Source organism: Desulfitispora alkaliphila (genome assembly GCF_050433185.1).
Taxonomy (GTDB): domain Bacteria; phylum Bacillota; class Desulfitisporia; order Desulfitisporales; family Desulfitisporaceae; genus Desulfitispora; species Desulfitispora alkaliphila.
The window spans coordinates 1-57391 of the sequence record NZ_JBNPXS010000005.1 but is presented as its reverse complement, the minus strand read 5'-3'; the positions used below and the strand labels follow the sequence as shown (position 1 = coordinate 57391).

At 40.9% G+C, this 57391-nt stretch carries 65 protein-coding genes and 1 riboswitch (1 of these 66 cut by a window edge); of the genes, 53 read left to right on the top strand and 12 right to left on the bottom strand.

Annotated elements, in window-relative coordinates; genetic code table 11:
- On the bottom strand, positions 1-39 hold the start of the coding sequence (locus GGQ84_RS03240) for a hypothetical protein (protein ID WP_429159098.1). The gene continues 240 nt to the left of window position 1, outside the view; 39 of the gene's 279 nt are visible here — the first part of the coding sequence; the start codon lies at positions 37-39; its stop codon lies beyond the left edge, outside the window.
- Between the two features lie 42 nt (positions 40-81).
- Positions 82-1374 (bottom strand): YeiH family protein, encoded by a 1293-nt coding sequence (locus GGQ84_RS03235; RefSeq protein WP_429159095.1) that lies wholly within the window; start codon positions 1372-1374, stop codon positions 82-84.
- 393 nt (positions 1375-1767) lie between these two features.
- On the opposite strand from GGQ84_RS03235, the gene GGQ84_RS03230 reads away from it, so the two are divergent.
- The 23 genes from GGQ84_RS03230 (at position 1768) to GGQ84_RS03120 (ending at position 24449) form a co-directional block, all read left to right on the top strand.
- Positions 1768-2622 (top strand): nitrilase-related carbon-nitrogen hydrolase, encoded by an 855-nt coding sequence (locus GGQ84_RS03230; protein WP_429159093.1) that lies wholly within the window; start codon positions 1768-1770, stop codon positions 2620-2622.
- Positions 2601-3326, top strand: a complete 726-nt coding sequence (locus tag GGQ84_RS03225; RefSeq protein WP_429159091.1) for a helix-turn-helix domain-containing protein — start codon at positions 2601-2603, stop codon at positions 3324-3326. Before GGQ84_RS03230 ends, GGQ84_RS03225 begins: the two co-directional genes overlap by 22 nt.
- Before the next feature lie 27 nt (positions 3327-3353).
- Positions 3354-4178 (top strand): hypothetical protein, encoded by an 825-nt coding sequence (locus GGQ84_RS03220; protein ID WP_429159089.1) that lies wholly within the window; start codon positions 3354-3356, stop codon positions 4176-4178.
- Between the two features lie 224 nt (positions 4179-4402).
- Positions 4403-4942: an RsbRD N-terminal domain-containing protein gene (locus GGQ84_RS03215; protein ID WP_429159087.1), complete on the top strand. Its 540-nt coding sequence runs from the start codon at positions 4403-4405 to the stop codon at positions 4940-4942.
- Between the two features lie 58 nt (positions 4943-5000).
- Positions 5001-6608, top strand: coding sequence for a sulfate reduction electron transfer complex DsrMKJOP subunit DsrK (gene dsrK, locus GGQ84_RS03210; RefSeq protein WP_429159084.1), 1608 nt, complete (start codon positions 5001-5003; stop codon positions 6606-6608).
- Positions 6608-7006: a sulfate reduction electron transfer complex DsrMKJOP subunit DsrJ gene (dsrJ, locus tag GGQ84_RS03205; protein ID WP_429159081.1), complete on the top strand. Its 399-nt coding sequence runs from the start codon at positions 6608-6610 to the stop codon at positions 7004-7006. The genes dsrK and dsrJ overlap by 1 nt, the downstream gene beginning before the upstream one ends.
- On the top strand, positions 7006-7770 hold the full coding sequence (gene dsrO, locus GGQ84_RS03200; RefSeq protein ID WP_429159078.1) for a sulfate reduction electron transfer complex DsrMKJOP subunit DsrO: 765 nt from the start codon (positions 7006-7008) through the stop codon (positions 7768-7770). Before dsrJ ends, dsrO begins: the two co-directional genes overlap by 1 nt.
- Before the next feature lie 15 nt (positions 7771-7785).
- The gene (gene dsrP / locus GGQ84_RS03195) at positions 7786-8979 is read left to right on the top strand and encodes a sulfate reduction electron transfer complex DsrMKJOP subunit DsrP (RefSeq protein ID WP_429159075.1); all 1194 of its coding nucleotides are present in this window, start codon (positions 7786-7788) and stop codon (positions 8977-8979) included.
- Positions 8980-9013: 34 nt separating this feature from the next.
- Positions 9014-10039, top strand: coding sequence for a sulfate reduction electron transfer complex DsrMKJOP subunit DsrM (dsrM, locus tag GGQ84_RS03190; protein ID WP_429159072.1), 1026 nt, complete (start codon positions 9014-9016; stop codon positions 10037-10039).
- A 493-nt stretch (positions 10040-10532) separates the two neighbouring features.
- On the top strand, positions 10533-10715 hold the full coding sequence (locus tag GGQ84_RS03185; protein ID WP_429159069.1) for a ferredoxin family protein: 183 nt from the start codon (positions 10533-10535) through the stop codon (positions 10713-10715).
- A 110-nt stretch (positions 10716-10825) separates the two neighbouring features.
- A complete protein-coding gene (gene dsrA, locus GGQ84_RS03180; RefSeq protein WP_429159066.1) occupies positions 10826-12058 on the top strand; it encodes a dissimilatory-type sulfite reductase subunit alpha in 1233 nt (410 codons plus the stop codon).
- On the top strand, positions 12058-13140 hold the full coding sequence (gene dsrB, locus GGQ84_RS03175; protein WP_429159063.1) for a dissimilatory-type sulfite reductase subunit beta: 1083 nt from the start codon (positions 12058-12060) through the stop codon (positions 13138-13140). The genes dsrA and dsrB overlap by 1 nt, the downstream gene beginning before the upstream one ends.
- 61 nt (positions 13141-13201) lie before the next feature.
- The gene (locus tag GGQ84_RS03170; RefSeq protein ID WP_429159060.1) at positions 13202-13408 is read left to right on the top strand and encodes a hypothetical protein; all 207 of its coding nucleotides are present in this window, start codon (positions 13202-13204) and stop codon (positions 13406-13408) included.
- 58 nt (positions 13409-13466) lie between these two features.
- On the top strand, positions 13467-13637 hold the full coding sequence (locus tag GGQ84_RS03165; protein WP_429159057.1) for a hypothetical protein: 171 nt from the start codon (positions 13467-13469) through the stop codon (positions 13635-13637).
- Positions 13638-13707: 70 nt separating this feature from the next.
- A complete protein-coding gene (locus GGQ84_RS03160) occupies positions 13708-14025 on the top strand; it encodes a TusE/DsrC/DsvC family sulfur relay protein (protein ID WP_429159055.1) in 318 nt (105 codons plus the stop codon).
- Positions 14026-14260: 235 nt separating this feature from the next.
- A complete protein-coding gene (locus GGQ84_RS03155; protein WP_429159052.1) occupies positions 14261-15955 on the top strand; it encodes an FAD-dependent oxidoreductase in 1695 nt (564 codons plus the stop codon).
- A gap of 29 nt (positions 15956-15984) precedes the next feature.
- The gene (locus GGQ84_RS03150) at positions 15985-17394 is read left to right on the top strand and encodes a cobyrinic acid a,c-diamide synthase CobB (RefSeq protein WP_429159049.1); all 1410 of its coding nucleotides are present in this window, start codon (positions 15985-15987) and stop codon (positions 17392-17394) included.
- Between the two features lie 61 nt (positions 17395-17455).
- Positions 17456-18088: a sigma-70 family RNA polymerase sigma factor gene (locus GGQ84_RS03145; RefSeq protein WP_429159046.1), complete on the top strand. Its 633-nt coding sequence runs from the start codon at positions 17456-17458 to the stop codon at positions 18086-18088.
- Positions 18089-18113: 25 nt separating this feature from the next.
- Complete coding sequence (locus tag GGQ84_RS03140; protein ID WP_429159043.1) at positions 18114-19004, top strand: respiratory nitrate reductase subunit gamma; 891 nt, start codon at positions 18114-18116, stop codon at positions 19002-19004.
- Between the two features lie 34 nt (positions 19005-19038).
- On the top strand, positions 19039-20646 hold the full coding sequence (locus GGQ84_RS03135; protein ID WP_429159040.1) for a (Fe-S)-binding protein: 1608 nt from the start codon (positions 19039-19041) through the stop codon (positions 20644-20646).
- A 118-nt stretch (positions 20647-20764) separates the two neighbouring features.
- Positions 20765-22126 (top strand): Trk system potassium transporter TrkA, encoded by a 1362-nt coding sequence (gene trkA, locus GGQ84_RS03130; RefSeq protein ID WP_429159038.1) that lies wholly within the window; start codon positions 20765-20767, stop codon positions 22124-22126.
- 15 nt (positions 22127-22141) lie between these two features.
- Complete coding sequence (locus GGQ84_RS03125; protein ID WP_429159036.1) at positions 22142-23581, top strand: TrkH family potassium uptake protein; 1440 nt, start codon at positions 22142-22144, stop codon at positions 23579-23581.
- A 25-nt stretch (positions 23582-23606) separates the two neighbouring features.
- The gene (locus tag GGQ84_RS03120; protein ID WP_429159033.1) at positions 23607-24449 is read left to right on the top strand and encodes a S1C family serine protease; all 843 of its coding nucleotides are present in this window, start codon (positions 23607-23609) and stop codon (positions 24447-24449) included.
- Positions 24450-24468: 19 nt separating this feature from the next.
- Here GGQ84_RS03120 and GGQ84_RS03115 read toward each other — a convergent pair whose 3' ends face one another.
- On the bottom strand, positions 24469-24867 hold the full coding sequence (locus GGQ84_RS03115) for an Asp23/Gls24 family envelope stress response protein (RefSeq protein WP_429159030.1): 399 nt from the start codon (positions 24865-24867) through the stop codon (positions 24469-24471).
- Between the two features lie 207 nt (positions 24868-25074).
- Between GGQ84_RS03115 and GGQ84_RS03110 the strand changes: the two genes are divergently transcribed.
- Positions 25075-25590, top strand: a complete 516-nt coding sequence (locus GGQ84_RS03110; protein ID WP_429159183.1) for a ferredoxin domain-containing protein — start codon at positions 25075-25077, stop codon at positions 25588-25590.
- Positions 25591-25628: 38 nt separating this feature from the next.
- Here the strand turns inward: GGQ84_RS03110 and GGQ84_RS03105 are convergent, their stop codons facing one another.
- Positions 25629-25805 carry a hypothetical protein gene (locus GGQ84_RS03105; protein WP_429159028.1) on the bottom strand — a complete coding sequence of 59 codons (177 nt, stop codon included), beginning with the start codon at positions 25803-25805 and terminating at the stop codon, positions 25629-25631.
- A gap of 116 nt (positions 25806-25921) precedes the next feature.
- Here GGQ84_RS03105 and GGQ84_RS03100 point away from each other — a divergent pair, with 116 nt between their 5' ends.
- Positions 25922-27415, top strand: a complete 1494-nt coding sequence (locus GGQ84_RS03100; RefSeq protein WP_429159025.1) for a Mur ligase family protein — start codon at positions 25922-25924, stop codon at positions 27413-27415.
- Here the strand turns inward: GGQ84_RS03100 and GGQ84_RS03095 are convergent.
- On the bottom strand, positions 27370-28068 hold the full coding sequence (locus GGQ84_RS03095; RefSeq protein WP_429159022.1) for a hypothetical protein: 699 nt from the start codon (positions 28066-28068) through the stop codon (positions 27370-27372). The two genes, GGQ84_RS03100 and GGQ84_RS03095, sit on opposite strands and share 46 nt — an antisense overlap.
- A 70-nt stretch (positions 28069-28138) precedes the next feature.
- Between GGQ84_RS03095 and chbG the strand changes: the two genes are divergently transcribed.
- Positions 28139-28909 carry a chitin disaccharide deacetylase gene (gene chbG, locus GGQ84_RS03090; RefSeq protein ID WP_429159019.1) on the top strand — a complete coding sequence of 257 codons (771 nt, stop codon included), beginning with the start codon at positions 28139-28141 and terminating at the stop codon, positions 28907-28909.
- Between the two features lie 16 nt (positions 28910-28925).
- Positions 28926-29360, top strand: a complete 435-nt coding sequence (gene dut / locus GGQ84_RS03085; RefSeq protein WP_429159017.1) for a dUTP diphosphatase — start codon at positions 28926-28928, stop codon at positions 29358-29360.
- Here dut and GGQ84_RS03080 read toward each other — a convergent pair.
- Both GGQ84_RS03080 and GGQ84_RS03075 read right to left on the bottom strand, forming a co-directional pair.
- Complete coding sequence (locus GGQ84_RS03080; protein ID WP_429159014.1) at positions 29352-30413, bottom strand: phosphodiester glycosidase family protein; 1062 nt, start codon at positions 30411-30413, stop codon at positions 29352-29354. The genes dut and GGQ84_RS03080 overlap by 9 nt on opposite strands.
- A complete protein-coding gene (locus tag GGQ84_RS03075) occupies positions 30400-30828 on the bottom strand; it encodes a hypothetical protein (RefSeq protein WP_429159011.1) in 429 nt (142 codons plus the stop codon). The genes GGQ84_RS03080 and GGQ84_RS03075 overlap by 14 nt, the downstream gene beginning before the upstream one ends.
- 106 nt (positions 30829-30934) lie before the next feature.
- On the opposite strand from GGQ84_RS03075, the gene GGQ84_RS03070 reads away from it, so the two are divergent.
- The 5 genes from GGQ84_RS03070 to GGQ84_RS03050 all read left to right on the top strand — a co-directional run bounded on the left by GGQ84_RS03070 (position 30935) and on the right by GGQ84_RS03050 (position 35944).
- Positions 30935-31663, top strand: coding sequence for a demethylmenaquinone methyltransferase (locus GGQ84_RS03070; protein ID WP_429159009.1), 729 nt, complete (start codon positions 30935-30937; stop codon positions 31661-31663).
- The gene (locus tag GGQ84_RS03065) at positions 31663-32448 is read left to right on the top strand and encodes an alpha/beta fold hydrolase (protein WP_429159006.1); all 786 of its coding nucleotides are present in this window, start codon (positions 31663-31665) and stop codon (positions 32446-32448) included. The genes GGQ84_RS03070 and GGQ84_RS03065 overlap by 1 nt, the downstream gene beginning before the upstream one ends.
- Entirely contained in the window at positions 32445-33239 is a 795-nt protein-coding gene (locus GGQ84_RS03060) for a nitroreductase family protein (protein WP_429159004.1), read from the top strand. The genes GGQ84_RS03065 and GGQ84_RS03060 overlap by 4 nt, the downstream gene beginning before the upstream one ends.
- A 64-nt stretch (positions 33240-33303) precedes the next feature.
- Positions 33304-34455 (top strand): hypothetical protein, encoded by a 1152-nt coding sequence (locus GGQ84_RS03055; protein WP_429159001.1) that lies wholly within the window; start codon positions 33304-33306, stop codon positions 34453-34455.
- Between the two features lie 277 nt (positions 34456-34732).
- Entirely contained in the window at positions 34733-35944 is a 1212-nt protein-coding gene (locus GGQ84_RS03050) for a metallophosphoesterase (protein ID WP_429158998.1), read from the top strand.
- Between the two features lie 8 nt (positions 35945-35952).
- On the opposite strand, the gene GGQ84_RS03045 is transcribed toward GGQ84_RS03050, so the two are convergent.
- Positions 35953-36459, bottom strand: coding sequence for a DedA family protein (locus GGQ84_RS03045; RefSeq protein ID WP_429158995.1), 507 nt, complete (start codon positions 36457-36459; stop codon positions 35953-35955).
- 112 nt (positions 36460-36571) lie between these two features.
- On the opposite strand from GGQ84_RS03045, the gene GGQ84_RS03040 reads away from it, so the two are divergent.
- From GGQ84_RS03040 to GGQ84_RS02970, 15 genes are all read left to right on the top strand, one after another.
- Positions 36572-36943, top strand: a complete 372-nt coding sequence (locus GGQ84_RS03040) for a cytochrome ubiquinol oxidase subunit I (RefSeq protein ID WP_429158992.1) — start codon at positions 36572-36574, stop codon at positions 36941-36943.
- A 1-nt stretch (position 36944) separates the two neighbouring features.
- Positions 36945-37238, top strand: coding sequence for a cytochrome d ubiquinol oxidase subunit II (locus GGQ84_RS03035; RefSeq protein ID WP_429158989.1), 294 nt, complete (start codon positions 36945-36947; stop codon positions 37236-37238).
- A complete protein-coding gene (locus GGQ84_RS03030) occupies positions 37207-37617 on the top strand; it encodes a cytochrome d ubiquinol oxidase subunit II (protein ID WP_429158987.1) in 411 nt (136 codons plus the stop codon). The genes GGQ84_RS03035 and GGQ84_RS03030 overlap by 32 nt, the downstream gene beginning before the upstream one ends.
- Positions 37618-37761: 144 nt before the next feature.
- Positions 37762-37986, top strand: a complete 225-nt coding sequence (locus tag GGQ84_RS03025; protein ID WP_429158984.1) for a DUF1659 domain-containing protein — start codon at positions 37762-37764, stop codon at positions 37984-37986.
- A gap of 38 nt (positions 37987-38024) precedes the next feature.
- A complete protein-coding gene (locus tag GGQ84_RS03020) occupies positions 38025-38264 on the top strand; it encodes a DUF2922 domain-containing protein (protein WP_429158983.1) in 240 nt (79 codons plus the stop codon).
- A 74-nt stretch (positions 38265-38338) separates the two neighbouring features.
- Positions 38339-38482 (top strand): YvrJ family protein, encoded by a 144-nt coding sequence (locus tag GGQ84_RS03015; protein ID WP_429158980.1) that lies wholly within the window; start codon positions 38339-38341, stop codon positions 38480-38482.
- Complete coding sequence (locus tag GGQ84_RS03010; protein ID WP_429158977.1) at positions 38472-38900, top strand: peptidoglycan recognition protein family protein; 429 nt, start codon at positions 38472-38474, stop codon at positions 38898-38900. Before GGQ84_RS03015 ends, GGQ84_RS03010 begins: the two co-directional genes overlap by 11 nt.
- 32 nt (positions 38901-38932) lie before the next feature.
- Entirely contained in the window at positions 38933-39454 is a 522-nt protein-coding gene (locus GGQ84_RS03005; RefSeq protein ID WP_429158975.1) for a hypothetical protein, read from the top strand.
- A gap of 73 nt (positions 39455-39527) precedes the next feature.
- Positions 39528-41330, top strand: coding sequence for an S-layer homology domain-containing protein (locus tag GGQ84_RS03000; protein WP_429158973.1), 1803 nt, complete (start codon positions 39528-39530; stop codon positions 41328-41330).
- 139 nt (positions 41331-41469) lie between these two features.
- Entirely contained in the window at positions 41470-42552 is a 1083-nt protein-coding gene (buk, locus tag GGQ84_RS02995; protein WP_429158971.1) for a butyrate kinase, read from the top strand.
- 101 nt (positions 42553-42653) lie between these two features.
- Positions 42654-43826, top strand: a complete 1173-nt coding sequence (locus GGQ84_RS02990; protein WP_429158969.1) for a 4Fe-4S binding protein — start codon at positions 42654-42656, stop codon at positions 43824-43826.
- A gap of 6 nt (positions 43827-43832) precedes the next feature.
- On the top strand, positions 43833-44408 hold the full coding sequence (locus tag GGQ84_RS02985) for a flavodoxin family protein (protein WP_429158966.1): 576 nt from the start codon (positions 43833-43835) through the stop codon (positions 44406-44408).
- A 2-nt stretch (positions 44409-44410) separates the two neighbouring features.
- On the top strand, positions 44411-45310 hold the full coding sequence (locus GGQ84_RS02980; RefSeq protein ID WP_429158963.1) for a bifunctional enoyl-CoA hydratase/phosphate acetyltransferase: 900 nt from the start codon (positions 44411-44413) through the stop codon (positions 45308-45310).
- A gap of 4 nt (positions 45311-45314) precedes the next feature.
- Entirely contained in the window at positions 45315-47585 is a 2271-nt protein-coding gene (locus GGQ84_RS02975; protein WP_429158960.1) for a DEAD/DEAH box helicase, read from the top strand.
- Entirely contained in the window at positions 47554-48498 is a 945-nt protein-coding gene (locus tag GGQ84_RS02970) for a ribonuclease H-like domain-containing protein (RefSeq protein ID WP_429158959.1), read from the top strand. Before GGQ84_RS02975 ends, GGQ84_RS02970 begins: the two co-directional genes overlap by 32 nt.
- On the opposite strand, the gene GGQ84_RS02965 is transcribed toward GGQ84_RS02970, so the two are convergent.
- Positions 48491-48823 carry a winged helix-turn-helix domain-containing protein gene (locus GGQ84_RS02965; protein WP_429158957.1) on the bottom strand — a complete coding sequence of 111 codons (333 nt, stop codon included), beginning with the start codon at positions 48821-48823 and terminating at the stop codon, positions 48491-48493. The genes GGQ84_RS02970 and GGQ84_RS02965 overlap by 8 nt on opposite strands.
- Before the next feature lie 160 nt (positions 48824-48983).
- On the opposite strand from GGQ84_RS02965, the gene GGQ84_RS02960 reads away from it, so the two are divergent.
- From GGQ84_RS02960 to metK, 6 genes are all read left to right on the top strand, one after another.
- A complete protein-coding gene (locus tag GGQ84_RS02960; RefSeq protein WP_429158955.1) occupies positions 48984-49703 on the top strand; it encodes a response regulator transcription factor in 720 nt (239 codons plus the stop codon).
- A gap of 216 nt (positions 49704-49919) precedes the next feature.
- Positions 49920-50345: an OsmC family protein gene (locus tag GGQ84_RS02955; protein ID WP_429158953.1), complete on the top strand. Its 426-nt coding sequence runs from the start codon at positions 49920-49922 to the stop codon at positions 50343-50345.
- 45 nt (positions 50346-50390) lie between these two features.
- Positions 50391-51539 (top strand): glycerate kinase, encoded by a 1149-nt coding sequence (locus GGQ84_RS02950; protein ID WP_429158950.1) that lies wholly within the window; start codon positions 50391-50393, stop codon positions 51537-51539.
- 27 nt (positions 51540-51566) lie between these two features.
- On the top strand, positions 51567-52007 hold the full coding sequence (locus GGQ84_RS02945; RefSeq protein ID WP_429158948.1) for a CBS domain-containing protein: 441 nt from the start codon (positions 51567-51569) through the stop codon (positions 52005-52007).
- Between the two features lie 120 nt (positions 52008-52127).
- Complete coding sequence (locus GGQ84_RS02940; RefSeq protein WP_429158945.1) at positions 52128-53150, top strand: PTS sugar transporter subunit IIC; 1023 nt, start codon at positions 52128-52130, stop codon at positions 53148-53150.
- A 70-nt stretch (positions 53151-53220) separates the two neighbouring features.
- Positions 53221-53322: riboswitch (SAM riboswitch) on the top strand.
- A gap of 90 nt (positions 53323-53412) precedes the next feature.
- Complete coding sequence (gene metK / locus GGQ84_RS02935) at positions 53413-54609, top strand: methionine adenosyltransferase (protein WP_429158942.1); 1197 nt, start codon at positions 53413-53415, stop codon at positions 54607-54609.
- A 48-nt stretch (positions 54610-54657) separates the two neighbouring features.
- On the opposite strand, the gene GGQ84_RS02930 is transcribed toward metK, so the two are convergent.
- The 3 genes from GGQ84_RS02930 to GGQ84_RS02920 all read right to left on the bottom strand — a co-directional run.
- Positions 54658-55797, bottom strand: coding sequence for a copper amine oxidase N-terminal domain-containing protein (locus GGQ84_RS02930; RefSeq protein ID WP_429158939.1), 1140 nt, complete (start codon positions 55795-55797; stop codon positions 54658-54660).
- A gap of 117 nt (positions 55798-55914) precedes the next feature.
- Positions 55915-56532: a hypothetical protein gene (locus GGQ84_RS02925; RefSeq protein WP_429158936.1), complete on the bottom strand. Its 618-nt coding sequence runs from the start codon at positions 56530-56532 to the stop codon at positions 55915-55917.
- Positions 56533-56819: 287 nt separating this feature from the next.
- Positions 56820-57391 (bottom strand): transposase (locus GGQ84_RS02920; protein WP_429158934.1); only part of this gene is annotated, 572 nt, incomplete at its 5' end.

The following is a 57391-nucleotide window of genomic DNA, read 5'->3' as shown; positions in this document are numbered from 1 at the left end:
TTTATTATTAATAATACCCCCTCTTACTGGTGCAGTCAAGAGGGGGTATTGTTAGTTTACTGTATATCTAAAACCTATTGATTAAAATGGTAGTTCAAAGAAAGTACCGCTAAAGAAGAACCATGCTGCTAACAGTGTTAAGATAATGTTAAATGTTTGTCCAATCAAGTAAAGGGTAAGTGGCTTACCACCTTGAACCATTCTAGCCATTTCAGCAAAGTTTGTCTCTAAACCAATACTAACAAAAGCAAGAGTAAAGAAGAAGCCTCTGTATGCGTTAACAACACTTAAAGAACTCTCTACAGTAGCATCTGCTAAGAAGAATGAAAAGATTACAGATGCAGCAATGAAACCGATAATAAACTTAGGCATTCTAATCCAGATTTCCATTGGTCCAACAGCTGTCTTTCCTTCACCTTTTTCATAAACTGCTACGAAGAATACTGCCACACCAAAGGCGATAATACCAACCATGATGTTTTGGATCATTTTAATAACTGAAGCTACTTCCATAGCGTCAGGTCCAAGCATAGCACCTGCAGCTACAACCGCTCCAGTGGAGTCGATAGTTCCGCCTAACCAAGCGCCACCCACGATTGGGTCTATACCTGCTACACGAACTACTGCAGGCATAAACAGCATCATCAATACAGTGAAGATAAGAGTTACAGAGATTGCAAGACTGATCTCTTCTTTTCTAGCTTTTGCTGCAGTACCTGCTGCGATTGCAGCTGATACACCACAAACTGATGTAGAAGCAGCAATCGTAATTGCCAAGCCTCTGTTGTCTTGCATCTTAAGAACCTTTTGAGAAAACCAGAACATAAAGATTACAACCACTGGGGTTACTACCCAAGCTACTCCCAGCCCCAACATACCTAGAGCCATCATGCGGTTAAATAGAATTGAAGCACCTAGTAAAACTAATCCTGTCTTAATGTAAAGCTCAGTTCTAACAGCGCCTTCTAAAAACTTAGGAGTTTTAATAGTATTACTAATAAGAAGTCCTAAAGCCAGTGCCCAAATAACATCGTTAAACCCGTAATGTCTCCAAGGGTTATAGTTACCTGCTACGTAAGCCAAAATTGCTAGTATAAATATAATTGGGAATGCCTTTAAAAATCCAGCAAACTCTTCTTTCTTAATAAAGTAAATAGATACACTACATAATACCATAATTATAATTCCAGTAAGCAAAATTCCAGGTAGAGTACTCATGGAAATTGATGCAGATATTGTTTCAGCACCTTCAATACCCCATCTTTTAGGTAGCTCAGGTCTACTTAGGACACCAAATACTGCACCAAAAATCATAATAAATCCTAACCAAACCGTCCACCAGTCTTCTTTCTTCCATAATTGTGATAAGTTCATTAAGTTGTCCTCCTTTAGGAAATATAAGTTTATAAATTTTAGTATATTAAAAACTTTAATTATTAAAGTTTTGTCACCTCCTTGAAGTAATAAGGGCATTTATTTTGAAATATAAAATTATTAGTCTACTGATTTTGTTATTTTTGTGTTATAATTTCATGTGAAATACAAAATATAAGGAGTTTGTTCCTTTATTAACAATCCTTATATTTTCTTATATGCACTTACCTAAGAGAATATTTTCACATATACCGGAAAAAATTATTTTTTTCACAAAATATTTTTGAAACCATCAAAAACATGGCAATAAATTCAAAGATGGTGAAAAAAATTACAAATATAGTAGAATTATAGAAACACTTTTTACTTATAGTGGAAAAGGGGGCATTGCTTATGGAACCCTCCAGGATAGCTATGGTGCAAATGACTGCCCGAGTTGGCGCGGCGGAGGAAAACTTAGCCAAAGTGAAGAAGTATGTAGAAGAGGCTAAAAGGAAAAATGTAGACATAATATGCTTTCCTGAACTTGCGGTTAATGGATACAATCGGGAGAGGGCTGCTGAAACAGCAGAACATATACCGGGAAAAAGCTCCCAGTATGCTATTGAGTTAGCCCGTCAGAGTAATATAGTTATCTTACTGGGCTTAGCAGAGAAATCAGCTAACGAGAAGCCTTATATAACTCATCTTGCTGCATTTCCTGATGGGACTATTCAAAAACACAAAAAAACACACTTGGGACTAAGTGAGCAAAAATACTTTTCTCCAGGTGATGAAATAAATGTATTCTATAATGAGAAAGTAAACTTTGGAATTCAGATATGTTGGGAAACCCATTTCCCTGAAGTATCTACTATCCTATCTCTAAATGATTGCGAAGTGATTTTTTCCCCTTTTGCATCGCCTGTATCTGGAGCAGAGCGCCGAGAAATATGGATGAAATTCTTAGCGGCTAGGGCTTATGACAATTCTGTCTATGTGGCTGCGTGCAACTTAGTTGGATACGATGGAGAACAAGAGTTTGGCGGAGGGTCTTTGATAATTGATCCAAAAGGAAATGTAATTAATGAAAATTTCAATAAGAAGGAACAGATGATAATTGCAGATTTAGAACCTGATATAATAAATAAAATCCGTACTCAGAGGAAAAAGAGTATGCGAAATTCTTTTTATTTGGCCTGCAGGAGACCGGAACTGTATCAAGACTTGTGGAAGGGGGTATCAACGTGTCAGTTGGAGAGAAAATAAAGCGACTAAGAACAGAGAAAAAGATATCTCTAGACGATTTAGCTGTAAAGCTAGATGTGCCTGTAGGGTGTTTGAAAGATGTAGAACTTGGGAAAAGGCATTTAAATCAAGAACTTCTGCGAAAATTTGCAACACTAGCAGGAGAGAATGAAGATTATTTTGAAATTAAAGAGAAGGAGATAACTACAGATAATGAAGCAGTAAACCAATTAGCTCATCTTTCAAGTTCGGTGGGGAACAAAATCAGGAAACTCAGGGAGGAGCGCGGCTTAACTCTGGTTGAATTAGGAAAAAAGTCAGGTATTTCATATACTCATATAAGTGAAATCGAAAGAGGTAATACTTGCCCTTCATTAAAGACTATAAACAAACTGGCCAATAACTTAGGTTATCCAGTTACTTATTTTTTTACAGATAAATCACCTGTAGCGGAAGTGGCATCAACTTTAGAAATTTCTAGCGCTACTATAGATAGTGAATATCCAGTGCTAGAGAAATTGAAGCAGAGATCAGAGTATGATCTAAAGTTAGCACTTCAGCTTTTGAATACGATAAAAAGCTTTAGAGAAAGCGGAAAAGAAATTCCTGAGGATCCCATAAATGCTCAAATTAATAAGGTGCTAGAAGAAATGAGTAAGGAAGATAGACAAGCCACGTTAGATTACGCCTTATTTCTTAAAAGTAAGCATATAACCAATGGGTAATACAACAACGAGGAGTAGGTGAAAAATATGCGAACATTTTTTTCACATAAGCAGTCCGATATGGCCATAATCAGGTTACGAGTTCCCGTGGGTATTTTGTATCCAGAGCAATTGGACGTGCTTAAACAAGTAGCGTGCAGGTATGGAGATGAAAGGCTTCATCTCACAGTTCGCAAAACTGTAGAAATCCCAGGAATCCCCGTGGCCAAACTTAGTCAAGCAATGGAAGAGCTAGCAGCTGCTGGATTGCGCACTACTACTGTAGGCGACACCATTCGCAACGTGATGGCCTGTCCAGGAACATACAGTTGTCCTAATAGTATTATTGATACCCAATCATTGGGATTAGAGATAGATAGTAATGTTTGTTTTGAAGGGGAGATACCTTCGAAAATGAAAATAGCTATTGCTGGATGTGCTAATGGCTGTACCAGTCCTCAAGTCAATGATATTGGCATTGTGGGCATAAATACGGTTGAAGTGGTGGAGAAAAACTGTGAACACTGCTATACTTGCGTTGATTTTTGTAGAGAAAAAGCAATTTATAAAGCTGATACTGGTAGGATAGAAATTGATAGAAATAAATGTGTAGACTGTGGACTATGTGCCGATGAGTGTGAGGCTTTAAAAAGCAAGCAAACAGGATACAGAATTTCAGTTGGGGGAAAACTGGGCCGACACTTAGTAATGGGTAGGAATTTTGGTGATTACTCCATGATGTATCACGTGTTAGATGCCATGGAAAAGATTGTTTTTATCTACAAAGAGCGTGGGAAGCCAGGGGAACGCCTAGGTGAAACTATAGATCGAATTGGATTTGATGAATTTAAGACATTGGTTGACCGCCTCTAGACAAAAATGCATTTAATTACCAAGGGGGTGAACAGAATATTTCACTATGGGTGGAAGGAAAGTCATATTTTCCGTTGAAAGTGAATATAAGAAGAATATGCGGATAAATGTGTGAGTATTTTTCTGATTTTTTGGATTGTGCATGAAATAACATTCACCTAATAGTGTACAAGTTGCTCTTTGTCCCTTATAATAATAGAAGCCTTACAAGGAGGTGAGTAGAGATGGGTGCGGTTTACAAAAATTTTAATGACTTCATGACACAAGAAAGAGAAGCTATTATCTCTAAATGGTTCCACCTAATGATAGATGAGTATCCAGATGAAACAGTAAGAGCTATAAAAAAGGAAAAGGACCAATTCTCCAATCCGGTGGGCCACAAAATTTATAAAGGGATTGAAGAGGTTTACAACATGCTCCTTGAGAAAAAGGATGTTCAAGAGATTAACCCCTTATTTGACGACTTGATAAGAGTAAAGGCTGTTCAAGATTTTGCCCCTTCTAAGGCTATGGGTTTCATTTTTGTTTTAAAGAAAATAGTTAGGGGACACTTGGAAGACAAAAATCAAAGTGAAGCTGATTACCTGGGAGGCCTTAAACAACTTGATGAAAAAGTAGAAAATCTAGGTCTAAAGGGGTTCGACATTTACACAGAATGCCGAAACAAAATATATCAGCTTAAAGTTGATGAGTTAAATAGAAACTACAAGATGATGCAGAGAGCTACTTTAGGTAGGAATGCAGAAGGTATCAAAAAAGATTAGTTTTATATTTAAGCATTTTAATATGCGATAAATTCTAATATGAAAGGGTGTTGAAAAGGTGTCTACTCCAAAACCAGATGAACTAGCGAAGATAGACTACAGTATCCCCAAGACTAAATGGATGGATACGCCAGTCGATTTTAAACCAGGCACTTGGTGTCACGGTATTAAGCCTGACAGTGCTAATGCGCTAAGTTTACCTAATCCAAGAAGATGGTCACCCGCAGATGACGACTGGGGCTTGCCTGAAAACTGGAAGGAAATAATTCTAGAAGGTTTGAAGGAAAGGCTAGATAAGTTTCGTTCGCTGCGCATTTTTATGGACACATGTGTTCGTTGTGGGGCTTGTGCTGATAAGTGTCACTACTATCTTGGATCAGGCGATCCAAAAAACATGCCTGTATTGAGGGCAGAGTTACTGAGATCAGTTTACAGAAATGATTTCACTACAGCAGGTAAAATCCTAGGCAAATTTGTAGGTGGTAGAGAGCTTACTAAGGATGTAATCAAAGAGTGGTACTACTACTTCTTCCAGTGTACTGAATGTAGAAGATGTTCTGTTTTCTGTCCATACGGCATCGATACAGCTGAAATCACTATGATTGGTAGAGAACTGCTAACTTTAGTGGGGATCACCTCAGACTGGATTACAGCATCAGTGGCTAACTGTTACAAAACTGGTAACCACGTTGGTATTCAGCCTCATGCCTTTGCAGATAGTGTTGAAATGCTTTGTGAAGACATTGAAGATTTAACAGGGAAAACTATAGAACCTTCACTTAACAGAAAGGGAGCAGAAATACTGTTTATTGCTCCATCAGGAGACGTATTTGCGGATCCAGGGACTTATACATTTATGGGATATCTAATGTTATTTGAAGAACTAGGACTAGATTACACTCTGAGCACATATGCGTCAGAGGGAGGTAACTTTGGTTCCTTTGTTTCCCATGAAATGATGAAGAGACTAAATTCTAAAATGTATGCGGAAGCGGAGAGACTTGGAGTTAAGTGGATCCTAGGTGGTGAGTGTGGCCACATGTGGCGAGTTGTTCACCAGTACATGGATACAATGAATGGACCAGCCCACTTCTTGGAAGAGCCGGTGTCACCTTTAACTGGAACTAAGTTCCCTCATGCAAAATCTACTAAGATGCTGCACATTACAGAGTTTACAGCTGACTTAATTAAGAACAATAAACTCAAATTAGATCCTAGCAGAAATGATCACTACAAAATAACCTATCACGATTCATGTAACCCTTCAAGGGCAATGGGTCTGCTAGAAGAACCTAGATATATTATCAATAACGTTAGTAACAACTTCTATGAAATGCCAGATAACACTATTAGAGAACAGACTTTCTGCTGTGGAAGTGGATCAGGCCTAAACTCAGAAGAGTTTATGGAAATGAGAATGCGAGGCGGAATGCCAAGGGCTAATGCAGTTAAGCACGTTCATGATAAATACGGTGTAAATATGTTAAGTTGTGTTTGTGCACTAGACAGAGCAGTATTGCCAACTCTTATGAATTATTGGGTACCAGAAGTTGACGTTATTGGAGTTCACGAATTGGTTGGAAACGCCTTGGTAATGGAAGGAGAAATAGAAAGAACCACTGACTTACGTGGTGAACCGATTAAGGGAACGGAGGATGATGAATAATGCAAAATTCCCGCAATGTTTTCATTGGGATAGTAGTATTTGTGTGTTTGTTGACGATTCCCTTTTGGAGTAGCTTAGGTCAAACTTCTACTCCTCCGGAGGTATCACTTGACACACCAGTTATACAGCAGATGGATGAATTAAAGTGTATTGAAGACACAGAATTTATGAGAAGCAATCATATGGAAATCTTAAGTGACTGGAAAGATTCTGTGGTGCGAGATGGCAATAGAGTTTATGTTGCTGCTGATGGAATGGAGTATGAAATGAGCCTACAAAAAACTTGTATGGATTGTCACTCGAACAAAGAGCAATTCTGTGACTCATGTCACGATTTCTCTGGGCAGCAAACACCTAATTGCTGGGACTGCCACTTAGAGCCAAAGGAGGGTTTCTAATGGGTGTAGATAGAAGGAAATTTATAAAGTTTGGTGGAGTATGTGCTATTGGCCTAGGAGCGTTTTCTGGCGTAAAGGCATTTGCTACAGGTAATACCACTGAAAAACCTAACCCTAATGCGTTGACAGGAAAGAGATGGGTAATGGTAATCGACACTAGAAAGTGTGCGGGAGATTGTACTCACTGCATTGATGCCTGCCATGGCGATAATAATGTGCCGGAGATAGGTGTTAAGGACGAAGAAATTCAATGGATTAAAACTGACGCATTTGAACACGTATTCCCTTACCAAAAGCACGATTTTCTAGGGGATGAAGTCAAAAACAAAAAGTTTTTAGCACTATGTAATCACTGCGATAAGCCTTCATGTGTGCGAGTATGTCCTACGAAGGCCACATTTAAAAAAGATGATGGTATTGTAACAATGGATATGCACCGATGTATAGGTTGTCGCTACTGTATGGCGGCTTGCCCATACGCAGCTAGAACCTTTAACTTTAGGGATCCACGTCCTTATTTAACAGAGACCAATAACTCCTACCCTGCCAGAACCAAGGGTGTTGTGGAAAAATGTACTTTCTGTACCCATAAGTTGGCTCGCGGTGAACAGCCTTCTTGTGTAGGAGCTTGCCCAAATGGGGCCCTTGTGTTCGGGGATATAGAGGATCCAAATTCAGAAGTTAGAAAATTGCTGAGCGAAAACCACAGTATTGTCAGAAAACCGTATCTTGGTACTAAGCCCAGTGTTTACTATATAGTATAGGAGGGGTAGAAAGTTATGCTTGATAAAGCAGTTGTGGGTAGCAAAAATTACTGGAGATGGGTGCTATTCTTGCTTGTAACGGCAGGAATAGGATTTAGTTTCTATTTGCTTCAATTAGAACGAGGTCTTACAGTCACAGGACTGAATAACGACGTTACCTGGGGCTTGTATATTGGACAGTTTACCTTTTTTGTAGGGGTTGCTGCATCAGCAGTAATGGTTGTATTACCCTACTATATTCACAACGTAAAAGAGTTTGGTCGAATTACAGTAGTAGGTGAATTTTTGGCAATCGCCGCAGTAATAATGTGTCTACTTTTCATCATAGTTGACATGGGGATGCCACAGAGATTAATAAATATGATTTTACACCCGACGCCTAATTCACCTATGTTCTGGGATATGATTGTATTGAATGGGTATTTGTTCTTAAATCTAATAGTAGGATGGAATGTGTTGGAATCTGAGAGAAAGGGAATTAATCCTCCTAAGTGGGTTAAGCCTTTCATCTACATCTCTATTCCGTGGGCTGTTAGTATTCACACAGTTACAGCATTTCTATATCAAGGTCTACCAGGGAAAACTTTCTGGGAAACTGCTCTAATAGCACCAAAATTCTTGGCTTCAGCCTTTGCAACAGGGCCTGCCCTATTAATTTTGATCTGCCTTATTCTAAAGAAATTTGCTGACTTTGATGCAGGGCAAAAGGCAATTCAAAAGCTGGCAACTATAGTGACATATGGTTTAATTATTTCTCTGTTCTTAATTGTTTCAGAGTTCTTTACGGCGTACTTCAGTCAAGTGCCTAGCCATATGTATGCATTAGACTACCTGTTCTTCGGTATTGGCGAGCACACCATGATGGTGCCAATAATGATGCTGTTTCTTGTGTTGTCCATAACAGCATTAGTAATATTGCTTAATCCAAAAGCTAGAAAGAACGAAACTACTCTTATAATTGCCTGTGTTTCAGTGTTCTTTGCTATGTTTATTGAAAAGGGTCTTGCCTTTATAGTGGCAGGTCTTACACCAAACCCAATGGGTCATGTTACTGTATACATTCCCACTCTGACTGAAGCTATGGTTTCACTAGGTATTTGGGCAATTGGTGCGTTGATTTTAACAGTACTATACAAGATTGCAGTATCAGTTAAGAGGGAAGCGGGTAACTTGCATGATGTATCAGCAGAGAAAAAGGCAGATATGTAATGAAAAACCTAAGATGGAAATGGGGGATAAATAAATGGGAATCATGTTTTCCGCATTCGTAGTTATAGCACTTATTTTAAGTGTTTACCTGGGAGTTGAAGCTGGGGGCCTTCATGTTCTCTTTGGGGTTATCATACCCTACGCTGCCTTTGTCACATTTCTCCTAGGTGTGATCTTGCGCGTATTAAAATGGGCTAAGTCGCCAGTGCCATTTAGAATTCCTACTACTTGTGGTCAGCAAAAGTCGTTAGATTGGATAGAGCCGAACAAGCTTGACAATCCCACAACAAAAGCTGGTGTGGTTGGAAGAATGGCGTTAGAGGTTCTTTTGTTCCGTTCACTATTTAGAAATACTAAGTCTGAATTACACGATCATAATGGACCAAAGTTAGCCTATGGTTGGGAAAAATGGCTTTGGTTAGCAGGTCTTGCGTTTCACTGGTCATTCTTTTTTGTAGTAGTTAGACATTTACGCTTTTTCTTAGATCCAGTACCAGGTTTTATATTGGCAATTGAAGGTATAGATGGATTTTTCCAAGTGGGTCTACAGGGAATACAACTGACAGGTTTAATTCTGTTAGCTGCAGTAACATTCTTATTCTTTAGAAGAGTAGCATTACCTCAAGTTAAATATATTTCACTGCCTGCTGACTACATTCCCTTATTCTTAATTATGGGGATTGCGGGTACAGGTATAATGATGAGATATTTTGTACGGGAAGATGTAGCTGCGGTTAAGGAACTTACTATGGGGTTAGTGACATTTAGCCCTACTGTTCCAGATGGGATTAGCTCAATATTCTACATTCACATGTTTTTAGTAGCTGTATTGTTTGCATATTTCCCATTTAGTAAGCTGATGCACGCTGGGGGAGTATTTATGAGTCCTACTCGGAATATGGTGAACAACAACAGAGCTGAGCGACATGTTAACCCATGGAACTACCCAGTAAAAGTTCACACTTACGAAGAGTACGAAAACGACTACAGAAAAGTGATGAAAGCAACTGGGATACCAGTAGATAAAGAAGATGATGATGAAGATAAGAGTGCTGGATAAATAGCAGGTTTTAGTAAGGGGAATCGAAAACTTATTGTAGTGGACGGTTCCCCTTTTATTTTGAGATTTCGGCAATAGTGAAATCAAATTTCGATTTAAGTTATAATGAAAAAAATATAAAAAATTTTACTTACAGCAGAAAAATAGCAGGAATAATTAATTTGATGGCGAAGTAATAACTATAAAGCAAGTAAAAAAGCATAAATTTCTTTTAATTTCTTAAAAGTAGTTGCAGGAGAAAACGAGAAAATGTCGAATATAGAAGCTAGACTTAAATAATTTATATCTGAGTTAAGATTATGACAACAGATTTCATTTTTAACGAAAAAAGGTTATTGCCATATGCGCCTGTACCACTTATAATAGGGGACAGGGTCATAATTTTTTTTGAAATGATTGTATCTGTTATAACTATCACAACTTGTGGTCACCGTTAAAAAGCTATTTAGTTTTGCTTTATAAATTACCGAAATAGCCAAAGGAGGTGAAACATATGTATCTAATCCAAATTGATGCTGACAAATGTAATGGTTGTGGCGCATGCGTTGACGCTTGTCCAGCTGAGTACCTTGCAATGGGAGATGATGTTGCAGAAGTAGCTGATGGTGAGTGCCTGGGCTGCGACAGCTGTACTGCTCTATGTCCTGAGGAGGCTATTACTCTTCAAGAACTGTAAGCAATAATATCTATACTAAATAACTTTAGTCTGCTTGTACAAGTTTGTAGCATCTAGCTACACAACTTTACAATAATAAAAGTAAAAAAGATGAAAGGTGGGGTAATTTCATGTCAGAAAAGAAAAGACCTCTATTGGACGAACTGAAAAAAGGTCCATGGCCTAGTTTCGTTAATGAGATGGAAAAAGAAGCTAAGAGCCCAATGACAGAAGATGCACTTAATCTGCTAGAGCGTTCCTTCAATGACAAAATGGTTCATTGGAAGCACGGCGGTATCGTGGGTGTAACTGGTTACGGAGGAGGAGTTATCGGTAGATATACTGACCTTCCTGAAGAATTCCCAGAAGTAAAAGAATTCCACACAGTACGTGTAAACCAGCCATCAGGATGGTTCTATACTTCAGATGCATTGAGACAATTATCAGACATCTGGGAAAAATACGGTTCAGGATTGACTAACTTCCACGGTGCTACTGGTGACGCAGTATTCCTAGGTACTAAAACAGAGTATCTACAAAAGTGCTTTAATGAATTGTCAAGCAACGGATGGGACTTAGGTGGTTCTGGTTCAAACTTGAGAACTCCAAGTGCCTGTGTAGGACCAGCTCGTTGTAACTCAGCTTGTTTTGATACACTAGACTTATGCCATAATCTTACTAATCACTATCAAGATGAGCTACACAGACCATCATTCCCATACAAGTTTAAAATCAAGATCTCTGGATGTGCCAACGACTGTGTATCTGCTATCGCTCGTGCAGACCTTTCAATTATCGGTACATGGAGAGATGCAATTAGAATAGATCAAGAAGCAGTAAAAGAGTACGCAGACAACGGTTACGAAATTCAAGAACTAGTTGTTGACAAGTGTCCAACAGGCGCATGTACTTTTGATGCTGATGCAAAAGAATTTGCTGTAGACAATGAAAACTGTGTAAGATGTATGCACTGTATCAACAAAATGTCTAAGGCTCTTCGAGTAGGTAAAGAAGGTGGAGCTACTATCCTTATTGGTGGTAAAGCTACTATCGTTCAATCTGCATTCTTATCATGGGTTATCGTACCATTCATGAAGCTTGACAAAGAAGACGATTATGAAGAGTTGAAAGATCTAATCGAGCGCATCTTCGAGTGGTGGGATGAGAACGCTAAGGTTAGAGAGAGAGTGGGCGAGTTAATTTACAGAAAAGGAATGAGAGTATTCCTTAAAGAAGTTGGTCTTGAGCCGAAGCCACAAATGGTACAGCATCCAAGAGCAAACCCATACTTCTTCTGGTGGCCAGATGAAATAATTCAAACAGCTGACGGTGAAGCCGCAGCAGGAACGGAGGTGGAGAAATAATGACTGAAGAAGTTTTCAAACCTCAAACAGACATCGGACCTCCTCACTTTGAGAAAATGATGTCTCAAGAAATGAAAGATAACTACGGTAAGTGGAAGTACTATGAAAAAGTAAAGCCAGGTGTGCTTAAGCACGTTAGTGAAACAGGCTTTGAGTTGTTTACAGTTAGAGCAGGTTCTCCAAGACTAATCAGTATTACTACTCTTCGTGATTTTGCTGACATCGCAGACAAGTACTGTGGTGGACACTTGAGATTTACATCTCGTCACAACGTAGAGTTCCTAGTTACTGACCCAGCACAAGTAGAGCCTCTAATTGCAGAGTTAGAAGGTAAAGGATGGCCAGTTGGTGGTACAGGAGACTGTATGGCTAACATCATCCACACACAAGGATGGATTCACTGTCACAGTGCTGCAACTGACGCTTCAGGCCCAGTTAAGGCAGTAATGGATGATTTATTTGAGCACTTCAAGACTGATGAACTTCCAGCTAAGCTTAAGATTTCTATGGCTTGCTGCTTGAACATGTGTGGTGCGGTACACTGTTCAGACATCGCATTCGTAGGTGTTCACAGAACACTTCCAAGAATCGACCACCCTCGTGTAGCTAAAGAGTGTGAGATTCCAAACCTAATTGCATCATGTCCAACTGCTGCAATTAGACCTAATCCAAAGGAAAAGAGTGTTACTATCAGTGAAGAAAAATGTATGTACTGTGGTAACTGCTACACAGTATGTCCAGCATTAGAAATTAAAGACCCAGTAAATGATGGCAATGCAATCTTTGTTGGTGGTAAAGTTGCCAATGCAAGATCTGGTCCAGCTTTCTCAAGATTGGCAGTGCCTTGGATACCAAATACTCCTCCAAGATGGGATGAGTTAGTAGCTCAAATTAGAAAACTAGTTGAGCTATGGATTAAGCACGCTAACAAAGGTGAAAGATATGGTGAGTGGATTGAAAGAATCGGTTGGGAGAAGTTCTTCGAGCTTGCTGAGCTACCATTTACAGACAAGCACATTGACGACTTTACTTTCTCAGTACCAACATTCAGATCTACTTCAAACTTCAAGTATACTAAGTAATTAATTAGCAAACAATAAAATAAAAATATTAGTCGCAAGGCTAGGCCTAGGAGGGTTAAAGATGACTGATGAATTAACCCATGAAGAGATGCGGGAAAAAATCTTAGAGTACCTTAACACAGTAGAAAAATCAAAGAACAAAGAAGTAGCAGCTAAAATTGGTGCTCCTAAGAGAAAAGTAGACAAGGTTATTAACGAACTGGCTAAAGAAGATAAGCTTGAGTTCTTATACCTTGGAACATCTTATGTGAAAATCAAAGGTAAGTAGTAAGTAAATAGTGGCTGCTGTAAAGCGGCCCTGCTTACCCAAAAACGGGGGTTGTACAATGTCACTTAGAAAAGATCTAGAAGATGTGCTAGCACTATACGAAGAAATCAGATATGAAATGGACAGCTACAAATCCAATGAATACAAACAAGGAATTATCGAAGGAATGACTACAGTACTAGATGCAGTAAAAGTGTGCCTTGAAGAAAACGACACCCAAAATGATTGATCATAAGATAGGGCATTTTTTTGGTGCCGAAATTGTAAATATATTCTGAAAATTCACGGAGGTGCTTTTAATGAGCAACATAGAAGTAAATGGCAAGAGCATTGAGCTAGACGAAGATGGTTTCTTAGTAAACCCAGAAGATTGGAATGAAGATGTAGCTTTAATATTAGCTAAAGCTGAGGAAGTTGAAGAGTTAACAGAAGATCACTGGAAGCTAATCAACTACCTACAAGACTACTTTAAGCAGTTCGGTATTGCGCCAATGGTAAGAAAGCTTACTAAGCAATCTGGATACTCACTAAAAGAAATTTATGAGTTGTTCCCATCTGGCCCAGCAAAAGGCGCGTGTAAAATTGCTGGACTTCCAAAGCCAACTGGTTGTGTGTAAAAACTAACTTTTAGGTAATTAAGCAGCATAGGTCAATTGGCTCGTGGTAAAATATCACGAGCCAATTGACCGCTACTATATAAATATTGCGTCGTACTATTCTTATCATTTCTTGTGTTCCCCAACTGATACAACAAGACGATTTGTTATTTCTCTGTTGTGGAATGGGGTTTTTTAGTTGGGAGAATAAACGCACTGGATATGGTTTAGGAACACAAATTGGGGGGGATATGTGGTGAAGGCAAAAAAAATAGTTATTATAGGTGGAGTTGCCACAGGACCAAAGGTGGCAGCAAGGCTTAGAAGATTAGACCCTGAAGCAGATATAACTGTAATAGAAAAGGGAGAACACATTTCCTATGGTGGTTGTGGATTACCTCTATTAGTAGGTGGAGTAGTTGGAGAATTAAATGACCTAAAATCTACCGCTTCAGGTGCAATTAGAAACAATGAGTATTTTTTAAAGGAAAAGGGTGTAGATTTTTTAACAGGAACTGAAGTTGAAAAGATAAACAAGACTGATAAAGAAGTAGTAGTTTACAATAAAAGAGAAAACAAACGGGTTTCATTGTCATATGACAAGCTGGTCATAGCAACTGGTGCAGAAGCAGTGATACCCCCAGTACCGGGCAGTAAGTTGCCTGGGGTAGTAACACTTCACAAACCTCAAGATGCAATTACAGTTAAAGAAAATCTAAGCAAAGATATTGAAAACATAGTAATTGTAGGTGGCGGTTTAATTGGTTTAGAGACAGCAGAAGCACTTGCTGACCCAAGAAAGACTGTTACTGTAATAGAGAGGGAAGACAGATTGGCCAGCAACATGTTAGACATGGAGATGGCACAACTCGTTAAAGATAGATTAGAACTTAATATGGTTGATGTATTGGTTGGAGAATCCATTACTGAAATCATAGAGCAAGAAGTAGACGGTAAGACAACTAAAGTAGTTAAGACAGAAAAAAATTCACTGCAAGCAGATTTAGTTATAATGGCCTGTGGGGTTAGACCTAACACCAAATTAGCCCAAGATAGTGGTATTGAAGTTGGTGTTACTGGTGGTATTAAAGTAAATGAATATCTGCAAACCAGTGTTCCAGACATTTATGCCGGTGGGGACTGTGTAGAAAATATAGACATAGTTTCAAAAAAACCAGTGCATCTCCCTCTTGCTTCAATTGCTAATAAGCAGGGTAGAGTTATAGCAAACAACATTGCAGGTATAGAAGAAACTTTTCCAGGTGTGCTAGGAACATCTGCTTTTCCAATTTTTGAACTAAACGTGGGTAAGACTGGCCTAACTGAAGCTCAAGCAATGGCAGCTGGATTTGATCCAGTGGTAAGTTTGTCTTCCGGTTTAGATGCCACCCACTATCATCCTGAACATGCACCAGGAACCATTAAATTGATAGCAGAAAAGTCTACAGGTAAAATTTTAGGAGCTCAAGCAGTAGGTGTAGGGGATGTAATTAAGAGAATAGACATCATCTCCACTGCAATTTACTATGGCGGCACTGTTGATGATTTGCGCAGAGTTGACCTTTGTTATGCACCAGTTTATGCAACAGCAATAGACTTAGTTAATCATGCTGCTAATACACTAGAGAACGTGATGAAGGGTTATGCTAAAACAATTAAGCCTACTGAAGTAACAGAAAAGCTTAAAAACCCTGATAATCTTCTATTTCTAGATGTCCGTTCTCCTAATGAAGCAAAAGCTAATCCATATCAAACAGAACACAGTATTAATATTCCGCTGAATGAGATTAGAGACAGGCTGACCGAAATACCCCAAGGCAAAGAAGTTATAACAGTTTGTCCCATGGGCATTAGGGCATATGAAGCATTTAGAGTGTTGAAGCATAATGGATATGAAAACACTTGCTTTATTGCAGGTGGTCTCAAAGCAATACCAGAAGAAGAATACTAGAAAACAGGGTCGTTTGGGAGGGAATAACAATGGCTACCCCGAAAATTCCAAGAATAGTAATAGCTGCGCCTAAGGGTAGGTCAGGCAAAACAACTTTTACTTTAGGGCTGCTTTCAGCTCTCACATCCAAAGGTAAAAAAGTACAATCCTTTAAAAAAGGACCTGACTACATTGATCCTAGCTGGATGTCAGCTATAACCGGTAGAGATTGCTGCAATTTAGATTCAGTTATGATGACAGATGAGATGATAACAGAATCTTTTATAGAGAATTCTAAAAATGCTGATATTGGAATAGTAGAGGGTGCCATGGGTCTCTACGATGGTTTCGATTTAGAGGGCTCGGGCAGTACTGCTCAGATAGCAAAGGTGTTAAAAGCTCCAGTAATACTAGTAGTAGATTGTACGCGGATGACTAGAAGTGCAGCTGCAACAGTGATGGGATACCAGCACTTTGATAGGGACATCAATATCGGCGGTATCATATTGAACAAAGTTGGTAGAGCTAGACATGAAAGAATGTTAAGAAATGCTATTGAAAAGTACTGCCAAGTGCCTGTAATTGGGAGTATACCTCAAAATGCAAACCTTACAATTCCCGACCGGCACTTAGGGTTGATTCCCGCCAATGAAACTGATATAGCTAATAGGACCATTGAAAATATTGGTCAGGTTGTTTCAGATAATGTGGATCTAGTAAAGCTTCAAGAGATCGCTGAAAGTGCACCAGCTCTTACAAGCTACCCGGAAGCTTACCCACGCAAAATAACTAAATTAGGACGAGAAGAGGTTTCTATAGGAATCATTAGAGATAGGGCTTTTTCCTTCTATTATCCTGAAAATTTAAGGATGCTTGAAAACAGCGGCGCTAAGTTGGTTCAGTTGGACTCCTTGAGCGACCGGGAAATTGGCGACGTGAATGGCTTGTTTATAGGCGGAGGTTTTCCAGAAATATTCGCCTCTGACATAGAAGCAAACTCTAGCTTTCGTAAGAGCATTCTAGAGGCTATTGAAAAGGGATTGCCAGTATACGCTGAGTGTGGTGGCCTAATGTACTTAGGGAGAAAGATTATTCAACAGGATAAAGACTACAAAATGGTAGGGGCTCTGCCATTTGATGTGGTTATGGAAAAAAAGCCACAAGGTCACGGATATACACAAATGCGCGTTACAAAAGAAAATCCTTACTTTCCTGAGGCCCATGTATTTAAGGGGCATGAGTTTCACAACTCTAGACTTATAAATTTAGATAACTCAAAGGTGGAGTTTGCACTAAAAGTGGAAAGAGGCAATGGCGTTGACGGAGCCAATGATGGAATTATTTACAAAAATGTATTGGCAGCTTATAATCACATTCATGGTTTATCAAATCCTCAGTGGGCACATAGGTTTGTCAGCAAAGCTTTTCAATACAAAACTGAAAAGCAGGGCAAATCATAGGTTTAAGTTACCGGTGTTGGAATAAGCATTAGAGGGGAGGGAGGCGTTTACCCCTATTCCTATGGGTATTGCGCTTAAAGCCATGCCGTTTACAGATCGGGAATTAGAGCTATTCTACAGCAATTATACTTTAGTTAAGTCTGTAATAAGGAAATATAAGCTCAATTCAATGGATGAATACGATGATCTATTTCAAGAGGGATGTCTTGGTCTTTTAAAAGCAATAAATAAATACAATGATGAGAAAAATGTTAAATTCAAGACCTTTGCATATACCTGTATTGATAATGAGATAAAAATGTACCTGCGTAAGCGCAAGAGATTTTTTAAAGAGGTCATTGCTATGTTTGAAGAAGACCACGAGGTGGCCAGCGACAATACTCCTAATAAGGGTTATAATCTCCATAATATAGTAAGCAATGAAGACAACAGCTATAACCCAGAGGCAGTAATGGACGATAAAGAAGAAAAGGAAATATTGAAGAATATTCTGGCAAGCCTCCCCGATAGTGACAAAGATATTCTATTTAGCTTTTACGGGCTTGGGGGGAAGGCTAAAATCAAACAAAGTGATCTGGCGAAAAAGTACAATGTAAGCCAAAGCAGAATCTCTAAGCGAATTAAAACCATAATTGAGTTTATTCAGCAAGAAATGGAAGGCCCTAGTTCAAGCAGTAATAATATAGCTTTATAAAAAAGTATTAAGGGAGGTATTCTAAGTGATTTTGACAATTTTTGTTTACACTGCGTTATTTGCTTTTATTTTCTTATCCCTAGCTAAAGCATGGTCTTTTGCAAAAATGCCAATGCACAGTAGATGGGAGCTTTACCCTGTACCTAAAGAAAAGGGCAGAGGAGAGTATGGTGGCTCGTACTATGAGGAGGAAAAGTGGTTTGAAAAGCCTCGAGAAGTATCTTTTGCAGGTGAGCTAAAAGATATGCTTAAGGAAATGCTGTTTATTAAAAACCTTTTTGTTCACCAGAGACCAATGTGGTGGGTTTCCTATGCACTGCACTTAGGAATTTATACTCTATTCCTTTGGACTGCAATGCTATTCGTAGGTGCTATCACTGAATTAAGTGGTTCTGTTGTAGCTGCTGAAACTGGCGGTTGGGCAACACTTGTATATTATGTGACTTATGTGACAGGAATTATCGGTGCTATTCTAGTTGCATTTGGTACAATTGGACTTTTATTTAGAAGATTGACTGTAGAAACACTAAAAATCTATTCTACTCCACAGGATTACTTCAACCTTTTATTCATTTTTGCAGTAACAGCTACAGGTTTGATGGCGTGGGCAGCTGACCCAGCCTTTAACTACGGTAGAGACATCTTTAAGAGCTTATTGACATTTAGCCCAATCCAAGCTGAAGGTGCTTTAGCACTTCACATTGTTCTTTTAGGACTATTACTGCTTTACATTCCACAGACGAAGATGAGTCACTATGTAGGTAAGTACTTTTCATTCCACACAGTATTGTGGGAAAATGACCCGAACTTACCAGGCAGTGAAGTTGAAAGAAAAGTTAGAGAAGGTTCAAAATTCAAGCCGAGCCAAACATGGTCTGCTCCTCACTGGCAGCCTGGGAAGCCTAAGGATCAATAATTTTATAAATAGAGTTGGGATAGGAGGAGATTAAATGGTTAAGAAAGCTAAGCCAAACGATATGGGGAAACGCGGCGTTCAAGTTACCACGTTAGATAGTTTAATGGATCTACCAGCACCATATGATAAGCCAGAAGAATTGCCAAAGGTAAAAGAAGCTAAAGAGGAATGGAAAGAAAAATACTGTGCATCCTTAGATGGTTGTATTGGAATCGATACAATGACTCGCCCAGAAACAAAGGAAGAAGAAGAAGAGTTCGTTAAGAAGTTTTTGAGCGGAATGGACAAAATGCTGTCAGAAGAGACTAATAGAAACTTCATTCAGCCATTAATGCTTTCATTTGAGTACTGTGCCAAGTGTAACACCTGTTCAGATGCTTGTCACATTTTTGAAGCTACAAATCAAAATGAGGTATATAGACCAATATATCGCTCTGAAGTACTGAGAAAGTTATTTAAGGCTAAGAACAGTGACAAGGGGAGTCTACTAAACAAATTTGTAGGCGGAGACATCGACATCAATTGGGAAACTATTGCTAGACTAGGTGAGCTTGCTTACAGATGTAACTTATGTAGACGCTGTGCTCAGACATGTCCATTAGGACTTGACAACGGGTTGCTTTCTAGAGAAATCCGAAAGATATTTAGTCAGGAAATGGGCATTGCACCAAAGCCTATTCACGAAAAGGGAACTGTATTACAGTTGAAAACTGGTTCCAGTACAGGTATTACAAAGCCTGCATTTATTGACAATGTGGAATTTATTGAAGAAGACATTGAGGACATGATAGGCAGAAGCATTAAGATGCCAATCGACAAAAAGGGTGCGGACATCCTGTTAACTCACAACGCTGGTGAGTTCATGGCATGGCCAGAAAACCCAGCTGCTTTTGCTATTCTTTTTGAAGAAGCAGGCTTGGATTGGACATTGAGTAGTGACCTATTAGGTTATGATAACGTAAACTACGGCCTATGGTATGATGACGGTCAATCTAAAAAGATTGCATTACAGCAAATGAAGGTAGCTAGAGATCTTGGTGTGAAGAGAGTAGTAATCGGTGAGTGTGGCCACGCCCATAAGGCAGCCGCAGTAAGTTCTGATAGAATGTTCCACGGAGATGACTACATTCCTAGGGAGAGCTTCTTGCCACTGTTGATGAACTTGCTAAAGGATGGAAGATTAAAAGTTGATCCTAGTAAGAACAACTTCCCAGTTACAATGCACGACCCATGTAACGTTGCAAGAATGATGGGAATTGTACAGCCACAAAGGGAAATTATCAAGGCTGTATGTCCACAGTATATCGAAATGACTCCAAGTGGAGTTCACAACTACTGCTGTGGTGGTGGTAGTGGTTTCGCTATTATGAACTCACTAAACTTCCCTGAGTTTAGAGATAATATTAGTACGCGAATGAAGACTAAACAGATCCTTACTGCCTTCCAGGGAGTAATGGAAGATGCTTCAACTCCTAAATATATCTGTGCTCCTTGCTCTAACTGTAAGGGAGCTATGAGGGATATTTTAGGTCACTACAATATGACTGAAAAGTACAATGTACACTACGGAGGTTTAGTAGAGTTAGTAGTTAATGCTCTAGAAAGTATTGACGAACCATTCCTAGAGTTTTTACACGAATAAGAGAGAAAGAAGCTCAAGCACAATAATGTGTTTGAGCTTCTTTCTATATTGCGTAAAGGAGTGCTAAGAGATATAATAGCACTAAATCCTTTAACCATATTAATTGGAGTTGAAATAAATGCGTGTTATGATCATTGGTGCTGGGAAAGTGGGCTACAGCTTGGCTGAGATGCTGAGTATGGAAAATCACGACGTAGTAGTAATAGACAAGGCTAGTGAAAGATTAAAAGTGGTAGATGAGTCCCTAGATGTACAAACTATTCTGGGAAGCGGATCTAGCAAGAAGGTATTAGAAGATGCAGGAGTCGATGAAGTAAAAATGCTGATCGCTGTTACTGAGTTTGATGAACTAAATATGGTGGCCTGTATAACCGCAAAGCACTATGGTGTTAAAAAGACTGTAGCCCGTGTTCGAGATCCTGAGTACGTGGGTGATGACAAGGCTAGCAATTCATTTTTGGGAATAGACCTGATAATAAACCCAGAGCGAGTTACCGCCAAGGAAATAGCAAAGCTGTTAGAGGTCCCTGAGGCAATCAATGTGGACTATTATGCCGATGGGAAGGTGCAGCTATTGGAGCTTAAGATAGATGAAAGTTCGCCAGTATTAAACGTGAAGCTAAAGGATTTGCCCTTTGAATATCCATATCTTATCGTGGCCATTTTGCGCGGTGAGAAAATGATAATACCTAGCGGAGAGGATATGATTAAGGCAAATGACTTTGTCTTTGTTATTGGCAAAACCAAAGAAATGGTGAAAATAGAAGAGCTGCTAGGTGAGAAACGCACCAGTGTAGAAAATGTATTTATTCTAGGTGCAGGTAGAGTTGGTTACTATTTAGCTCAGATATTATCTAAAAAGAAAAAGAAGTACTCGGTAAAAGTAGTAGATAAGGACATAAAAAAATGCCAGCGCATTGCTGACGATACGGACAATGTATTGGTACTTAAAGGAGATGGAACTGATACAGAGTTATTAAAAAATGAGAGTATAGATAAAACAGATGCCTTTGTGGCTGTTACAGGAGATGATAAAGTTAACCTATTAGTTTCCCTCATGGCAAAAAATATGGGAGCAAAACGAACTCTTGCCCAGGTGCGCCGCTCCGATTACGCCCCCATGATGGAACAGGTGGGGATAGATATTGCAGTGACGCCCCGGGAACTTACAGCAGCAGCTATTTTAAAAAATATTAGACAAGGGAAGATAGTATCTTTAACCCTTTTGGGTGGGGCAAAGGCTGAGGTAATAGAGCTAATAGTTTCTGAAGATTATAGTTATGCAAAAAAACCGCTAAAGGATATAAAGTTTCCCAAGGGAGCTATTTTGGGAGCAATTCTCCGAGAGGGAAAGGCTTTAATTCCTTCAGGGGACGATTGGGTTTTACCAGGAGATCAAGTAATGGTCTTTGCTCTGCCCAGTGCCATTGCTAACGTGGAGAACTTCTTTGAAAATAAAAAGCGCTTTGGCCTTTTCTAAAATTTTGGAGGACTTATGAATTACAAGTTGATGCTAAATTTGATCGGAAAACTACAAGTTGTCATAGGAGTATCCATGTTATTTCCCCTTATCTGGGCTCTATATCGTGGTGAAGAGCAGGTTTGGAGTTTTGCTATCTCAGCTGGTATAACCTTTACTTTAGGTGTTTTATTAATCCTCCTGTTCAAGCAGAGGGGAGAAATTCACTATAAAGAGGGATTTGTCTTAGTAGCTGCAATTTGGATTGTAGCAGCTCTGTCCTGCTCGCTGCCCTTTTATTTTGCAGGGACCTTTGAAACCTATGCAGATGCTTTTTTTGAGAGTATGTCAGGGGTTACAACTACAGGAGCCAGTGTTATGACAGATATTGAGGGTAATCCTGAATCCATTTTGCTATGGCGTGCTACTACCCACTGGCTTGGGGGGATGGGAATTGTGGTCCTGTTTGTGGGACTACTGGCTCAATTAGGCATAGGTGCTATGAAGATGTTTAAAGCGGAGGTGCCTGGACCCACCAAAGAAAAGATAAGGCCTAGATTGAAGGAAACAGCTAGGGTAATGCTGTCCATATACATTGGATTAACGGGAATACAGCTAATAATAATGTTTATGCTAGGGCTAAATTTTTTAGATGCGGTCTGTCAAAGTTTTAGCACCATAGCAACCGGTGGATTTTCTAACAGAAATGAGAGCGTAGGAGCCTTTGACCCCATAGTACAGTGGGCAATTACCCTATTTATGTTTTTAGGGGGGACTAGCTTTGTCTTATACTATCGAGCACTGAAGGGAAAGAGTCTTAATACCTTTTGGAAAAACGAGGAGTTCAGGCTTTATGGAGGTATAATAGCTACCGTCTCTTTATTGACTTTTTTAAATGTTAGAGACCAGTATGCCAGTATAGAAGAGGCATTGCGACATGCTACTTTTCAGGTAGTATCTATTACCACAACAACGGGGTTTGCTACAGCTGATTATGATGCATGGCCTATAATGGTAAAGGTAATGATTATGGGGCTTATGTTCATGGGAGGATGTGTTGGATCTACTAGTGGTGGTTTGAAGATGGGAAGACATTTAATAATGCTAAAGCACACTATGCTAGAGTTACGCAGAACTATTCATCCAAGAGCTATTATAAGCTTAAAAATTAATAAGAGAGTGATAAATCCAGAAATTATTTTGAGTGTACTGCAATTTTTCTTTTTATATATGGTAATATTCTTGATAGCATCTATTTACATGGCATCCTTGGGTTTTGATTTAACAACCTCTTTTACTTCAGCTGCTGCCAGTATAGGCAATGTGGGACCGGGCTTTGGTCTAGTAGGACCAGCAGAGAACTTTGCTTTTATGCCATCAGGAGCTAAGTATGTTCACTCCCTGCTAATGCTATTGGGAAGATTAGAGTTGTACACTATACTAGTACTGTTGTCGCCTAAAGTGTGGAAGAGCTAATTTTTGAGCAAAGGAATGAGGCCAGATGACTGATAAAAACAGGGGCCCATGGGACATACCTCTAACAGAGGAACAGAAAAAGCAATTGGAACCAGAACTTTTTGAAGAGCTTAATGAGTTACCAGAGGAAGAAGAATTTGAGTATCAGGAAGAAGTAGGGGGAAGATCCCCTTTTATCAAAATAGCTGGTCTAATAACAGTGCTTGCGTTTATTACAATTTTCTTAGGTAATTCTCTTCAAGCACTAACATGGCCTTCTTTAGATTTTATCCATCAATCCCAGGAGCTTTCTCAAGATCCGGAAATTCAGGAGTGGAAGGAAGCTGTGGGACTGATTCAATTGGCAAACAGGCGGGGAACTGGTTTTTATATTGAACCTGAAGGATACTTTGTCACTAACGAGCACGTGGTCAGAGATGCTGGTCAGGTAACGGCTAGGTTTGTCAGTGGAAGCATGCACGGCGGAAAGAAAGTTGCCAGCTTTCCTGAAGTTGATTTGGCCCTAATTGAATTGAATTCTCGTGAGGTACCTTGGGTACAACTTGAGTTAGAAGAGAAGGCATACCAAGGACAACAGGTAATTATAATTGGTAATCCTATGGGCTTTCCCCAGATAGTGAAAGAAGGAATAGTTCTAGGAAAACATAACTTAAACAATTGGGAAGAGCCAGTATTGGCTATTAAGGCTCCCATTCACCAGGGGAGTAGCGGTAGCCCTGTATTTAACGATAAGGGAAAAGTGATAGGAGTTATCTTTGCTACTCTGAGAAATCCAGGAGATGAAGAGAATATTATAGGGTTGGCTGTTCCTGTGAATCAGTTAATAGATAGAATAGAGCAATATAAAGAAAGATCACTACCTCAATAAGGTAGTGATCTTTTAGTAGTTACTTAACCCTTTTTGTCTCTTCACGATCTTCCTGTTTTTCCTCTTCAAAAGCCACGCCGTCTACAGTGACATTGACTTCAACTACTGTAAGACCAGTCATGTTTTCAATAGCGTCTTTTACATTTTGGCGTACAGCTGCTGCCACTTCGTGGATTTTAGCTCCAAAATTAATAATTACGTGTAAATCAGCAGCGGCTTCCTTTTCGCCCACTTCTACCTTAATTCCCTTAGTATAGCTTTTGCGACCTAGTCTTTCAGCAAGACCTTGAGTGATACCACCACTCATAGCAGTCACTCCCTCTGTTTTCTCTGCAGCTAAACCTACAATAGTGGCTACAACTTCTTCAGCTATTTTAGTTTGGCCTGTAGCATTTGGTTGTTTTTTATTTTCTGCCATTAGATAACCTCCCAACTTATTTTAAGTCTTCCCAAAGTTTATCTTTTTCTATCAATTCTTATATATAGTTTCGACGAAAAGGAAAGTTATACCTGCTTTTTTTTAAACTTTTATGAATTTGTAAGCTTCTACTGATTTTATAAAGGAATACTAAGATAAAATATAGAAATAATTATAATAAAGTGAGTATAAAGGAGGATATCTATGATGAAAGATGCAATGAAGACCATAGCCGGCTTAATGGCTGTAGCAGCTAGGACTGCTCCCAAGACAAGGGGTAAGGATTATATTACAGCACAGGTCATTACTGGAGCAAAGCTAAGAGAAATTGCTGATGAAATGGTTCAGTATGGTAAAGATTCAAACAAGAAGAGCTTTGATCGAGATGGAGAAAATGTACGCAACTCAGATGCAATGCTTCTTCTTGGAATAAAAGATCCAGCTGTAGCAGAATTAGACTGTGGTGCTTGTGGTGTTGACCAGTGTAGCCAATTAAGGATCAGAGAGGGTACAGAATTCGATGGTCCTCTTTGTGCATGGCGAACCATGGACCTTGGAATCGCTATCGGTTCAGCTGTTAAGATAGCTAGTATTCACAATGCTGACAACAGAATCATGTACAGAGTTGGGGCAGTGGTACGAAAAATGGGCTTAGTTCAGGGCCAACTGATTGTGGGAATTCCCATATCAGCTACAGGGAAAAATATATTCTTTGATAGATAAATGTAGCAGATAGCTTAGGCTATCTGCTACATTTATTTCTAAAAAAAATCATCATCTTCATCGTAATCCTCAGCACATGTCTCTAGTTTTTTTCCTGCTCTATAACCCATATAATATACTGCTGCAATGCCTACTGTATGAACAACCCACCAGCCTGCGCTGGGGAAGCCAAAGGTACCCAGATGGTAGTTGCCATTCCCATTTCGCATAAACAAAAAAATCGCCTCCATTTTGAGAGTTGCCTTTTGTCCCGATTATTTTACCCAATAAATTATAGAATTAACCAGAGGCAAAAGGCAAATAATATGCAGAGATAATCTAAATAAGGTGGGTGAGAAAAATAATATCAGTAAACGGAATAAAAATCAGTGGTGTTACTAGTGATTCAAGAAAAGTAAAGCCAGGATATGCCTTTATTGCAATAAATGGCTTTGCGGAAAACGGAAATAAATATATAAGCCATGCCATAGAAAAGGGAGCTATTGTCATCTACACTGAGGAAGAACCGGAAAAATCCTATAATGTCCCCATACACATTGTGGATAATGCCAGGCAGAAAGAGGCTAACTTAGCAGCAGAACTGTACAAAAATCCGAGCAAAAAGTTAAAATTAGTAGGAATTACTGGAACCAATGGAAAAACTACTACCTCATATCTAATTCATCACCTGCTAAGCGGCAAGGATGACAAGGTTGGTCTGCTGGGAACTATCGAATACAAATTGGGCTCTCATAGCACTTCTTCAAAGCTAACCACGCCTGAGGCAAGTTATACCCAATATTTTTTGAATGAAGTTCTTGAAAGTGGTGGAAAAAGTGCAGTAATGGAGGTTTCTTCCCATGGAGTAAAGCTGCGTCGAGTGGATTACTTGGACTTTGATGTGGCTGTATTCACAAATTTAACTCCAGATCATTATGATTTACATCCAGATTTTCAAGATTACTTGCAGACTAAAAAGCAATGGTTTGATAACCTAAAAGAAGAGGCTGTAATTTTTTATAATTGGGATGATCCTTTTCACAGAGAAGTAATAGGAGCTAGTAGCGCTAAATCAAAAATTGGCTTCAGTATTGAAGGAAAAGGAGATATCAATGGAAAAGAAATAAACTACTCAACGAATGGCTTGAACATGATAATAGAAAGCCAGAGAGGGAAGCAAATAAAAGCCTCTGTTCCTATACTAGGAAAGCACAACTGCTATAATGTATTAGCTGCAGTAGCTGTTTGTTCTAGCTTAGGTCTTAGCAATGATGAAATAGAAGAAAGACTTAACTCATTCCCTGGAATATGGCGCCGGTGTGAATTAATATGGCAAGAACCATACGGGGTAATTGATGATGCAACTCATAACCCCCAAAACTTTAGGGCAGTTTTCGAAATGGCCAAGGAGTTGCCCAAAAGGAGAATTCATGCATTAGTGGGTATTAGGGGCAATCGGGGTTGGAGGATAAACTATGAGAATGCACTTACTGTAGCTAAACATGCCAGTCAACTTAATGTTCAGCTAACAGTTACCAAGAGTTTAGATACTAATGGACCTCATGATAAGTTAGTACAAGCAGAAGAAGATGCATTTACCAAAGGCCTTTGGGAGGGAGGAGCAGACTTTAGGATGGAGGAAACATTAAAGGGTGGTTTAGAGAGCGCCATCAAAGAGTTAGAACCTGGCGATTTGCTGTTGCTGTTAGGTGCCCATCCTTTTGACAATGTGAGGGAAATGGCAATCTCCCTGCTGGAACAACAGGCAAAGGGAATAGATGTTCAAGATATACATCAAGATCATCCATTACCGGAAACACTGGATGAAAGCAGACGATTAATGTAATGGGCATAGGAGAAAGTTTTAGGAGGAGTAAAGCCCTTTGATTGAGCAACAGTTACTATTGAGACAGGACGATCTTTACTTTGAAGTGTGTCTAATTGGCACACAGTAAAGGGAGTCTCACAGCGCTGTCCTAAGTAGTTGGTATAATTGAGAGTGGCGGTAGATTTACAATAGTGATGGTGCAAGTTATACAAATTGTGAATAAAGAATATTTGACCAGAAACCTTGCGCAATTTTTCTAAATCAGGCACAATCCAAATTATTTCCTTAAAAAAGTTATGCTTTAAGGCATACCAGAGGTAGTTGGCACAGCCCAGCTCATTATCATCCATGCGGTTTAGGTCTGAGTACATGCAACCGAATAGATCGTGATGATAATCAATATGAATTAGAGTTGCTTCGGACTTAGGAGGGCTTTGAAGCCACATTAAATTTTTTTTCCATACATGGAAGCTCTCTTTGTGGTCATCAAAGGAGTAAAACTTACTTAGCTCAAAGCTAAAGCCTTTTTCAAATATTGTCTCTACTAGGTCCTCTGGGCTGAGCCAGATGTTACTTCGCTTATCTAGCTCCTCCAAACCTTTAGCAGTGGTAATTTTTTTGTGTGGTGTATAATCGACTAAAAAATCTACGTCAATATCAAGGAAGTACATAGGATCACTCCTGTAATTATATGTAATTTGATTATAGCATAAAAACCAAAACATGGGGGAGGGTAAAAAAATGACTATTAAGCTCATAGTAAACGCCGATGATTTGGGTTACAGTGAAGGGGTTAACCGGGGGATATTAAAAGCGCAACAGAGAGGCATAGTAACCAGTACAACAGTTTTGGTCAATCGGAATGCCACAGCAGAGGCTTTAAAGTTAGCTAGTAGTAGTCAGTTGCCTGCTGTGGGTGTGCATTTATGCCTATCTAGCGGAAAAGCTTTATCTCAAAGCAACAACATTCCCAAACTGGTGGACGAACAGGGATATTTTTTCAGTAAGGACCGGGTACTGCAAGAACCATTTCCTTTGGATCAGGTAAAAAGAGAGCTACGCCAGCAAATTGAAACTGTTCTTAGAATGGGGGTAGAATTAACTCATTTGGATAGTCACCATCACGTGCACATGAATCCAGTAATCCTGGAAGCTGTGGCAGACTTAGCAGTTGAGTACAAACTGCCAGTGCGCTCTGTAAGCCAGTCCATGAGAGCTTATTTAAGTGAGCGGAAGGTTAGAACTTGTGGCGCATTTATCGGTGATTTTTTTGGAGAGGGAGCAACAAGCACAAACTTAATTGAACTCTTAGATCAAGCAAAATCACTGGAAACAGGGAGAGTTGTAGAGCTGATGACCCATCCAGGTGAAGTGGATTCCCTGCTCTTAAAATGGAGTAGCTATAAAGGGGAAAGGGAAAAGGAGTTACAAGTATTGACAAAGGAAGGACTTACTCAGATAATTGAGAGCATGGGATTTGTGTTGACTGACTACAGAAATGCGTTTAAGTAAATGAGGGGGATTTTTAATGAAACTAAAAATAAAGAAGTTAAATGATAAAGCTATCTTGCCAAAATATGCCCATCCAGGAGATGCGGGAATGGATTTATATTCGGTAGAAAATCTAGAATTGGCACCGGGGGAAAGGGCTATAATAGCCACAGGTATAGCGCTTCAGTTGCCACCTGAGACGGAAGCCCAAGTGAGACCTAGAAGTGGTCTAGCTATTAAGTATGGCATAACCGTTCTTAACACCCCTGGAACTATAGACGAAGGGTATAGAGGAGAGATAAAAGTAATCTTGATCAACCACAGCAATAAATCCTTTAAAGTAGAACAAGGGATGCGAATTGCCCAAATGGTAATCCAACCAATTTTAAGGGTTCAGGTGGAAGAAGTTGATACCATAGACGAAACCCTCAGGGGGACTGAGGGTTTTGGGTCAACAGGAGTGTCAGGGTAAAATTACAATATTGGTTACTACAGGTCGCTGGTGTCCATCTGAGGGTCTATTTAAAAGGTTGCCATTGAAGACCATAGAGCTAGAGCCGCCACCATCTAAGTTGTATGCATCGATTACACCTAACCGCAACATCTGTATCTGGAGTTCTTCTAATGTAGCTCCAGAGCTCCAGCCGGGCTGGCGACCGTCGATAACCATAAACATCAAATCTCCATTGCCAAAATTCCCAACTACTGTTCTGGGATGGCGAGCATTCCGCCATTTACTGGGGATTTCTTGAGGCATTCTGTCTTGCATTAACACAGGCACAAAACTCACTCCCCATTGGGGAGATAACTGCTCTAATTCACTTTTTTGGTTTAACACCCCGCCTACTAATTCCCCATTGGAAAAGCCGCTGAAGAAAAGATTGTCTCGAGAAGGGGAAAATCCATCTCCCACTGGGCTTCCATCTATTACTGTAGTGCCAATGGGCAAATACATTTGGGAACCCCTTTGGACAAAGGAATAAAATCCTCCTCCATTAACCCCAAATATGCCCTCAGTGCGGGATACAGCATTGCTTGTGGTTTCAGCCTTTCCGTACTGGCCCTGGCCTAAGGTTACCTCAAGGGCTGTGGGGTCGTGGAGTTTTACTTTAGCCATGTAGCCTCGGTAATTATTTTCCCTAACCTCAAACAACAGTATCTCAACCCGCTCCGATGCAAAACTATCTATGGGTTCGCCTAAGCGTTCTAAAAGACGGCGCTCATAAATTTCGCTAGACAACTGCTTCTGTTCCTGGCTAGATTTAATTAGCTGTTGAATTAGGCGCTGCTGTTCTTTGTACTGGCGCTCTTGCTCTTTAATAGAAAGCTGAATCAGACCAGAGCCATCCTTAATATCCTGCCCACTGGCTTCCACTTGGGACACCATGGCAGCTACAGGGCTTAAGTTTAAAATCAAATCCTCAGGATTAAAGAAACCGCCTAAATCGTCACTATTATGTAGGGATAGCAAAATTCCAGCAAAAGGAGCAAGCAAAATGATTAAGAATGTCCTAATTGCTCTCATGAAAATCCTCCTGTAACAAAATGAGTCCTTGTTGCAGCTCCTTTAATTGGTTATCTAGTTCCTCGATTCGCTGGGACATACTCTCCTGTACAGCACTAGATGAGCCTAGGTTTTCATCGGCCTCAGAAAGAGCTATTTTGATCTCTTCCATTTCCAGTAAGAGGTTGTCCAGTTTTCCTTCTAAATTCTGTACTGTAAGAGAGTTGGTCTCTTGCACATCCATAAGTGCCTGTTCGATAGAAGCCTCAGTTTCCTTTTGCACTGCTTCTAGCCGTTCTTCAAAATAGGTATAGCCACCGAAGAAAAGTGAAATAGCTAAAGCCAGTAATAAGGCTGTACCACCAACTTGTTTGAGCGTACTACTTTTTTCTTCTTTTTTCTGTTTTAATCTACTTAAGTTATCTTTTTCTTCCATAATAATACCTCCCCATAAAGTCCATAGTACGATAAAATAATTTTAAATTCAAGAGTAGGTGTGGTATTCTATAGTTATATATGAAAGGATTATGGAGGATTTAAACATGTCAAAAATACCTAGCGGAAAAGAAAAAGAAGCATATGTGGAGCAGATGTTTGACGGTATTGCTGGAAAATATGACTTTGTAAATAAATTGATGAGTTTCGGGTTGGACAATTCTTGGCGCAAATTTGCAGTTAGGCGCTCTGAAGCCAAAGATGGGAACAGAGCATTAGATGTATGCTGCGGAACTGGGATGTTATCCATAGAGCTTGCAAGGGCAGTTGGCAGTAGAGGGCATGTAACTGGATTGGATTTCTCGGGGAAGATGTTGGAGAAGGCAGAACATAATTTAGCCCGAACAAGTTATGGAGATCAGATAAATTTTATTAAGGGCAATGCCATGGAGCTACCCTTTGTAGAGAATAGCTTTGACTGCATAACTGTAGGTTGGGGTCTCAGAAATGTTCCTGATATAAAAAAAGCGCTGGCTGAAATGAAGCGTGTAGTCAAACCGGGGGGGAAAGTTATATCTCTTGATATGGCAAAGCCAACAGCTCTGGGTTTTAAGCAAATGTACTGGCTGTACTTTGAAAAAATAGTGCCTACTATGGGTAAGTTTGGTGCGGGTAAAAAGAGTGCCTATAGCTATTTACATGATTCTGCAGTAGAATTTCCCAGCCAATGGGAGTTAGCGGATACTTTTGCGGAAGTGGGGTTGGTGGAGACTGGTTACCATAACCTCTGTGGCGGTGTAGTAGCCGTGGTGGAGGGCAGAAAGGGAGATGAGTAATGAAATTTGCCACAGTAAATGGTGTAAGGTTAGCTTATGAAGATGAGGGACAAGAGGGTCCTACCCTGTTATTTGTTCACGGGGCTAACCTATCTAGTGATTTATGGCGGGAGCAAATAGATTACTTTAAGTCCTATTGTAGAGTGATAGCAGTGGATGTGCGAGGACATGGAGAATCACAGGTGACAGAGGAACCTTACTCTATTAAATTATTTGCCCAGGACTTGAATGCTCTTTTAGAGCATTTGAAAGTTGAAGAGGCTATTGTGTGTGGCTTGTCCATGGGGGGGATGATAGCACAGCAGTTAGCTATTGACTTTCCTCGGCGGGTTCAGTCTTTAATCCTAGCGGAGACACTTTGTTCAATGAAACTAAATGTTTTTGAACAGGTTGTATCTAATTTTACCAAGCTGGCTGTTAGGTATCTTCCCGTGTCAGTAAGGGCAAAAATAGCAGCTTCCCAGTGGGGCAATGTGAATAAAGAAGTGGGAGCCTACCTATACAACGAGATGATGAAGTACGAGCAAAAAAATTTGGTCAATATATGGAAAGCGGTTTTAAGCTTTGAGAGTAGGCCATATTTGAAAGATATCAAATGCCCTACCTTGGTCTTGGCAGGGGCAAACAACTGGATGTTTCAGCGTCAGGCTAAAACCATGGCAAGGGAGATTCCCAATGCTAAGTTATACCAATTGCCCCAGGCAAGTCATCTGGCAAATATGGATAACCCAAAGGCCTTTAATAAGCAAGTACATAAATTTGTACAGGAGGGGTTTTCAAAGTGAAGCTACCTGTAAAGAGTTGGCATCAGGCAATAAAGGAGAGACACTCGGTTAGAACCTATGATGGCAAAGATGTCCCTATAGACAAATTGATGCAATTAGAAAAAGTTGGGGAATTCATGGGAGAACGGTTAGGCGGCGTGAGGGCAGTTGTAGTTACGGAAAACGTTGATCGAGCTTTTAAGGGTTTTTTAGGTTCCTATGGTAAGATCAAAGGAGCATCAGCTTACATAGCCTTTATTGGAGACATGAGAGATCCTCAAGTGCAAGCAAAGATAGGTTATTTGGGAGAAGCCTTAATACTAGAGGCTACCAGGATAAAGCTTTCTACCTGCTGGGTGGGAGGTTTTTTTAAGCCAGAAGCAGTGGCGCGTCAATTGAATATTAGCTCCTATGAAGAAGTGGTGGCTATAACTCCCTTGGGCTTTCCAGCGGAGAAAAAAACTCTTGAAGATAGGTTAATGTCGGGCTTTAAGGGAGAAAAGCATAAGCGAAAACCCCTGGAGAAGATTACAGTAGGGTTGGAGGAAGGGCAGTGGGAGTCCTGGGTTAAGAGCGGCCTAGAAGCGGCCCGTTTAGCCCCATCTGCAGTTAATAGACAGCCTTGGGTTTTTGCTATAGAGCCGGAGAAAGTGACATTATCAATTAATAGTAAACTTAACCCCATAAAAATATCTAAAAGATTAGATTGCGGGATTGCTCTTTTCCACTTCGAACTGGGGGCAGCGGCTTTAGATGTAGATATTAAGTGGGAATTTGCAGTGGACCCTCATGTGGCAAATATTTGTATATAATAGCAGGAATTATATTTTAGAAACGGAATAATTATAGGCAGGGAATGGTGAAGGGACTGATAACATGAACTGGCTGTTAATAGCAATAGTGATTTTGCTAGTGGAGATTTTAATCCTAGCTTTGTTCTGGGATAAGATAACTGATAACTTTGCCTCATACTCTCATCTCTACGAAAAGGGAGTTAAGCAGTCAGAGCAAGGTGACACACAACGGGCTATTGACACGTTTATTAAGATGTTAGCCCATCCCAAGCTAGAAGCAGCTGAGCAAGATAACCCTTTAAAATTGGCGGCATATGGAGAACTTTCACGCCTTTATGAGCAACTGGTTGAAGATAGCGAGGAGGGGGAGCTTAGTAAATTAGGAGAAAGTGAACTTAAGAGAGCACTCCAATTTAAGATAAAAGAGCTTAAAGCCCAGGGGAAATGGGAACAAGTTAAGGATACCGATTTAGACTTGGTGAGGCTGCGCTTAAAGTTGGCCGCAGTTTATACGGCAAATAAGACAAACCTGGAGGAAGCCCAGGAGACATTTTTCTACTTTAACAAGTGGAAATCCTTTAGGGAAGCCTATGGGTATTATAGTAAGACAAGTGAGTTTTTCAAACTGGGTCGCATTGAGAGAGAGTTACTTGAGGACAGAGTGAAGCTTGTAGACGCCATCCTTCAGTTTAAGGATGCAAGTAATGAGGGTGAGGCTGAAGAAGCGCTCAATGTAGTGGGTGAACTGCTGGCTATTAGGCCAGCTTTTCTCGGGATAAACGACTCTACTTTTAATGAGATGAAATCCAGGCTAGGACATCATGTGGTTGAGGAGTTAGCGGCCAGTTCTGAAGAGGGGATTGAAGGAGAAAATAGGGACGAACAATCTGGAGAGGACGAGGAGGTTAAAAGTGATACCAAGGAACAAAAATTAAAGGGTGTGGCTGTGGGGCCTTTAGCCGGTGATAATTGGAAGCGAATTGCAGCTAAAATTCACAAAGTGTCCCGAGTTATCATAGATGTACAGCACACAGGAGCAGAAGTGCATGTAAAGGTTCAAACTGAATGGTACCTCTTACCACTAATTTTCAAAGAAGAGTTGGTGGAGAAGGTGGTTCAGGTTTACTATGCCATGACCATGAAGAAAGATGGCTCAGTTTTATTTGTCTTTAGAGATGATAAGGGTCGAGAAGTGGCAAGACACACTATTTTGGGGACTAAAATTTACAACTGATTTTGAATAATTCGCTTTGTCACAGAAAATCTAGGAGCCCAAGTGGATTGGGATGGTCAGACTGGAAGTATATTTGTAGAATTTAAATAACAGAATAAGTTAGAAATAAGAAAAGCTCTCGAAAATACTGAGAGCTTTTTTTGCGCCATAAAAAAGTACAAATTCGCTCCTTAATATCTTTTAAAATAATTGTTATTTTGATAATATTGGTTAATAATATGGTTAACAATAAACAGTGTAATAATTCATCTACTTTAAGTAAAGTGAGGTGTAGCAGATGTTCTTTTTATTAATACTAATGTTTATTCTAATAGTAAATATCTCATGGTATGTTATTAGCGACAATTGGCTACGCCAGGGTCTAGCTCAGTATCCTCGGGCTCGAAAGTTGACAAGACTAGCCCTAACACTATGGATGCTTATTGTATTCATTCCAGTAATCTCTATGTTAATTCCAGCGTGGGAGGGTCCCCTAGGTCAAGGGCCTTGGATTTGGATATCTTTATTCTACATCTGGATGGGGGCAATAATATTTTGGATGTCTGGCTTTATTCCGTTGTTGGGAATACGGAAACTGTGGGAGCGGCGCAGAAAGGAAAAGCTTCAAGAGGTTTCAACTGATAGTTCTGATAGTTCAGATTTAAGTCGAAGGCAGCTATTGCGATTAGGTTTGGTAGCTACCCCACCACTAATTGTAGGCGGAGGAGCAGCTGCATCATGGGTTAAACGGGATACCTTGAATGTACACACCAGAGACTTGCCTGTAAAAAACTTGCCCAGTGATTTAGAGGGGTTTACCATTACTCAACTATCGGACATTCACATTGGCATGCTCACAGGAAGAGAGCGAGTAGATAGAATGGTGGAAGCTGCCAATAGGCTAAACAGTGAAATCCAAGTGGTAACTGGAGATATTTTAGATCAAGACTTTGCCTTTATGCCCGACTTGGTAGAGACTATGAGTGCCTTAGAGGCACCGAAAGGTACATATCTTTGCATTGGTAATCACGATAAAATATACAGCTCAGAAAAATGGGTACGTACTGTTAGAGAAGTTGGTTTAAATTTGCTTCTAAATGAAGCCACCCTGTTGGAAACGGGAGGGACTCCCATTAAATTAATGGGGATAGATTTTTCTAGAGAATATGAGGAAGACTTTGAAAATGTTAAGACAGCACTAGAATCTTTAGAAACAGATGAGCAAACCTTAGAGATTTTATTGGCCCATCACTCCCATGCTTTTGATGCTGCTTGTGCCCATGGAGTTCCCGTTACATTAGCGGGTCATACCCATGGAGGACAACTTGTGATGCGATTGGGAGACTTGGAGCTTGCAAATCCGGGAAGAATATTGTTTAAGTATGTGGATGGAATTTATCGGGGGGAAAAAGGGGAGACTCTGTTTGTGCACAGAGGCTCTGGGGATTGGTTTCCATTGCGCACAGGTGTGCCCACAGAAGTAGTTCAATTGCGCTTGGTAAAGGGGTAAACCTGTAACTAAAAAGGTAGAAAATCTCCCAAGTAATATCCTGGGATGAAAAAGGTTGCGGTCCAAACCATTGAACCTAGCTTTGAGTTTAACATAAATTTTGCAGTAGACATGGAGCCCATACCTCCGATGAGAACCGGGAGGAAGTGACGTGCACCTGGGATATAGTAACTGACCATAATAGCATAAGTTCCGTATTTTTTTAGAAGCTGGTCGCTCCGTTCCAGCTTCTTTTTTGCTTTAGGTGAGGGGTTGTTCAATAAACCTGAAAATATTTTAGCCAGGAAAAAACCCAATGAATAACCGAAAGAAGTAGCTAATACAGTTACCACATAAGCAAAAAAGGGATTTATAACATTTGATGCAGCAACCAGGGCCATAAAAACAACAATAGTCTCCCGATTGATTGGGGCAAAAACTATTCCAAGGAGTAGGGCCCCAAAAAGGCTGAAGCCAGAGGCGTTCTCGATAAGCAATAGTAAAGTGTCTAAGATATTATCTAGGGCTGGGAACATATATTTTAATCACTCCATATAAGCAATATTTCTTTAATAATATCACAGCAAACTGTTTAAGTGAATAAAAAAGGTTGCGGTTTAACAGGAGATTAAGGAATATTCATACCATTTGATGATTGCGTTGGGGATGTACTTTATTGCGTTGACTTCTCTAGGGGCATTTCTCCTTTACAAGAAGACTATTTACAATAACCGCCTGTATCTCAAATTGTTGCTCTATTCTATTCCCCTTCCCTTTATAGCTAACCAAGTAGGGTGGATTGCAGCAGAAGTTGGGAGACAGCCTTGGATTGTGTATAACGTGATGAAGACAGTGGATGGTGCCACATTTACAGTTCCAGCGTGGCAGGTGCTGGCATCAATTATAATGTTTATTGGGATCTATATTCTCTTGTTTTCCGTTTGGCTTTTCTTGATTAAAAAGAAAATAGACAAGGGGCCAGAAGTAATCCAAGTTAGTAAAGGGGAGGTGTCCGCTTAAAATGGAACATCAATTACTGCAGGTCATATGGTTTTTCTTAGTGGCTGTGTTAATTTTAGGCTTTGCCCTTACTGGAGGAGCTGATTTGGGCGTGGGAAACTTGCACCTCCTCACTAAGGGAAAAGAGGAGCGGGGAGCTAATTTTTACGCCATAGGTCCCTTTTGGGATGGAAACCAGGTGTGGCTAATAACAGGGGGAGGAGCACTTTTTGCTGCATTCCCAGCAGTATACGCTACCTCCTTTAGCTCCTTTTATTCTAGCAATGACGGCTTGGACTTTTGTGGCAGTCCCTAGAGCTACGGCTAACTTTTTAGAATTGCCCCTGCTATTTGTATTTCCCCTACTAGTCTTAGCTGGAGTTTTCTGGTATCAAAAAGCAATTAGAGCAGAGGGGTTAGGGGCTCCACTGTTGGCCTCGGGACTTAGTATTGTTGGGCTCTTTGGAACCCTAGGAGCTAGTTTGTTTCCCTATATGATTCCGGCTTATCCTGTGGAGAACAGTATGACAATCTATAATTCTTCTTCATCTCAGCTCACTCTTACAGTAATGCTAATTATAGCTGGAATTGGTGTACCAATTGTATTAGGGTATATGACTTACACTTTTCGCAAGTTTGTCAAAAGTGGCAGAGTTGAGTATCAAATTGGTCCAGATAAGAACATCCCAGGGTAGAATAATTAGGCAACTAAATCGAGTAGAGGCTAAATTAGGCCGACTTGTCTTAAAGCTAATTAGTTTTAAGGCAGGTCGGCTTTTTATTATTTGGAGTAACCTTGCTACAATACAATCAACTCAAGGGAAAGGGGGTGTGAAAACATGGATATTGTTAAATTGCCGGTCAACAGCGGCCTGCGCTTAGTGGTGCAGGTGGGGGTAGACGATGAAGGAGAGCCACAGTTTGCAAACCGCAACTATAACAGGCTTAAGCCTAGTGCTTCAGATGAAGACACCTATGCGGTAGCTCAGGCCCTTGGCAGTCTACAGATTTATCCAGTGGCAGCGGTGAACAGAACTGACCAGGTCACATTGGAAGAGCAGTAAAAATTTATGCTAAAAATTGATAGAAGGGAGGGATACAGGTGATTAATACAGTTACCAGGCTAGAAATGATTTTTACCCACTCTGGAGGCGGCCGAGTTACAGTGCCAGTTCAGGACCCTAGGGAGGATTTAACTGGGGAGGAAGTGGAGCAAGTGATGCAAGAGATCATAGAACGGGGAGTTTTTGAAGCTGCTGGAGCTGATTTAGTAGCAATCCAGTCAGCTAGAATAGTGACAAGAGAAGTAGAGCCCATTGAACTGATATCTGAGCAGGAGTAGGTTAATTCCAACAGGGGGAAGCTTTTCTAAGCCTTCTCCCTGTATGACTTTTTACTAACTAGGAGGTGGTTAGTGTGGAAGATATTTGGACCCAAGTGGCCAATTACGGATTCCCTATGGTGGTTTCCATTTACTTGTTGGTGCGGGTGGAATCGAAGTTAGAGGAACTGGCTAGGGCCATCAATGGGTTAAAGCAGGTGATAGAGCGTGCAAGTTGAGTACATTATACTGCACCATACTGGCGCGTGGGAGCGAGATGCAGAGCAAGTGCGGCGCTATCATCTGAGTCTTGGTTGGAGGGATGTGGGCTACCACTTTATTATAGAGCCCGGAGGGACTGTAGTAGTAGGCAGGAAGCATAATACCTATGGCGCTCATTGCAGAGCAGCGGGGATGAATAGAAAATCTCTAGGGGTAGCGTTAATTGGAAACTTTGAGCAGGGAAAGCCTACCTTGCAGCAGTATGTGAAGGCCATAGAATTAGTAGCCTGGTTGCGCAATAAATACGCAGTTCCATTAGAAAATATCCTGGAGCACAGGGATGTTCCAGGAGCTAAAACCCTATGTCCAGGAAGAAACTTTATCCCCTTAGTAGAAACTTTAGATAGTCTTGACTACCGAACAAATGTTTGGTAGTATTTAAGGTAAAAAAAGGGTAGGTGATACAGATGGCCAGAAAGGGTATTGAGTTGATAAATATTTGGCATGAAATAGACTACTTGCGGCCTGTGTATTGTGAGGATGGAAGTAACTGCACGGAAATAGGTTTAACAGATGGGAAAGAACTCATGGACAAGAGAAAGGTGAAATCAGTCTTAAAAGAATTGGCAGGGGTTTTTGCATTAGACCTGGGTAGGCTGAAGCGTCGCTACGGCAGTATAGTGGGCAGGAAATCCTCCTGCCCAATCCCCTTGGCTAAGGACTACACCCTGGTGCCCATGAAGATGAGACAGCCTTTAGGTAAAGATGATGGGGCATTAGGTTATGTAGTAAAATCTAGAATAGTTGAGGTAGAGGGAGAAGCGAACGAATGTCTGATAACACTGAAAAGTGGCCAGCAAATATTAGTTTATCAGAAAAGACCGGGGTTATTAAACTTGTTTTATGATAGCGATAAAGTAGAAGACTTTTATTTGCAGCAGATTGGGCAAATTAGGGAAGGAGGTCCCAGAAAAAATTGGATTAATTAAGAGGATTTTCTTCCTTAAAGTCGAAAGAATACTGAAGTATACAAGTGAAATATATATAAGGGGGAAAATGTGAATGACATGGATGCAAGCATTTAGTAAGCGGGTTGGAGTAGTAACCGCATTGACTATTTTAATAAGCTTTTTTGGGCTGTTTGGAGCGAGTCAAGCAAAGGCTACTGGATTTACAGATTTGCCTAGCTCCCACTGGGCTGCAGGTGCAGTTGAGCAGATGAATGCCAAAGGAGTTATTCAAGGATATGAAGACAATACTTTTAGACCCAGTGCCTCTATATCTCGACTGGAGACAGTGGTAATGGCTGTAAGGCTTATGGGGTGGGAAGAAAGAGCTCAGAGCACCAATTCTATACCCAGTGAGTTTTTAAACGCAGACCAGATACCTGGGTGGGCTAAAGGTTACATAGCAGTTGCAGTGGACGAGGGCATATTACCCGATGAAGATTTAAAGAATTTCAGACACAGCCAGGACGCAGAGCGACATGAAGTTGCTGTGTTTCTAGTTAGAGCCTTGGGTATGGAATATGAGGCCCAGTCTAAGATGAATCAGAGCTTAGATTTTGAAGATACAGACCAAATACCCCTAAAGAGCAGGGGTTATGTTGTAGTTGCAAATGAAAGTGGTTTTATGTCTGGTAGTAATGACGGAAAGTTAAACCCCAAGGCATCTATAACTAGAGCTGAAGTGGCGGCAATGTTTTCCCGTGTAGACAGCTATTTGCAGAGTCAAACTGAGCGAGTCACCGGTGTAATCAGAGAAGTTAAAGATACAACAACAACCAAAGAGCTAGTTGTAGAGGAACGAGGAGGCCATAAGCGCACTTTAGATATTCCCGATAACGTAAAGGTAACATTAGATTATGAGACTGCTGATTTTTCCGATTTACGAGAAGAACAGGAGGTTACAGTTTCAATTAGAGGAAACCAAATAGTCTCCATTGACGCACAAAATCGAATTGTAGAGTACAAAGGAAAAATTACTGAGTTGGATCAAGAGGACAGAATTATAACAATTAAAGATGAAGCTAGGGAGGATGAGTACTCCTTCCAGATTCCTGAGGACCAGAACTTCCGCCGAGATGGAAGCAGAGCGGACTTTGATGACATTAGAGTTGGAGATGAATTGCGTGTTCAGATTTATCGGGATGAGATTATTCAGATGTCAGTTCATGTGGTGAAATATGAGGTTGAAGGTGAGTTGCGAGGAGTTACCTTTAATCCAGAAATAATCTATGTAGAAATAGATGAGGTAACCCACAAGTACTATGTTGACGAAGATGTAGACTTGAGAAGAAATAGGAGAAGTGCCTCTTTGAGGGACTTAAGAACTGGTGATGAAGTAGAGCTAAAAGTATTGACTGACATGGTTACTTGGATTAGAGCTACTAGTGTAGAAAGGGAAGTGGAAGGGATTGTAAGATCTATTTCGCTTAGCAGTGAAGGAAACTCAATCACTATTAGAAATGAAGATGAAGAGGAAGAGACTTATCAGGTAAGGTCTAGCACTAGTATCTTTAGAGATAGAGATAGGATTGAATTGTATGAAGTAACTCCTGGTGATCTTGTGGAACTTGAGCTAGACAGTAATGTGGTCACTAGAATAGATGTATTGAAGTACGATGACGACGAAGAATTCCGAGGTATAGTAAGGAATAAAAACAGTAGGGCAGAGGTTCTAACTGTAGAGATTTCTAATGAAGAAGCTGAGCAAAGACAAGTTTGGATAACTGGTGATACAACTATAATTGACACATATGGCGATACTGTGAGATTTAGGCATGTTGACGAAAATGATAGAGTGACTGTTATTGGCAAGTGGGTAGATGGCTTGTTCGAAGCAGATATGGTGATAGTTAGATAGTCTAAAAGGGTTGGCGAAGCCAACTCTTTTCTTTAACGAAACAAGAACAAATGTTTGCAATAGATAATGAAATACAGTATTATGTATAATATACAAAAAGCAACAGGAGGTGATACCTGACTTTTAGTCAGGTGAGGTTATGAGTGGAAAAAATATTCTAGTTATTAATGCCGGTGGTAGTAGCACTAAAGTTGGAATTTTTGTGGGAACAGAAGAAATTTACACTGAAAATCTAGAGCACAGTTCTGAACATCTTAGTAAATATGGATCTGTAGAAGATCAACTCTCCTTTAGGCAAGAGTTGGTTTGCAAGTGGGTGGAGGAAAAGGTGCATAACTTATCTCAACTAGATGCCATAGTAGCTCGTGGAGGCCTAATCTATCCAGTAGCAGGTGGCACCTATGAAATAGGAGAGCTTATGGTGGAGCATTTGAAGCAGGCGGTACAGGGGAGTCACCCCTCAAACCTTGGAGGCCTTATTGCCTATGACCTAGCTACTAAGTACAATATTCCTGCGTATACAGTTGACCCAGTAGTAGTAGATGAATTGAATCCTGTGGCAAGGATCTCTGGTTTAAAGGAAATTGAACGGGTTAGTAAATCCCATGCCTTAAACTCTAAGGCCATGGCGAGAAAAGTAGCTGTAGAAATGGGGAAAGAATACAGCGATCTCAATATAATAACAGTACATCTGGGCAGTGGAATCTCGGTTAACCCTCATGAAAAGGGTAAGATGATAGATGTGAGCAATGCGGTGAGTGGAGGACCCTTTGCACCGGAACGAGCGGGGGGGCTTCCATCAGAAGAACTGATTAATCTATGTTTCTCAGGAAAGTATAGTCACAAAGAAATGATAACCAAGCTGTACCGAGAAGGAGGAATTTACTCATATCTTGGGACTAAGGATATTAGAGAGGTAGTTGCTAAAGCTCAAGCAGGAGATGAGCAGGCAGAGCTAATTTTAGAAGCCATGATTTATCAGACTGCCAAGGAAATAGGGGGTATGGCAACTGTTTTAAAAGGGAATGTAGATGTAGTTGTTATCACAGGGGGGATGGCCCACTCTGCAGAAGTGTTAAAGCGGTTATTTGAGAGAATAGAGTGGATAGGGCCTGTTGTAGTACTGCCTGGGGAACGAGAGCTGTGGGCCTTAGCGTGGGGTGCAAACAGAGTGCTAACTGGTCAAGAACAGGCAAAGGTATATACCCCAGATAGAAGCTAGAAGTCAGTGCAGGCGTCTAGTTGTGCAAGGCACTACATATATGATAAAATTAAATCATTATTGTAATGTGGATGCCATACTAGACATAGGGTGTGATATACATGGATTTGGAGAAAATAGTTGAACTAGTTAACTCTCGTATGGGGCCTATGGCTGTTGAACACAAGCGCTGTATTAAGGTCAAATCACCTATGAGCAGTTGTGACAAATGTTTGCAAAATTGTCCTGTGGATGCCCTGAAGATAGATTTAGAGGGGAAAATAACTTTTAGTGATAACTGTATAGAGTGCGGTCACTGTGCTGCAGCATGTCCCACCCAAGCCTTGGCAATTCAAGAACCTACCGAGTTAAATCTACTAAATAGAGCAGAAAAGTTGGGGAAAAGCGGTGGCACAGTTGTGTTAGGATGTAAGCAACATCCAGTCAAAGGTGCCGAGTCCATGCTAGTCCCCTGCTTAGGTGCACTTACCCCAGAATTTTTATTAAACTTAGAGATGAGGTCATACCCGGTATATGTAACCTTAGATGAGGAAAATTGTGCCCAGTGCAAAATGATGTCGGGGCAAGAAAAGTTTCAAGAAGCGCACAAGAAAGCACTGGAATTAAAGGATTTGTTGGTATTACCTGGAACTGGATTAAAAGTAGTGGAGAAAGTGCCTACTATTAAACAGCCTACAGGGAAAAAAAGAGCTAGACAGGTTGAAGTTGATGAGGGGCGAAGAAATTTTTTTGGTTCAATCTTTGGTGGATTAAAAAAAGCGCCTCAGGCTGCCGTGGATACCATTGCGGAGCCCTTTATAGAAAAAGGGGAAGAGCATCCAGTGATAACTAAGATGCCCGAGATTACTACAGACCGAATCAAATTGCTTCAAAATGCAGTGCTGCAGACAGGGACTAAAGGAGAAGTGCCCGTGCCCCACATTACCAGGCCTAAAAGTGGTGAAAACCCCTGTTTCTTTTGCAGAGCTTGTGCTACCATGTGTCCTGTAGGGGCACTTAACTGTGATGAAGAAGCGGGAGAGTTGACACACAATACTAGAGACTGCACCGGGTGTGGATTGTGCACGGAAATATGTTTTCACAAGAGTTTGGAGTTAAAGCCATCCTTACTAAGTGAGCTGGGTGAAAAAGAGAAGCGAGTGCTCTTTTCTGGAACTAAGGGAACTTGCGAGAGCTGTGGGGTTCAGACTACGTCTTCAGACCAAATAGAAAAGTGCCCTATTTGCAGAAAAAAAGAGGCGGAGAATCAAGTGTTATCTATTGAGGAGGAGTGATTTTTAATGGCAAAGGTAGTTTTACTTTCAGGAAGTCCCAGGAAAAATGGAAATACAGAGCAGGTGCTGGGGGAGTGCAAGAAGGTAATAGAAGAAACAGGAGCTGAGGCGGAGCTTATTACCCTCAGTGGCAAGAAAATAGATGCTTGTATTGCTTGTAGGAAGTGTAAGGAATTAAAGCGTTGCGTTTTAGATGATGGTCTAAATGACATTCTAGAAAAGGTTAGAGAGGCAGAAGGATTTATCATTGGAGCACCAGTTTATTTTGGAACACCTCGGGGAGATCTGATGAATGCAATTCAGCGAATTGGCATGATTTCCTTTGGTACGGATCGCTTTCTCTCTTGGAAGGTAGGGGGGCCCATTGCCATTGGCAGAAGGGGTGGGTTGACTAGCTCCTACCAGGAAATGCTCATGTTCTACTTTATTAATGAAATGATTGTTCCTGGCTCCAACTACTGGAACTTAGTATTTGGTAAAGAAGCTGGGCAAGCACTAGAGGATGAAGAGGGTATGAAAACAGTGCGTAAATTCTCAGAAAATGTGACAAAACTTATACAGAAAATTGGAGAGGACAAATAAGAGTGAATTTCACCAGTTTTGAACAAGTGATTACAACTGCCCGAGCAAAGGGCGTCTCTAAAATAAGTGTGGCCAATGCTGGTGACACGGACATTATAGAATCCATAAAAAATGCATGTGAAGAGAAGATTGTTGAGCCAATTCTGGTAGGAGACCAGGATAAAATTGAGGAAATTGCTGCTCAAGTCCAGTTTGATCTTAAGCAAGCGGAGATTATCCACGAAATAGATGCAGCTAAGGCTGCTCTAACTGCCGTGGAGCAGGTGAGTAGTGGTAAAGCAGACATCTTGATGAAGGGCTCAGTAAATAGCAGTGCTTTTATGAAGGCTGTACTGGACAAGAATGTGGGCTTGCGCAAGGGAAACCTACTTAGCCACTTGGCCGCTTTGGATATCTCTGAGTACGGAAGGATATTGTACGTAACTGATGGGGGGATTAACATTGCCCCGGAGTTAGAGCAGAAAATTGAGATAATGGAAAATGCCATAGAATTCATGCATAAGTTAGGCTATCCTGAGCCAAAAGTAGCTCTGTTGTCAGCAAACGAAGTGGTAATTCCCAAGATGAAATCCACTGAAGAAGCAGCCTTAATCAGTAAGATGGCTGATAGGAAGCAGATTAAAAATGCAGTGGTGGATGGACCTTTATCATTGGATTTGGCTATTAGCTTAAAGAGTGTGGCAATGAAAGGCGTGGAGAGCAGAGTGGCAGGGCAGGCTCAACTCTTAGTGGCTCCTAACATTGAAACGGGCAACGTGCTGTGCAAGTCTGTTGTTTACTTTGCCAATGCTCAAATTGCCGGGGTAGTTTTAGGAGCTACTGCTCCAATTGTAATGACCTCCCGAGCAGATACCTCTAAGGCAAAACTGGCTTCAATTGCTCTAGCCAGTCTGGGGAGGTAGAAGGATGGATGTAAAAGCGGTAATAAGTGCCCTTGCGGAGCACAAGGATTATTCAGATCAGATAGGTTTTATCAAGACAACTCCGGCCAGTGAAGCCAAATACCAGCCATTAAACACCAGGCTAGCTCCAAAGCTTGGGTCTAAGCTCAGGTCCATGGGATTTAAATCCCTATACAGTCATCAGGCGCAAGCTATTGAACTGGCGCGTAAAGGAAAGAACTTCGTGGTGGTTACCCCTACTGCCAGCGGGAAGAGTATGTGCTACAATCTTCCCGTGCTTGACCACCTGTTAAAAGAAAAAAGGGGAAAGGCTCTTTATTTATTCCCCACTAAAGCCCTAAGTCAAGATCAGAAGAGTACTATAGATAAGATGGACTTGGGCGTAAAAGCCCATATCTATGATGGAGATACCCCTACAGAAGTTAGAGGACAAATTCGAGAGCGCAGTGAAATTGTCATTACCAATCCAGATATGCTCAATAAGGGCATATTACCCAACCACCCTAAGTGGAGTAACCTTTTCAGAGATTTAAAGTATATAGTAATAGATGAAGTGCATTATTATCGTGGAGTTTTTGGAACTCACATGGGGCACTTATTGCGGAGGCTGAGGCGCATTGCCGCTTACTATGGGGCAAAACCCCAGTTTATTTTGTGCTCGGCTACCATTGCAAATCCCAAGGAGCACGGACAGCGGATAACAGGGGTGGACTTAGAACTGATAGCTGAGAGCGGGGCGCCAAAACCGGAGCAAACGGTGGTTTTTTGGCAACCACCATCCATGGTCAGCTACTTGAAGGAAGTGAGCTGGCTTGTAGCTAGGCTAGTCCAATTAAAGTTAAAGACCATAGCCTTTAGCAGAGCTAGGCAGGTAGCAGAGCGAATTGTGAAGGACTGTAGAAAGCGGTTGGATTCAAGTTCTATGGGACAAGTTATGTCTTACCGCAGTGGTTATTTGGCGGAGGAAAGGCGTGAGATAGAACAAGCCCTTTTTGCAGGCGAAATAACTGCTGTTGTCTCCACTAATGCCTTGGAGCTTGGAATAGATGTGGGCGACTTAGATGTATGCCTGGTAGCAGGCTTTCCGGGAACAGTATCATCCCTGTGGCAGCAAGCGGGTAGGGCTGGGCGAAGCGGTGGCCACTCCCTTGTTATTTTTGTGACTGTGGCTACGCCTTTGGATCAATATTTTGCCACTAATCCTCAGAGTCTATTTCAGAAAGCATGGGAAGAAGCCTTAATCGACCCAGAGAACCCCTATTTATTGTATGGGCATCTTTGTTGTGCAGCCCATGAAATTCCCTTGAGTCGAGAGGATATCTCCCTGTGGGGGCAACCTATGGTTCAGTTGATTCCATTGATGGCAGAGGATGGGGTTTTAGAGAAAATAGGTCATAGCTATTATTACATGGGTGGAGATTATCCAGCAGAACAGGTGGACCTACGCTCTTGTGGAGGAAACATTAACTTGCGAGAGAAAGGTACTAACCGGTTGATAGGGTTTTTGGATACCCATAGGGCTATAAATGAAGCCCATAGTGGTGCAGTTTACATGCACCAAGGAGAGAGTTACCTAGTACAAGAGTTAGATTTAGAGCGAAATCAGGCGCTGCTAGTAAAAAAAGAGTTGTCCTACTATACAATGGTAAAAAGTAACAAAGAGACTGAAATATTATCAGTAATAGAAGAAAAACAGTGGAATGGAATGACTGTTTTCTATGGGCAACTGCGAGTTACTAGTCAAGTAACTGGCTTCATCAAAAAGCATAATCAATCAGGGCAGGTTTTAGGTGAGGAAAAGCTTGACCTACCTGAGCAGGTTTTAGAAACTACGGGTATGTGGTTTGTGTTGGATGGAGAACGGGAAAAGCTTTTGAGTAAAAAAGGGTTTCAATTGATGGGGAGCTTACATGCTGTGGAGCACGGCGCTATAGGAATGTTGCCATTAATGGCAATGTGTGATCGCAACGATGTAGGCGGGTTGTCTACCAATATGCATAAGACTACTAAAGCCCCCACAGTCTTTATTCACGACGGCTACCCAGGAGGCGTTGGTTTTAGTCAGCAGGCGTATTTGAGAATAGGCAAGCTGATGGATTTAACTTACAATGCCATTTCTAAATGTCAGTGCGAAGATGGATGCCTCAACTGCATTCACTCTCCTAAATGTTCAAACTTTAATCGTCCTCTAGATAAAGATGGAGCACTTTTCCTACTAAAACAGATGTTAGGCGGTGAGAGGGATGAGTTTATTCCAACGGCTCAATCAAACTAAGAGTCAGCAAGACCTATTTACTTCAGTTGGTGGAAAAGGACAAGATGTTGTTGTCACCAAAGAGAGAAAAGTAAACCAGCTTGGGAACTACTCACTGCTCACTGAGATGATTTTTGGGGACCTAGGATGTAGCCACAGTATGCAACAATTGTATCGTCACAGTAAGCTGGGTCAAAACCTACAGCTGCTGGGGGGGATTGGGCCCAGCAAAATGGATAAGATTAAGGGAGAAGGGTATGAGACTATAGAAGACCTGCGCTGCCATAGTCAATTTAAACGTGAGGCAGAGATGGTGTTCAAACTGATCGAGCTTAAAGCTATAAAGCAGCTGCGGAGACGAGGAGCTAGTGATAGTCAACTTCTCACTATGTTCAAGCCTCAAGAGCTGGTGTTTTTAGATATTGAAGCCACTAGTCTCTATCCCAATCAGCCTCTTTTTTTAGTGGGAATTATGTACTGCTCAAGTGTTAGTGCTCAGGGAATGGAGTTTAAAATCCAGCAATACTTAGGTGAAGCTCCTGCTGAGGAGGGTGCCTTACTATTAGACTTGGGGCAAACTTTAAGAGAGTTTCAGGCTGTTGTCACCTATAATGGGAACAAGTATGATTTACCATATATTCAAGAGCGGTGGAAGGCGCATAAAATTGAAGGAAAAATGCCGGGGTTAGCTGTGGATTTACTCTTGCAGGCTCGCAGGCGATATAAGGGTATTTTGCCAAACTGCAAGCTACAAACATTAGAGCAGGAGCTATTGGGTTTTAAGCGCCAAGGAGATATCCCTGGCTACATCATTCCTAGAGCCTATTACGATTATGTAAACAGGGGAAATCAGGATGTGATGGACAAGATCTTGTACCACAATAGATTGGATTTAATTTATATGGTTAAGCTTTTACAAAAGCTGTTTAACTAAAAGTTTCTTTAAATATTCGGGCTAACTCTATTTCAGCTCTTTTAGTTAGCTCGGTGTACTTTTTCAATAGTGTTTCTCCTTCAGGGGTCATGACAGTACCGCCCCCGTCCTTGCCGCCGGACTGTCGTACCACTAAGAGGTAGCCCAAGCGCTTTTCGGCCCTGTTTAATTTGCTCCAGGCTGCCCGATAGGACATACCTAACTCTTGAGCTGCCTTATTAATAGAACCATTTTTTTTAATTGTAGTTAAGAGCAATAGTAACCCATCTCCCATGAGTTGGTCACCTTGACTATTTTCGAGCCACAATCTGTAGCGCATTTCCATGGCTTGTCACCTCTCGCTTAATATATACTAGCTATCAAATCATCTTTTCAATAATGGTGAGCAATTATCCTTTCACAAGGTTAAAAAAATTAAAAGGAATTAGGCTGGTAAAAGTGGAATAAGTATACATTAGAATGAAAACAGAGATGTGGTGGGATAATTGGGTAATAAAAAACTGGTTCAATATATAGAAGAGTTGAGCGGAATATATTCAACAAATTCACTGCTAGAGAATATTTTTGACATATGGAAACGGGTTCTTGACTTTGACAAGGGTATTTTGACAGTGGAATTGAGTGATAGGAGTTTTTGTATTACTAATGGCATTCCCCAGGGAATGATGAAGAACTATCTTAGTCGGGAGGATAGCTCTCATCTGGTAAAAAGCGTAATCTTAGAAGATAGAATAAGACGAGTTTCTGAAGTAATGGATGAATGTAAAAGTTACAGGCAGTTTGCAGAACAGGTATTAGTTCCTGTTGGGGCCAACTGGGGAATAGCTGGACCAATTAAACAGGGGAATTATGTTAAGGGGTGCATTAGAGTACTCAGGGGAGATGAGAAGGGTGAAATAGAAAAGGAGGAAGAGCAGTTATTTAAGGTGCTTTTAGCTTCCTTTAATCAAGCATTTACCCACTTAGCCTTCTTAGAGCAAAGGGAACAAAAGCCCCCTGACTATCTGGGAGATAAAATATTACAATTGACAAACCGGGAAAAAGAAACCCTAGACTTAATGCTTCAGGGTATGAGTAATATTGAAATAGCAATTGAACTGGGGATTAAAGAGAGAACAGTTAAGGCTCACGTTAGTAAAATCCTTGAAAAGCTTGATGCCAGCGATAGAACCCAGGTAATAGTTATGTTTTTAAAAACAAATTAGTACTAAAGTACAATTTATCTTAAAACAAATGCAGGCTATAATTATAATTAAGTTAAGGACGACTTTCCATTATGGAAATTCATCCCCCCCTAACTATATAGCATACAGCAAAAGAGACCATCCCCCCCAAAATGGTCTCTTTTTGCTGTGTTTTTTTTACGATCCTCTTTGTGATATAATTGTTCCACAATAGAGAAAAAATAGGAGGATGATAAAATGAAAGTAGATGTAAACTGGCAGGGAAAAATGCACTTTAAGGGCATCTCTGGCAGTAACAATAGTGTTGTAGATATGGATGCCAATCAAGCTGCAGGGGGAGATGATTTAGGGGCTTCGCCTATGGAGTTGCTACTCATGAGTATAGGAGGTTGCACAGGCATAGACATAGTTAGTATTTTGGATAAAATGAGAGTGCAATATGACGACCTTAAAATTTCAGTTTCTGGAGAAAGAGCTACTGACCACCCAAAAGTATTTAAAAAAATAGTGATAAACTATACTCTTTTGGGAAAAGACATTCCTCAGGATAAGGTAAAGCGAGCAATTGAGCTTTCGGTGAACAAGTACTGCAGTGTTAGCAACAGTTTAGCGGGAGTGGCAAAATTAGATTATACCTTGGACATAAAGCAGGAAAAAGATTAACATGTATGGAACTATTAAATTATCAGAATTATAGGAGGTTTTATTGTGAAAGTCCTAATAAGTCCTGATTCATACAAGGGTAGCTTGAGTGCATTAGAAGCAGCCAAAGCAATGGCCTCAGGGTTTAAACGGTGTAATGAAAGCAAAGAAACCATTTTAGTGCCTATGGCAGATGGGGGAGAGGGAACTACCTTAGCTTTGGTAGAGGCAACAGGGGGCACCATGCACAGCGTTAGTGTTACTGGTCCTTTGGGTGAGCCTATAGTAGCCCAGTGGGGAAAGTTAGGGGACGGAACTACAGGAGTTGTGGAAGTTGCCCAGGCCTCAGGGTTAACTCTAGTTCCAGCTGATAAACGCAATCCATTGGTTACTACTTCTTATGGTACAGGAGAATTAATTAAAGCTGCCCTAGATCAGGGGTGTACAAAATTAATTTTGGGTATTGGTGGAAGTGCTACCAATGATGGTGCCATGGGGTTAGTAGCTGCTCTAGGAGTAAAGTTTTTGGACGGCAGAGGAAATGAGCTGACAGGATGTGGAGGTCAGCTACATAAGATTGCTAGAATAGATACAAGTGGATTAGATTCGCGGTTAGAGAAAGTTGAAGTTAATGTAGCCTGCGATGTGACCAATCCCCTCTGTGGTGAGGAAGGGGCTGCTAGCATCTACGGTCCGCAAAAAGGTGCAACTCCGGAAATGGTAAGGGAATTAGATCAGGGCCTGTTTCACTTTGCGCAACTATTGAAAGAACAGCTACAAAAAGAGGTGGCTGAAGTTCCTGGAGCCGGTGCCGCTGGAGGGATTGGGGCAGGACTGCTGGCCTTTCTAGATGCCCAGTTGACACCTGGAGTTGACTTAATTATAGATGCAACTGGGATGGAGCAGCTAGCTGAACAGGTGGATTTAGTGATAACAGGTGAAGGAAAAACTGATGGACAAACGGCAAGGGGTAAGGCGCCTGCGGGAGTAGCTAAACTGGCCAAAAAATATGGAAAACCGGTTATTTGCATATCTGGTAGCGCTGATCTAAACTGCGAAGAGTTACATCAAATAGGGGTTGATGCTATTTTTAGCACAGTAAACCAGCCCATGGAGCTAAAGGTGGCTATGGATCAGGGGGCACAGTTAGTAGAAAATACAGCTTACCAAGTAGCTCGATTATGGCAAGCAGGGTTAGCATATAAGGATAAATAAAATATAAAGAGAAAGGACGGTGATTTGGTGAAAGTAGGAGAGGTGATGCAACGGAATGTTACCACAGTGGAAAAAGGAGAATTGGTGGGAAATGCAGCTAAGCTAATGACTAGTGGGTGCATTAGTGGACTCCCAGTTATGGATGGAGAAAAGGTTGTGGGAATGATTACGGAATCAGATGTTGTGCAGATGTTTATCCCGGGCATTTTGCGAGTGCTAGGGGAAGTCCCAAAGATTCCAGGGCTAGAAAAGTATTTGGAACGAATGGATGAGTTGGCCCAAAAGAAAGTGGAACAAATCGTCTCAACTCATGGTGCGGTTACCATTACCGAGGAAGTAGAACTAGGGGAAGCTATAGCGCTAATGGTTGCCAAAGGGGTAAAAAAATTGCCGGTTACAAAAGAAGATAAACTGGTTGGAATAATTACATATTCGGATATAATAAAAGTGGTTGCAGATAGATCGTAAGATAAAGGGAAAGACTTCACTCCATGAGTGAAGTTTCTTTTTTTTTATTTTACAGGTGACAAGACAGCTGCTCGGGTGTATAATGGTAAATATAATTTTAAGATAGGGGAGTGGAGATAGATGGATAAAGAGAATATGGAGAAGCAGTCCTTTCTACGTCGAAAGGGTGTGGAAATTTCCCTAAGGCGATATGGGATAGATGCATTGGGAGCAATGGCTTTGGGTTTGTTTTCATCTCTAATTGTAGGCTTAATTCTTCGAGTAGCTGGAGAACAGCTGGGAATAGGCTTTCTGGAAGAGATAGGGGCGTTGGCTTCTAGTATGATGGGACCAGCTATTGGGGTAGCTGTAGCATTTGGTCTAAAAGCGCCACCCTTTGTCCTGTTTGCATCGACCATAACTGGAGCTGCTGGCGCCCAGCTGGGGGGGCCTGCAGGAGCCTTTGTAGCAGCGCTAATTGGTGCTGAAATAGGGAAATTAATATCTAAGGAAACTAAAGTTGATTTAATAGTAACTCCAGCTACTACAATTATTACCGGAGTAGCTGTAGCCCAAGTGATAGGCCCGAGAATATATAATTTTATGATAGAATTTGGAAATCTGATAATGATTGCTACTGAGATGCATCCAATACCTATGGGAATTATAGTTGCCAGCTTGATGGGCTTAGCATTGACTGCACCTATTAGCAGTGCAGCAATTGCCATTATGATGGAGTTAGGAGGCTTGGCCGCAGGGGCAGCCACAGTGGGTTGTGCTGCTCAGATGGTAGGGTTTGCAGTAATTAGCTACAGGGATAACAAGATGGCGGGGTTAATGGCCCAGGGCTTAGGTACATCCATGCTTCAGATTCCTAACATTGTAAAGAACCCCATGATCATAGTACCGCCAACCGTGGCAGGAGCCATACTGGGTCCCTTTGTAACAACAATTTTTCCTATGTATAATAATCCTGCAGGGGCGGGAATGGGAACAGCTGGCCTGGTAGGGCAAATTGGCACCATGGACGTGATGGGAATGGGTTCCCTTCCTCTGATTATAGCGTTCCACTTTATATTGCCCGCAGCAATAGCTTTGGCCGTAGCTATTGTCATGCGAAAGGCAGGCTTAATCAAAGCAGGAGATATGAAACTAGACCTATAAAATAAATTTTGGGCGAAAATTTGCTTTCTGTAGGAGGAAACGATATAATAATGTCGAATAAAGTTTAGAATTCTTATCTAGAGAGGTGGAGGGACAGGCCCGATGAAACCCGGCAACCAACTGGAAACAGTTAGGTGCCAATTCCTGCAGGCTAGGGCCTGAGAGATAAGAGGGGAATGATAGACCTCTCGTATTTAGCGAGAGGATTTTTTTTTGCACCATAGGAAAGTATTTTCTTTAATCAAAAAGGAGGTTTAAATATATGGCCAAAAAGAGACTATTCACCTCAGAATCGGTTACCGAGGGACATCCGGACAAAATGGCAGATCAGATTTCTGATGCTATTTTAGACGCTATTTTTAGCCAGGACCCCAATGCCAGAGTAGCTTGTGAGACTGCAATTACAACTGGTATGGTACTGATAACAGGTGAAATTACAACTAATTGCTATGTGGACATACCAAAAACTGTAAGAAATACCGTAAGAGAGATTGGATACACTAGAGCCAAGTATGGTTTTGACTGTGATACCTGTGCAGTTTTAACGGCTATCGATGAACAATCACCTGATATTGCCCTTGGTGTAGACCAGGCGCTAGAATCTAAAAAGGGGGAAATGAAGGATAGTCAGATTGAGTCCACTGGTGCGGGCGATCAGGGAATGATGTTTGGCTTTGCTTGTAATGAAACTGAAGAGTTAATGCCCTTACCAATAGCTCTTTCTCACAGACTGGCACGAAAGTTAGCTGCCGTGAGAAAAAGCGGTGAATTAGAGTATCTTCGTCCTGATGGCAAGACTCAGGTTACAGTAGAGTATATGGACGACAAGCCTGTACGAATTGATACTGTGGTAATCTCAACTCAGCACGCACCACAAGTTGAATTAGAGCAAATAGAACGAGATTTAATTGCGAAAGTGGTAAAGCCCATTGTTCCAGAAGAGTTACTAGATGATGAAACCAAATATTTGATAAATCCTACTGGCAGATTTGTTGTGGGTGGCCCTCAAGGAGATGCGGGTCTAACAGGGCGAAAAATTATAGTAGATACTTATGGGGGTTATGCTCGACACGGTGGAGGTGCCTTCTCAGGAAAGGATCCCACAAAGGTTGACCGCTCTGCCGCCTATGCTGCTAGATATGTGGCTAAAAATGTGGTGGCTGCTGGCTTGGCCGATAAGTGCGAAGTGCAATTGGCCTATGCAATTGGAGTGGCAAAACCGGTATCGGTTATGGTAGAGACCTTTGGAACAGAAAAGGTTCCAGTGGAAAAGATAGAGGAATTAATAGAAAAGAACTTTGACTTGAGACCTGCTGCAATCATCAGAGATTTGGAGTTGCGCAGACCTATTTATAGACAAACAGCTGCCTACGGGCACATGGGTAGAACAGATATAGATCTGCCATGGGAAAAGACGGACAAAGCTGATGCCTTGAGGGCAGAGGCTGCAAAGAGCTAACACCTTTTGGTGTTAGCTCTTCTTTAATTACCGCTGTATTGACAATTATCACTGTGCCCATGGCACTGTTTTTAAAAGATCACTAAAGTCGGGTTGGTCGGAAAAGTAGGCTTCTACAGTTTGATAGATATTTTCGCCACGACTATCTTGATAAACCCAGTAGTACTGAGCTTTTATCAATTTAGGAGAGGTATCTTGACTTATCCAAGCCTTAAACCTGTAATCAACCAATGTGCCGAAGTTTTTCTGTATCTGTCCTGGCTTTAGATTTCGCAATTTAAAGGTATAGGCATAGGTATCCATGGTAACTTCATTATTTATTAAATCAGTGCTTATTTTTTCCGAGCCTTCATAGGAGACTTGGGTTATGGGCTCAGATAGGTGGAGAACCTTATAGTCACCTAAATTGTGTAAGTTGGTCATAGGGCTTAAGTGGGGGTAATTTGCACTGACAGATTTAAATGGTGGCTTTTTTTGGTCCACATCCCACTCCACAACTCTGTAGTAATACTTATCTCCTTTCCGGGCAGTTTCAATTTCTCCATAATACACATCTTGAACGAAAATTGCATCTAAATGTCGCTGAGCAATTGCATGGGTAGCGGCTAAACCTGCTGGATAGTAAAGTACTTTATCTGGTTCGCTGTATTCTTCCCAGGTGCTGACTTGCCCGTAGAGGCTTAGTTGTTGCTCATTTTGCTTCCTATAGTTTACAATAGCTTGGGCCAAGGGGCTACTCTCTAGTGTCTTTGAGCTCTGGGTTTCAGGTTTTTCCAAGTGAGCTGTGTTTGTATCTCCATTCCAAGAAACAGAGTAGCCTGCCAATTCTCCCATTAGCCTCAAAGGGAGCAAAGTTCTTCCTTTCTTAAGCATAGGTGGCACATCAGTGAAAAAGGCTGTCTGATCCACTTGAACAATAGTGCTTCCCACCTGCATGATTATTTTCCTATCGTTGAGCCGGGCAGTTATAGTGCCGGAGTCGTATGCTACGTCAGCTCCGAGACTTTCTGCAATAGCTCTAAAGGGAACTAGTAATCGTCCGCTCTCAAAGACAGGCGGTGTATCAGTTTTTAACTTTTCTTGATTAATTAGAACACTAATATCATTTGTTGATGCGCCTATGGCTTGGGCATTAAATACTGTAAAAAAGAGAACAAGTACTGCAAAAAAGATTTTTACTTTCTTCACTGTTTCTTCCCCCAATCAGTTTAGTGGTATACAAAAGTATATTGTGGACATCCCCAAAATATGTAAGAAAAAAGGCTGTTCCAGAAAGATAATCTTTCTAGAACAGCCTTTATCTAATTAATAATTCTGGCCGTATTGCCCCTGTTGTGGCTGCGGGTTCATCTGTTGCTGTTGACCAGCTTGCGCTTGAGGGTATTGTCCAGTCTCAAATCTGTTTACAGCTTGCTGGAACTGGTTAGGATTGTACTGCGCTTGTCCAGGTTGCTGTCCCATTTGCTGTTGCTGTGGCTGCCCCATTTGACCGTATTGGCTCATTTGGCTGCCTTGGGATTGAGCAAGACCTTGGTTGTACTGACCAGTTTCATAGTTGTTTACAGCTTGCTGGAACTGGTTTGGGTTGAACTGAGCTTGCTGCTGTTGAGGCTGCCCCATTTGACCGTATTGGCTCATTTGGCTACCTTGAGACTGAGCAAGACCTTGGTTGTACTGACCAGTTTCATAGTTGTTTACAGCTTGCTGGTACTGGTTTGGGTTGAACTGAGCCTGCTGTTGTGGTTGCTGCCCCATTTGCTGTTGCTGTGGCTGGCTCATTTGTTGCTGCTGCCCATACTGGTTCATTTGTCCAGCTTGCGCTTGAGGGTATTGCCCAGACTCAAATCTGTTTACACCTTGCTGAAACTGACTTGGATTGAACTGAGCTTGCTGTTGACTCATTTGACCGTATTGTTGTGGCACGAAATCACCTCCTTATATGTAGTAAGGATATTGACCATTAGTATTATGCGCCAATGTAGTAGCAGGTATTAGTGGTAAAATTTTCTTTTAGTTTTGGTTCAAAATGTTAAAATGTGAGACTTTTGCAAAATAAGCTTTTTGCTTAAAAATTAACTTTACCAAACAGCTTATTTTGCTATTTGACTTGAATAAAGTAAAGGTTTCACTCTTTTTTGACTTACCATTTACAATGTGGCTAAAAAAGGGCATACTAGCAGAATTTCTAGGCTTAAAATGTTTTTTGCTATTTATGCAGCTGCTAATTTAGTTTTGTCATTAGCTTTCTTGAGAGCTAATGCTGATGTTAGTAGTACTATTGCATTTAGGTATACATGTGTTTTAACTTTTTCAATACCACTCACATGTAAGTCATTGACTGTCAGATGTTCTTTTAGACGGCCAAAGCATCTCTCTACACTAGTTCTCTCGTTATATAGCTCTTTCCATTGTTCAGTATCTCGGTGAGGTGCTGAAAAACGCCTGTAGTCTTTGTTAACATTAACTTTTCGAACTAGGCCATAATTAGATTTTGAGCACCAATTAGAGCCTTGTGGGCAATTAACTTTGCCTAATATATGGGGACATCTGAACTTTAGGTAATTGCCATCAACACCCCAGTAAATCATGTCATAGCCCATTGAGCATCTAGCTGTTCCGTTGGAAGAAAACCCAGCAGGTGGTTCCTTCTCATTGCGCAAGTTCAAAGGGATAATAGCTTGTGCCCTATGCTTTTTAGCTGCAGTGTAGTTTTTAAGTTGATCATAGCCTGCATCTAGCAACACATAGTTTAACTTGTCTGATGATGAAGTTTCTACTGACT

Excerpts from the sequence above, each read along its gene's own strand:
- GGQ84_RS03235 (WP_429159095.1), bottom strand. The coding sequence starts at position 1,374 with ATGAACTTATCACAATTATGGAAGAAAGAAGACTGGTGGACGGTTTGG.
- GGQ84_RS03230 (WP_429159093.1), top strand. The coding sequence starts at position 1,768 with ATGGAACCCTCCAGGATAGCTATGGTGCAAATGACTGCCCGAGTTGGC.
- GGQ84_RS03220 (WP_429159089.1), top strand. The coding sequence starts at position 3,354 with ATGCGAACATTTTTTTCACATAAGCAGTCCGATATGGCCATAATCAGG.
- GGQ84_RS03215 (WP_429159087.1), top strand. The coding sequence starts at position 4,403 with ATGGGTGCGGTTTACAAAAATTTTAATGACTTCATGACACAAGAAAGA.
- dsrJ (WP_429159081.1), top strand. The coding sequence starts at position 6,608 with ATGCAAAATTCCCGCAATGTTTTCATTGGGATAGTAGTATTTGTGTGT.
- dsrO (WP_429159078.1), top strand. The coding sequence starts at position 7,006 with ATGGGTGTAGATAGAAGGAAATTTATAAAGTTTGGTGGAGTATGTGCT.
- dsrP (WP_429159075.1), top strand. The coding sequence starts at position 7,786 with ATGCTTGATAAAGCAGTTGTGGGTAGCAAAAATTACTGGAGATGGGTG.
- dsrM (WP_429159072.1), top strand. The coding sequence starts at position 9,014 with ATGGGAATCATGTTTTCCGCATTCGTAGTTATAGCACTTATTTTAAGT.
- GGQ84_RS03185 (WP_429159069.1), top strand. The coding sequence starts at position 10,533 with ATGTATCTAATCCAAATTGATGCTGACAAATGTAATGGTTGTGGCGCA.
- dsrA (WP_429159066.1), top strand. The coding sequence starts at position 10,826 with ATGTCAGAAAAGAAAAGACCTCTATTGGACGAACTGAAAAAAGGTCCA.
- dsrB (WP_429159063.1), top strand. The coding sequence starts at position 12,058 with ATGACTGAAGAAGTTTTCAAACCTCAAACAGACATCGGACCTCCTCAC.
- GGQ84_RS03170 (WP_429159060.1), top strand. The coding sequence starts at position 13,202 with ATGACTGATGAATTAACCCATGAAGAGATGCGGGAAAAAATCTTAGAG.
- GGQ84_RS03165 (WP_429159057.1), top strand. The coding sequence starts at position 13,467 with ATGTCACTTAGAAAAGATCTAGAAGATGTGCTAGCACTATACGAAGAA.
- GGQ84_RS03160 (WP_429159055.1), top strand. The coding sequence starts at position 13,708 with ATGAGCAACATAGAAGTAAATGGCAAGAGCATTGAGCTAGACGAAGAT.
- GGQ84_RS03150 (WP_429159049.1), top strand. The coding sequence starts at position 15,985 with ATGGCTACCCCGAAAATTCCAAGAATAGTAATAGCTGCGCCTAAGGGT.
- GGQ84_RS03145 (WP_429159046.1), top strand. The coding sequence starts at position 17,456 with ATGGGTATTGCGCTTAAAGCCATGCCGTTTACAGATCGGGAATTAGAG.
- GGQ84_RS03135 (WP_429159040.1), top strand. The coding sequence starts at position 19,039 with ATGGTTAAGAAAGCTAAGCCAAACGATATGGGGAAACGCGGCGTTCAA.
- trkA (WP_429159038.1), top strand. The coding sequence starts at position 20,765 with ATGCGTGTTATGATCATTGGTGCTGGGAAAGTGGGCTACAGCTTGGCT.
- GGQ84_RS03125 (WP_429159036.1), top strand. The coding sequence starts at position 22,142 with ATGAATTACAAGTTGATGCTAAATTTGATCGGAAAACTACAAGTTGTC.
- GGQ84_RS03120 (WP_429159033.1), top strand. The coding sequence starts at position 23,607 with ATGACTGATAAAAACAGGGGCCCATGGGACATACCTCTAACAGAGGAA.
- GGQ84_RS03115 (WP_429159030.1), bottom strand. The coding sequence starts at position 24,867 with ATGGCAGAAAATAAAAAACAACCAAATGCTACAGGCCAAACTAAAATA.
- GGQ84_RS03110 (WP_429159183.1), top strand. The coding sequence starts at position 25,075 with ATGAAAGATGCAATGAAGACCATAGCCGGCTTAATGGCTGTAGCAGCT.
- GGQ84_RS03095 (WP_429159022.1), bottom strand. The coding sequence starts at position 28,068 with ATGTACTTCCTTGATATTGACGTAGATTTTTTAGTCGATTATACACCA.
- chbG (WP_429159019.1), top strand. The coding sequence starts at position 28,139 with ATGACTATTAAGCTCATAGTAAACGCCGATGATTTGGGTTACAGTGAA.
- dut (WP_429159017.1), top strand. The coding sequence starts at position 28,926 with ATGAAACTAAAAATAAAGAAGTTAAATGATAAAGCTATCTTGCCAAAA.
- GGQ84_RS03080 (WP_429159014.1), bottom strand. The coding sequence starts at position 30,413 with ATGAGAGCAATTAGGACATTCTTAATCATTTTGCTTGCTCCTTTTGCT.
- GGQ84_RS03075 (WP_429159011.1), bottom strand. The coding sequence starts at position 30,828 with ATGGAAGAAAAAGATAACTTAAGTAGATTAAAACAGAAAAAAGAAGAA.
- GGQ84_RS03070 (WP_429159009.1), top strand. The coding sequence starts at position 30,935 with ATGTCAAAAATACCTAGCGGAAAAGAAAAAGAAGCATATGTGGAGCAG.
- GGQ84_RS03065 (WP_429159006.1), top strand. The coding sequence starts at position 31,663 with ATGAAATTTGCCACAGTAAATGGTGTAAGGTTAGCTTATGAAGATGAG.
- GGQ84_RS03055 (WP_429159001.1), top strand. The coding sequence starts at position 33,304 with ATGAACTGGCTGTTAATAGCAATAGTGATTTTGCTAGTGGAGATTTTA.
- GGQ84_RS03050 (WP_429158998.1), top strand. The coding sequence starts at position 34,733 with ATGTTCTTTTTATTAATACTAATGTTTATTCTAATAGTAAATATCTCA.
- GGQ84_RS03045 (WP_429158995.1), bottom strand. The coding sequence starts at position 36,459 with ATGTTCCCAGCCCTAGATAATATCTTAGACACTTTACTATTGCTTATC.
- GGQ84_RS03035 (WP_429158989.1), top strand. The coding sequence starts at position 36,945 with ATGGAACATCAATTACTGCAGGTCATATGGTTTTTCTTAGTGGCTGTG.
- GGQ84_RS03030 (WP_429158987.1), top strand. The coding sequence starts at position 37,207 with ATGACGGCTTGGACTTTTGTGGCAGTCCCTAGAGCTACGGCTAACTTT.
- GGQ84_RS03025 (WP_429158984.1), top strand. The coding sequence starts at position 37,762 with ATGGATATTGTTAAATTGCCGGTCAACAGCGGCCTGCGCTTAGTGGTG.
- GGQ84_RS03005 (WP_429158975.1), top strand. The coding sequence starts at position 38,933 with ATGGCCAGAAAGGGTATTGAGTTGATAAATATTTGGCATGAAATAGAC.
- GGQ84_RS03000 (WP_429158973.1), top strand. The coding sequence starts at position 39,528 with ATGACATGGATGCAAGCATTTAGTAAGCGGGTTGGAGTAGTAACCGCA.
- buk (WP_429158971.1), top strand. The coding sequence starts at position 41,470 with ATGAGTGGAAAAAATATTCTAGTTATTAATGCCGGTGGTAGTAGCACT.
- GGQ84_RS02990 (WP_429158969.1), top strand. The coding sequence starts at position 42,654 with ATGGATTTGGAGAAAATAGTTGAACTAGTTAACTCTCGTATGGGGCCT.
- GGQ84_RS02985 (WP_429158966.1), top strand. The coding sequence starts at position 43,833 with ATGGCAAAGGTAGTTTTACTTTCAGGAAGTCCCAGGAAAAATGGAAAT.
- GGQ84_RS02975 (WP_429158960.1), top strand. The coding sequence starts at position 45,315 with ATGGATGTAAAAGCGGTAATAAGTGCCCTTGCGGAGCACAAGGATTAT.
- GGQ84_RS02970 (WP_429158959.1), top strand. The coding sequence starts at position 47,554 with ATGAGTTTATTCCAACGGCTCAATCAAACTAAGAGTCAGCAAGACCTA.
- GGQ84_RS02965 (WP_429158957.1), bottom strand. The coding sequence starts at position 48,823 with ATGGAAATGCGCTACAGATTGTGGCTCGAAAATAGTCAAGGTGACCAA.
- GGQ84_RS02955 (WP_429158953.1), top strand. The coding sequence starts at position 49,920 with ATGAAAGTAGATGTAAACTGGCAGGGAAAAATGCACTTTAAGGGCATC.
- GGQ84_RS02940 (WP_429158945.1), top strand. The coding sequence starts at position 52,128 with ATGGATAAAGAGAATATGGAGAAGCAGTCCTTTCTACGTCGAAAGGGT.
- metK (WP_429158942.1), top strand. The coding sequence starts at position 53,413 with ATGGCCAAAAAGAGACTATTCACCTCAGAATCGGTTACCGAGGGACAT.